General features: G+C 46.9%; 54 protein-coding genes, 1 tRNA gene and 1 other RNA gene (1 of these 56 running past the window's edge). 7 read left to right on the top strand and 49 right to left on the bottom strand.

All coding sequences use genetic code 11. From position 1 onward, the window contains the following. Window positions 1-45: the beginning of a YybI family spore inner coat protein gene (locus tag AC3WU2_RS17730; RefSeq protein WP_492456439.1), read on the bottom strand. It extends 1005 nt beyond the left edge of the window; only the first 45 of its 1050 coding nucleotides appear in the window; the start codon lies at window positions 43-45; its stop codon lies beyond the left edge, outside the window. A gap of 189 nt (window positions 46-234) precedes the next feature. Here AC3WU2_RS17730 and AC3WU2_RS17725 point away from each other — a divergent pair, with 189 nt between their 5' ends. Next, window positions 235-864, top strand: a complete 630-nt coding sequence (locus tag AC3WU2_RS17725; RefSeq protein ID WP_492456437.1) for an HD domain-containing protein — start codon at window positions 235-237, stop codon at window positions 862-864. A 466-nt stretch (window positions 865-1330) separates the two neighbouring features. On the opposite strand, the gene AC3WU2_RS17720 is transcribed toward AC3WU2_RS17725, so the two are convergent. Together AC3WU2_RS17720 and AC3WU2_RS17715 are read right to left on the bottom strand one after the other, a co-directional pair. Then, window positions 1331-2122 carry a sensor domain-containing protein gene (locus AC3WU2_RS17720; protein WP_492456435.1) on the bottom strand — a complete coding sequence of 264 codons (792 nt, stop codon included), beginning with the start codon at window positions 2120-2122 and terminating at the stop codon, window positions 1331-1333. 776 nt (window positions 2123-2898) lie between these two features. Further along, window positions 2899-3801 (bottom strand): helix-turn-helix domain-containing protein, encoded by a 903-nt coding sequence (locus AC3WU2_RS17715; RefSeq protein WP_492456433.1) that lies wholly within the window; start codon window positions 3799-3801, stop codon window positions 2899-2901. Window positions 3802-3998: 197 nt separating this feature from the next. On the opposite strand from AC3WU2_RS17715, the gene AC3WU2_RS17710 reads away from it, so the two are divergent. Further along, entirely contained in the window at window positions 3999-4643 is a 645-nt protein-coding gene (locus AC3WU2_RS17710; RefSeq protein WP_492456431.1) for an SGNH/GDSL hydrolase family protein, read from the top strand. A 334-nt stretch (window positions 4644-4977) separates the two neighbouring features. Here the strand turns inward: AC3WU2_RS17710 and AC3WU2_RS17705 are convergent, their stop codons facing one another. The 3 genes from AC3WU2_RS17705 to AC3WU2_RS17695 all read right to left on the bottom strand — a co-directional run bounded on the left by AC3WU2_RS17705 (window position 4978) and on the right by AC3WU2_RS17695 (window position 9333). Continuing rightward, window positions 4978-5112, bottom strand: coding sequence for a hypothetical protein (locus AC3WU2_RS17705; protein WP_492456429.1), 135 nt, complete (start codon window positions 5110-5112; stop codon window positions 4978-4980). Window positions 5113-5333: 221 nt separating this feature from the next. After that, the gene (locus tag AC3WU2_RS17700; protein ID WP_492456427.1) at window positions 5334-8114 is read right to left on the bottom strand and encodes an S-layer homology domain-containing protein; all 2781 of its coding nucleotides are present in this window, start codon (window positions 8112-8114) and stop codon (window positions 5334-5336) included. A 361-nt stretch (window positions 8115-8475) separates the two neighbouring features. Beyond that, a complete protein-coding gene (locus AC3WU2_RS17695; protein WP_492456425.1) occupies window positions 8476-9333 on the bottom strand; it encodes a LysR family transcriptional regulator in 858 nt (285 codons plus the stop codon). Between the two features lie 129 nt (window positions 9334-9462). On the opposite strand from AC3WU2_RS17695, the gene AC3WU2_RS17690 reads away from it, so the two are divergent. Together AC3WU2_RS17690 and AC3WU2_RS17685 are read left to right on the top strand one after the other, a co-directional pair. Beyond that, window positions 9463-10452 carry a zinc-binding dehydrogenase gene (locus AC3WU2_RS17690; RefSeq protein ID WP_492456423.1) on the top strand — a complete coding sequence of 330 codons (990 nt, stop codon included), beginning with the start codon at window positions 9463-9465 and terminating at the stop codon, window positions 10450-10452. Between the two features lie 445 nt (window positions 10453-10897). After that, window positions 10898-11293, top strand: coding sequence for a VOC family protein (locus AC3WU2_RS17685; RefSeq protein WP_492456421.1), 396 nt, complete (start codon window positions 10898-10900; stop codon window positions 11291-11293). Between the two features lie 250 nt (window positions 11294-11543). On the opposite strand, the gene ssrA is transcribed toward AC3WU2_RS17685, so the two are convergent. Together ssrA and smpB are read right to left on the bottom strand one after the other, a co-directional pair. Next, window positions 11544-11907: a transfer-messenger RNA gene (gene ssrA / locus AC3WU2_RS17680) on the bottom strand. Window positions 11908-12163: 256 nt separating this feature from the next. After that, window positions 12164-12643, bottom strand: coding sequence for an SsrA-binding protein SmpB (gene smpB, locus AC3WU2_RS17675; RefSeq protein WP_018759103.1), 480 nt, complete (start codon window positions 12641-12643; stop codon window positions 12164-12166). Between the two features lie 223 nt (window positions 12644-12866). Between smpB and AC3WU2_RS17670 the strand changes: the two genes are divergently transcribed. Further along, window positions 12867-13967, top strand: coding sequence for a class I SAM-dependent methyltransferase (locus tag AC3WU2_RS17670; protein WP_492456419.1), 1101 nt, complete (start codon window positions 12867-12869; stop codon window positions 13965-13967). A gap of 79 nt (window positions 13968-14046) precedes the next feature. Here AC3WU2_RS17670 and rnr read toward each other — a convergent pair whose 3' ends face one another. From rnr to AC3WU2_RS17630, 8 genes are all read right to left on the bottom strand, one after another. After that, complete coding sequence (rnr, locus tag AC3WU2_RS17665) at window positions 14047-16761, bottom strand: ribonuclease R (RefSeq protein ID WP_492456417.1); 2715 nt, start codon at window positions 16759-16761, stop codon at window positions 14047-14049. Between the two features lie 161 nt (window positions 16762-16922). Beyond that, a complete protein-coding gene (gene secG / locus AC3WU2_RS17660) occupies window positions 16923-17162 on the bottom strand; it encodes a preprotein translocase subunit SecG (protein WP_018759100.1) in 240 nt (79 codons plus the stop codon). Between the two features lie 218 nt (window positions 17163-17380). After that, window positions 17381-18667, bottom strand: coding sequence for a phosphopyruvate hydratase (gene eno, locus AC3WU2_RS17655; RefSeq protein ID WP_492456415.1), 1287 nt, complete (start codon window positions 18665-18667; stop codon window positions 17381-17383). Window positions 18668-18912: 245 nt separating this feature from the next. Next, the gene (gpmI, locus tag AC3WU2_RS17650) at window positions 18913-20451 is read right to left on the bottom strand and encodes a 2,3-bisphosphoglycerate-independent phosphoglycerate mutase (RefSeq protein ID WP_492456413.1); all 1539 of its coding nucleotides are present in this window, start codon (window positions 20449-20451) and stop codon (window positions 18913-18915) included. Then, on the bottom strand, window positions 20452-21207 hold the full coding sequence (gene tpiA / locus AC3WU2_RS17645) for a triose-phosphate isomerase (protein ID WP_492456411.1): 756 nt from the start codon (window positions 21205-21207) through the stop codon (window positions 20452-20454). Between the two features lie 44 nt (window positions 21208-21251). Continuing rightward, on the bottom strand, window positions 21252-22433 hold the full coding sequence (locus tag AC3WU2_RS17640; RefSeq protein ID WP_492456409.1) for a phosphoglycerate kinase: 1182 nt from the start codon (window positions 22431-22433) through the stop codon (window positions 21252-21254). Between the two features lie 85 nt (window positions 22434-22518). Further along, the gene (gap, locus tag AC3WU2_RS17635) at window positions 22519-23529 is read right to left on the bottom strand and encodes a type I glyceraldehyde-3-phosphate dehydrogenase (RefSeq protein ID WP_018759095.1); all 1011 of its coding nucleotides are present in this window, start codon (window positions 23527-23529) and stop codon (window positions 22519-22521) included. A 72-nt stretch (window positions 23530-23601) separates the two neighbouring features. Then, the gene (locus AC3WU2_RS17630) at window positions 23602-24648 is read right to left on the bottom strand and encodes a sugar-binding transcriptional regulator (RefSeq protein ID WP_018759094.1); all 1047 of its coding nucleotides are present in this window, start codon (window positions 24646-24648) and stop codon (window positions 23602-23604) included. A 270-nt stretch (window positions 24649-24918) separates the two neighbouring features. On the opposite strand from AC3WU2_RS17630, the gene AC3WU2_RS17625 reads away from it, so the two are divergent. Beyond that, a tRNA-Arg gene (locus AC3WU2_RS17625) sits at window positions 24919-24993 on the top strand. A 129-nt stretch (window positions 24994-25122) separates the two neighbouring features. Then, on the top strand, window positions 25123-25704 hold the full coding sequence (gene clpP / locus AC3WU2_RS17620; RefSeq protein WP_314586539.1) for an ATP-dependent Clp endopeptidase proteolytic subunit ClpP: 582 nt from the start codon (window positions 25123-25125) through the stop codon (window positions 25702-25704). Between the two features lie 76 nt (window positions 25705-25780). On the opposite strand, the gene AC3WU2_RS17615 is transcribed toward clpP, so the two are convergent. The 33 genes from AC3WU2_RS17615 to AC3WU2_RS17455 form a co-directional block, all read right to left on the bottom strand. Then, window positions 25781-26851 carry a PdaC/SigV domain-containing protein gene (locus tag AC3WU2_RS17615; RefSeq protein WP_492456405.1) on the bottom strand — a complete coding sequence of 357 codons (1071 nt, stop codon included), beginning with the start codon at window positions 26849-26851 and terminating at the stop codon, window positions 25781-25783. A 32-nt stretch (window positions 26852-26883) separates the two neighbouring features. Continuing rightward, window positions 26884-27936: an ABC transporter substrate-binding protein gene (locus tag AC3WU2_RS17610; protein ID WP_492456403.1), complete on the bottom strand. Its 1053-nt coding sequence runs from the start codon at window positions 27934-27936 to the stop codon at window positions 26884-26886. A 36-nt stretch (window positions 27937-27972) separates the two neighbouring features. Then, window positions 27973-28776 carry an ABC transporter permease gene (locus AC3WU2_RS17605; RefSeq protein ID WP_018759090.1) on the bottom strand — a complete coding sequence of 268 codons (804 nt, stop codon included), beginning with the start codon at window positions 28774-28776 and terminating at the stop codon, window positions 27973-27975. Next, window positions 28773-29624: an ABC transporter permease gene (locus AC3WU2_RS17600; protein WP_492456401.1), complete on the bottom strand. Its 852-nt coding sequence runs from the start codon at window positions 29622-29624 to the stop codon at window positions 28773-28775. Before AC3WU2_RS17600 ends, AC3WU2_RS17605 begins: the two co-directional genes overlap by 4 nt. After that, entirely contained in the window at window positions 29621-30598 is a 978-nt protein-coding gene (locus tag AC3WU2_RS17595; protein WP_492456399.1) for an ABC transporter ATP-binding protein, read from the bottom strand. The genes AC3WU2_RS17600 and AC3WU2_RS17595 overlap by 4 nt, the downstream gene beginning before the upstream one ends. 238 nt (window positions 30599-30836) lie before the next feature. Beyond that, window positions 30837-31607 (bottom strand): SIMPL domain-containing protein, encoded by a 771-nt coding sequence (locus AC3WU2_RS17590; RefSeq protein WP_492456397.1) that lies wholly within the window; start codon window positions 31605-31607, stop codon window positions 30837-30839. 172 nt (window positions 31608-31779) lie between these two features. After that, the gene (locus tag AC3WU2_RS17585; RefSeq protein WP_018759086.1) at window positions 31780-32049 is read right to left on the bottom strand and encodes an HPr family phosphocarrier protein; all 270 of its coding nucleotides are present in this window, start codon (window positions 32047-32049) and stop codon (window positions 31780-31782) included. 109 nt (window positions 32050-32158) lie between these two features. Beyond that, window positions 32159-33088, bottom strand: a complete 930-nt coding sequence (gene whiA / locus AC3WU2_RS17580; RefSeq protein ID WP_314586546.1) for a DNA-binding protein WhiA — start codon at window positions 33086-33088, stop codon at window positions 32159-32161. Window positions 33089-33093: 5 nt separating this feature from the next. Further along, on the bottom strand, window positions 33094-34080 hold the full coding sequence (locus AC3WU2_RS17575) for a gluconeogenesis factor YvcK family protein (RefSeq protein ID WP_379351133.1): 987 nt from the start codon (window positions 34078-34080) through the stop codon (window positions 33094-33096). A gap of 33 nt (window positions 34081-34113) precedes the next feature. Beyond that, entirely contained in the window at window positions 34114-35004 is an 891-nt protein-coding gene (rapZ, locus tag AC3WU2_RS17570; protein WP_492456591.1) for an RNase adapter RapZ, read from the bottom strand. A 34-nt stretch (window positions 35005-35038) separates the two neighbouring features. After that, window positions 35039-35989, bottom strand: a complete 951-nt coding sequence (locus AC3WU2_RS17565; RefSeq protein ID WP_492456393.1) for an ROK family glucokinase — start codon at window positions 35987-35989, stop codon at window positions 35039-35041. A 184-nt stretch (window positions 35990-36173) separates the two neighbouring features. Next, window positions 36174-36647 (bottom strand): cupredoxin domain-containing protein, encoded by a 474-nt coding sequence (locus AC3WU2_RS17560; protein WP_492456391.1) that lies wholly within the window; start codon window positions 36645-36647, stop codon window positions 36174-36176. 153 nt (window positions 36648-36800) lie between these two features. Continuing rightward, window positions 36801-37727 (bottom strand): thioredoxin-disulfide reductase, encoded by a 927-nt coding sequence (trxB, locus tag AC3WU2_RS17555; RefSeq protein ID WP_492456389.1) that lies wholly within the window; start codon window positions 37725-37727, stop codon window positions 36801-36803. A 50-nt stretch (window positions 37728-37777) separates the two neighbouring features. Further along, window positions 37778-39535: a tetratricopeptide repeat protein gene (locus AC3WU2_RS17550; protein WP_492456387.1), complete on the bottom strand. Its 1758-nt coding sequence runs from the start codon at window positions 39533-39535 to the stop codon at window positions 37778-37780. Between the two features lie 113 nt (window positions 39536-39648). Beyond that, window positions 39649-40599 (bottom strand): ribose-phosphate diphosphokinase, encoded by a 951-nt coding sequence (locus tag AC3WU2_RS17545; RefSeq protein ID WP_018759078.1) that lies wholly within the window; start codon window positions 40597-40599, stop codon window positions 39649-39651. Between the two features lie 112 nt (window positions 40600-40711). After that, window positions 40712-41536, bottom strand: a complete 825-nt coding sequence (hisJ, locus tag AC3WU2_RS17540; RefSeq protein ID WP_492456384.1) for a histidinol-phosphatase HisJ — start codon at window positions 41534-41536, stop codon at window positions 40712-40714. A gap of 17 nt (window positions 41537-41553) precedes the next feature. Further along, window positions 41554-42273, bottom strand: coding sequence for a bifunctional phosphoribosyl-AMP cyclohydrolase/phosphoribosyl-ATP diphosphatase HisIE (hisIE, locus tag AC3WU2_RS17535; RefSeq protein WP_492456382.1), 720 nt, complete (start codon window positions 42271-42273; stop codon window positions 41554-41556). Then, window positions 42270-43028 carry an imidazole glycerol phosphate synthase subunit HisF gene (gene hisF / locus AC3WU2_RS17530; RefSeq protein ID WP_492456380.1) on the bottom strand — a complete coding sequence of 253 codons (759 nt, stop codon included), beginning with the start codon at window positions 43026-43028 and terminating at the stop codon, window positions 42270-42272. Before hisF ends, hisIE begins: the two co-directional genes overlap by 4 nt. Before the next feature lie 13 nt (window positions 43029-43041). Then, complete coding sequence (gene hisA / locus AC3WU2_RS17525; protein WP_492456378.1) at window positions 43042-43791, bottom strand: 1-(5-phosphoribosyl)-5-[(5-phosphoribosylamino)methylideneamino]imidazole-4-carboxamide isomerase; 750 nt, start codon at window positions 43789-43791, stop codon at window positions 43042-43044. Window positions 43792-44148: 357 nt separating this feature from the next. After that, a complete protein-coding gene (gene hisH / locus AC3WU2_RS17520) occupies window positions 44149-44784 on the bottom strand; it encodes an imidazole glycerol phosphate synthase subunit HisH (protein WP_492456376.1) in 636 nt (211 codons plus the stop codon). Window positions 44785-44786: 2 nt separating this feature from the next. Beyond that, window positions 44787-45401: an imidazoleglycerol-phosphate dehydratase HisB gene (hisB, locus tag AC3WU2_RS17515; protein WP_492456374.1), complete on the bottom strand. Its 615-nt coding sequence runs from the start codon at window positions 45399-45401 to the stop codon at window positions 44787-44789. Continuing rightward, the gene (hisD, locus tag AC3WU2_RS17510; RefSeq protein WP_492456372.1) at window positions 45398-46690 is read right to left on the bottom strand and encodes a histidinol dehydrogenase; all 1293 of its coding nucleotides are present in this window, start codon (window positions 46688-46690) and stop codon (window positions 45398-45400) included. Before hisD ends, hisB begins: the two co-directional genes overlap by 4 nt. 64 nt (window positions 46691-46754) lie before the next feature. Continuing rightward, complete coding sequence (gene hisG / locus AC3WU2_RS17505) at window positions 46755-47390, bottom strand: ATP phosphoribosyltransferase (protein WP_492456370.1); 636 nt, start codon at window positions 47388-47390, stop codon at window positions 46755-46757. Next, window positions 47390-48505, bottom strand: a complete 1116-nt coding sequence (locus AC3WU2_RS17500; RefSeq protein ID WP_492456368.1) for an ATP phosphoribosyltransferase regulatory subunit — start codon at window positions 48503-48505, stop codon at window positions 47390-47392. Before AC3WU2_RS17500 ends, hisG begins: the two co-directional genes overlap by 1 nt. Before the next feature lie 307 nt (window positions 48506-48812). Continuing rightward, the gene (locus AC3WU2_RS17495) at window positions 48813-49736 is read right to left on the bottom strand and encodes a polysaccharide deacetylase family protein (RefSeq protein WP_492456366.1); all 924 of its coding nucleotides are present in this window, start codon (window positions 49734-49736) and stop codon (window positions 48813-48815) included. 152 nt (window positions 49737-49888) lie between these two features. Then, the gene (locus tag AC3WU2_RS17490) at window positions 49889-50371 is read right to left on the bottom strand and encodes an acyltransferase (RefSeq protein WP_379351167.1); all 483 of its coding nucleotides are present in this window, start codon (window positions 50369-50371) and stop codon (window positions 49889-49891) included. Beyond that, entirely contained in the window at window positions 50368-51021 is a 654-nt protein-coding gene (gene ppaX / locus AC3WU2_RS17485; protein WP_492456363.1) for a pyrophosphatase PpaX, read from the bottom strand. The genes AC3WU2_RS17490 and ppaX overlap by 4 nt, the downstream gene beginning before the upstream one ends. Then, entirely contained in the window at window positions 51018-52070 is a 1053-nt protein-coding gene (lgt, locus tag AC3WU2_RS17480) for a prolipoprotein diacylglyceryl transferase (protein WP_492456361.1), read from the bottom strand. Before lgt ends, ppaX begins: the two co-directional genes overlap by 4 nt. 35 nt (window positions 52071-52105) lie before the next feature. After that, a complete protein-coding gene (gene hprK, locus AC3WU2_RS17475; protein WP_018759064.1) occupies window positions 52106-53044 on the bottom strand; it encodes an HPr(Ser) kinase/phosphatase in 939 nt (312 codons plus the stop codon). Between the two features lie 153 nt (window positions 53045-53197). Continuing rightward, window positions 53198-54325 carry an ABC transporter ATP-binding protein gene (locus AC3WU2_RS17470; RefSeq protein ID WP_379351170.1) on the bottom strand — a complete coding sequence of 376 codons (1128 nt, stop codon included), beginning with the start codon at window positions 54323-54325 and terminating at the stop codon, window positions 53198-53200. An 89-nt stretch (window positions 54326-54414) separates the two neighbouring features. Next, window positions 54415-55536 carry a PucR family transcriptional regulator gene (locus AC3WU2_RS17465; RefSeq protein WP_492456358.1) on the bottom strand — a complete coding sequence of 374 codons (1122 nt, stop codon included), beginning with the start codon at window positions 55534-55536 and terminating at the stop codon, window positions 54415-54417. Between the two features lie 67 nt (window positions 55537-55603). After that, on the bottom strand, window positions 55604-56491 hold the full coding sequence (locus AC3WU2_RS17460; protein WP_492456356.1) for a C40 family peptidase: 888 nt from the start codon (window positions 56489-56491) through the stop codon (window positions 55604-55606). A gap of 36 nt (window positions 56492-56527) precedes the next feature. Continuing rightward, entirely contained in the window at window positions 56528-57538 is a 1011-nt protein-coding gene (locus AC3WU2_RS17455; protein ID WP_018759060.1) for a hypothetical protein, read from the bottom strand. Between the last annotated feature and the right edge of the window lie 133 nt (window positions 57539-57671).

Genomic DNA, 57671 nt, shown 5'->3' with positions numbered 1-57671 from the left:
GAGCGATGCAACCATAGTACTTGTAAGGATTTTTTTGAAGTTCATGTTGATTCCTGCTTTCTTTTTTAGGATGATAAGATGTTCTCTTCTTGATACAGTACTGACGTTACAGCGGGTTCAAAAAGTTTGACTTGTAAAAATTCCCTGCTCAACTTAATCATCCATTAACAAATGGAAGATATACTATTCATAAAGCAACATCCACTTCATTCATCAAAGAAAGGAACTCACCATATGGGGATTCATACGTATTTCCAATCACTAACGGATTTAGAGCGAATTATTCGATGCCCGGGTAAGTTCAAGTTTCAGGCGCATAGCGTATCCGAGCATTCTTGGAAGGTTGTTCAATATGCCAAAACCTTGGCAGATATTGAAGAAAGCAACGGCGCCACTGTCGATTGGAAGAAGCTATATGAAATCACGAGCAGTCATGATTACGGGGAAATTTTCATTGGCGATATCAAGACTCCCGTGAAGCACCATTCCCTGGAGCTTCGAGCGATGCTGCAGCAAGTCGAAGAAGGCATGGTCGCGCATTTCATTGAGGAGCATATTCCGGATGAATTCAAACCCATCTTCCGCAGACAACTGCGCGAAGGCAAAGACGATTCCTTGGAAGGGCTCATCCTAGAGGTCGCCGATAAAATGGATCAGGTCTATGAAGCTTTTGCAGAGCTTCAGCGAGGAAATACGGAGAAAGAATTTATCGTGATGTACCGTACTGCTCTAATCAAAATCAAAGAAATCAAGCTTCATTGCGTCGATTATTTCCTGCAGCATATTCTACCCGATTTGGTTCTTGAAGGAACACGATCTCCGATTGACATCGAAGGCATTACGAATGAGGCGTTATCCTCTTAGCTGACTACCAGCCCCTCTTTCGTCCCCATGTTTTATGGCCTACCGAAGAGAATTCAACGCAAATAAGCCAGCCTCATAAGGCTGGCTTATTCATATATCCACATCATGCAATCCAAATGATGCTGCTCCTACAACTTATTCAATACAGGCACTTGAATTGTCGGGACAGCCTCAAAGAAATTTGTTCTAATAATTTCTTCTTTCAGATACTGTGCTTGATTTATGCTGAAGTCAGCTCCAGATATAAACGTTTTATAAATATCTGCCAAGGAGTAGTCCGGAGACGTCAAAACTCCCTTTACTAGACTGAATAGATTAGCCTTGGAAACGACTTCGTCCGAATAATTGAATCCTTTATACTCATAAATGAGGGTGCTGAATTGATCCTCTCGTTCTCCGAAGTAGGGGCCCTCCCCGATCTTGTCCAGCTTTTGTAATGTTTTCGTATTGTTTTGACTGAGAGCTTCTAAAGCTCTCTATAGGCTGGCTGCATCATCTCTTGAGTAGGCTGATCCTCTTGGTACTCATAATATTGCGGCTGAACCGTCGGATGTATTTGTGCTTCCATGGGTACTGACGGCTGCTGATATGCCTCATCCACATACATAATTCTGCGCTGAACCTGCATGAGACCATTCACGACGCGAAGCGCGACCCAAAAAAGTACAAGGCCAACTCCTACGTACAACAGATATTGCTGATTATAGGTCCAATCTATATGAAAATAACTAAACAAGCTATTTTCTAAAATATCAAGCTGCATTTCATTCATCAAAATGATATGCACGACTGGAAGAGCAATCAATCCTAGTCCTAGCGAAATCACCGTTACCATAATAGCAAAGAATACAATGCCTGTAACAAATCTTAGTAATACGAGTAGCAGGTTTCGAATGAATAGCGCCCCGTCAAAACCTCTCATCATTCGCATCAACCAGTTCTGCCCAGCTTCAGACTGTCGATTGTAGGTATACGAAACAGGAGGAGTAGGTAAACCTAAAATTTGTCTAATCATGCTTTGTTCAAAATTCACAATCCCATTCAACAGCTTAGATACCCCAAAAAACAGCGGTATTCCGATAAATATTGGAGTTAAACCGATTGATAGTGCAAGTCCCGTTATCGCTACTGTAAAATAGATAATCCCTAATGGGAGGGATAACAATAAATAGAGGATCGTTGCATAGGTTTTTGGATTAAAAAGCACCCAACGCACCTTACCTGCCCGCGCCATTGCTGTCGCTTCTATTGCCTTCATATTCAAACACTCCCTTGGCTTCATAAGTCACGCTCTGAGTTATAAATCCATTATATCCGCCTTATTCGCCTGACATAACCGTCTTAGGGGGTATCTGAAGCTAGACCTTAGGCTAGGACTGGTCCTGATGATTTTGTGTACAGCCTAGACCCACTTGCGTAGAAAGCTATACAAATCCTCTTGGTGCAACAGATAAGATAGATTACAAGTGGTCCAACAATGAAGTAGAGTCTGACAGCAACGAGGGATGGACAACGTCTACAAACAATTGCTGCGCCTACATCGTCAGGAATTTGGTATTCGCATATACGTATTCAAGATGGGAACGAATATAAAAAAATCACACCGTCCATTCCATAATTCCAATATCTTTATTACTTAACACAAAGAATAGAGCTCCTTTTCTAACACACAAAAACACCTCGAGTGTCTTTCTGTATGCTCGATATGGCCACTCAACAATAAGTATATAGTCTCCAGTATACGTGAGAGTCAAGTTTTTTTAGAAAGATATTCTAATAAATTTGGATTTACAAGTTAGATGAAAAGCAAATATCCACAACCTCATGCGGTTGTGGATTTACATGGTGGAGGCGAGGGGAGTCGCACCCCTGTCCGAAGATAACGACACATAAGCTTCTACGGGTGTAGTCACGGTTTTGATGCCCCACCGACAAATGGGGTTTTCGACTATAAGGAGGAATATGCAAAAAAAAAAAAAAAGACAGCCACCCTCGAGGGAATGGCCGTATTAAACTCTCTAAACTTTTGAAACGCTATATTTTCTTCACAGGACGCAGCACGGCATAACCATACCCCTCCGGGAAATGTCTTTGGTAATCATACTTTGTTCCTTCATCCCAGACAAATCCCATCTCAGTTGGATCAAAATTCCATGCCTTTTGCTCAACAATGCTCATGACCTCTCCATTAGCTCTTAAGTAATCAAAGGGTGGATAGAAAAACGCCAAGTAATCGGACTCCGGAATGTCACGGCATTCCATCCCTTCCGGAATCTCTCCGTCATATTCGGCGGCCACTGGTATTCCATAGAGATATCCCTTCTGCCCATCCTGATAGAACCAGCCTGCAGTCTGTCCCAACTGTCCGGGAAGACAGAGATGGGACATGCTATCCAGCGTTCCGCTTATCTCATCGTAATTGTGTCCGTTGTTCCAGAAATCTCCGTAATTCTGGGAAGAAATATCCCATATCCCGATAAACTTGTGTGCAGGTATACGCTCAATTTTGATTTCTACTTCTTGCAAATTAACCTCAACCATCTTGCCCCTCTCCTTCACATTGAAATGATAAGGAGAGAACACTTCAACACGAATAGCCAACGGAATAGGCCGCGGTACTCTTCGATATACAGCCGGAGTAACATGAAAAGCTTTCACGAATGCCCGGGTAAAAGCCTCTTGTGAGGAAAATCCATACTTAATAGCAATATCAAGAATACGGGCATCCGTATCCCTCAGGTCAAGGGCTGCACAGCTAATTCGCCTCATCCATATATAATCTCTCAATGTCATTCCTGTTAGAGAATGAAACTTCTTAGTGCAGTAATAAGGTGAATACCCCAGTTGCTCGGACATTTTCAACAATGTAGGAGTCGAGGTGAGGTTATTATCGATCCAACTGATCATGAGCTGAACCATTTCGTTCCACTCGTACATGAAGCTTCCCTCCTTTCGACTCCATCATACCAAGCAGGATAAAGACATATTTGACTTGAGTTGCAGGTATTCCAAACGCTCATATTGATGGATTCGTTGTTAATGTCCACACAACTTGTACATGATTACACTATTATATCTATATGATGCACTACACAAACAAGCACAAATTTGAACATTAGGTTGGTGATATGCCTATGATCTATACAGCTCTTGGGGATTCCATTACATTTGGGAAAGATGCCTCCTCCAAAGTAAATGCTTATCCCCAATTGATAGTATCTGCATTAAACACACGCTCCCGTAAGGTTACTGGGCATGTTCTGGCTCGGTCTGGTTGGACCAGCAAAAATTTATTAGATGCAGTGTTATGGCGAGGCGCCTCAATGATTCATCAATCGGATGTGGTTTCTATATGGATCGGAGGAGTAGATTTAGCGAATGCCGCAATTTCTTCCCTTAGAAGTCAATCCCCCTTACCTGCCAAACAACTTGCAACCAACTATAGTCGAAATTTAGGCTCACTTCTCACTCTGATCAAAAAAAGAAGCCGTGCCCGAATCATTTGCTGTACGCAGTACAATCCATTTCCGAACAGCCCTCTAGCAGTCGAGTCGATCAGCCAATTTAATCGTATCATACAAGACTCAGCCCGTCGTTATGATGCCACGGTAGCCCCTGCTCATATGTGGTTTGAAGGAAACCAGTCCAATCTTATCTATGGATATCGCAACGGAAAAATTGAAGATGCATTAAGCGGATCTCTGCCCATTCACCCAAATGATCGGGGGCATCGCCTGATTGCAACGAGATTGAGCCCATATCTTATCCCCGGAAGGTAATCGCTATTCGCTTTTAGTGCCTCAAACGGTGCTTCCCATCGTCAGATTGAATTTTCGCTCCCTCCGCGCGGACTGAACCCAGGGTTCGACCCCTCGAGACTCCACCAATGCAAAAAGGACACCTCTGAGGTGTCCTTTTTCATATTGGTGGAGGCGAACCGTGGCTATGCAATACCACAATTCGCCGCCGAGGGTTCCATGTCCATACTTTTCAATCGTTTGATAACTATCTGAAAACGGAGCCATAAAGGTGATCATTTCCTCTGTAATAGCCCATCGGATGCATATTCCAGATGACTTTTTCTCAAAACGTTATTTATAATTAAATTTGGAATTAGCCCAGTGCTTTGACAAATGCTGTACCGAAATCTTTGGCACTGTCAGGACCATCGCCTGTAATAATATCATTATAGGCTACAACATGTTGTTCAACATACTCTACATTCGCGCGCCGATTGAGTATCGGCACGCACTGGCTACAGAAACAGCGTTTGTTCTGAACACGTATCAGGAAGCCGTAAAAACCGCTTAGTTGCTTATTTATGTACCCTCATCTTCAACAATACCGTTGTCCCATTTTACAAAAAAAAGAAAGTGCACCCCCTAGAATTCATCGATTAACCAAGTCGGCTTTACCAATTGAATTTTCTGGAAGGTGCACTTTTGTCCATTTGAAAATGGTATTTATTATTACATGTTAAAGGTAGTCATAAAACGATTAATAATTGCTGCGACTTCAGCACGTGATACAGCACCCGTCGGATCCAGCATGCCATTACCCTTACCAGAAAGTAACTGGTTGCTTACGGACCACTTCATGGCATCAACTGCCCAAGCTGAGATTTTCTTCGCATCTGTGAAAGCGACTAATGACTGGCTAGCGTTAACATTCAATTGGTTTGCTTTTGCATAATTGAAGAGCATCTGTACAAGTTGTTCACGAGTAATCGGTTGATCTGGAGCAAAGTGACTACTATCAACCCCATGGACAAAGTTATTCTGACTTGCCCAAGCTACCGCATCACTGTAATAGGCATTCGTAGTAACATCTTTGAAGTGACTTGACCCTACTTCTGGTTTACCAGCTAAGCGGTGCATAACCGTGACCAGCATACCACGAGTCATAGTTTGGTTCGGGCTAAACGTATTTGGTGCGGTACCCGTGAACAATCCATGCTCTACAACATAGTTAATGGATGAAACCGCCCAGTGATTCGAAACATCACTAAAAGTAACAACAGGTTTAGCAGGCTCAGTTGGCTTCTGAGGTTGCTCCGGAAGCTTCTCGAAAGTCACAACAATTTGATCAGAAGATTTCATACCTGTCAATTGAGTGAGTGCTCCCTTAGATATCCCATTGATCGTAACATCTTTAACCTGGTAACCTTTATCAGGTGTTATTGTAATATTGCCATTCGAATCAGCAGTAACTGTTCCTCCACCACCTGAGACAGACGCATTCGGCTTGCTAGAGTTGTTGCCTGGCGAAGTATTGCCTGATGACGAGCTATTGCCTGACGAGTTGTTAGAAGGGTTGGCTCTAACGATAAAGGTGTACGGTTTATCTACGCTGTGATTCCCGCGAGAGATCGTTGCAGTTAGTGTGATACTCATATCCCCCATGACAGAGGATGGACGTGTAACAACCGCGGTGTTGTTGTCGATGCGAATGACATTTGTATTACTGCTCTTCCATTCAATCTGTGTACCATGCAATCCTTCAGAAGGAAGGGGAATGTTAGTGGTAATCGCACTCGTATCACCAAGTGTTGAAGTTACACTAGTAATCGTATCGTTTACTGCCTGCTCATCACTGAGTGCGGTGACATCAACAAAGATCGGGTTGGAATAAAACCACAATCCTGTATAGTTACGGTCATTAATATTATTGAAGCGTTCCTCGTTCTGCTCCGGCGTGTCACTCCCCCTATCAAATGATTGATCTTGTAAAGGCTCTCCGCTAGCTGTAAAGCCTGCTACGTCTGTACCCAGATTCGTACCGCGCAAACGATAATAACGGTTTGTATCCGCAGGCACCTTATAAGAGACAGTATAATAGCCTTCGGCATCGGGTTGTCCCCAATCGTCTTGGGTAAAGCGTTTAATGACTTTCGTCGTGGCATTGGTTGTATTGCTGGCATATTGACTTTCATCGAGCTTACCAGTCACTTCCCCAGAGATTAGATCGACATGATCTACTTTGGTATCATTAGTGACTGAGGTATTATGCGGGCTGATTGGTGCGTAATTGTTGTGCTCTGGGCTCTTAAAGCGAATGCTGATTGTTGTAAGATCCCCTTCGGTTACCTGTAGGTTCTCGCCCATTTCAGCTTGAGCGCCATTTCCAGTGGCTTTGAAGTCAAGCGCATTGATGAGATCGCCATAAACCGCATAAGATTTACCTGAACGCATACCCTCAACAATATCTTTGAAGGTATTACCCTCGACCCAAGTATTGTTTCGCGAGTACTCGCTAGGCCAGTAACCGCTTGAATAACCCCGATTGCTGCTCACCTTAAAATGAAAGTCGGAATTTGTGAAGTTCCAGAAGTGGCGACCTTCACCAAGCATGGCATCCCACATTCCGCCGACCTTTGCGACCATGACATCAGCTCCGCCGTATACGTCAACTAATTCCGATCTATTCCCACCGGCTGCCATTTGGTTACCCGGCAACCCTTCCATGCCAAACACAATTTCAGGAGCAATATCATTCATCTTACGAATGTCTTCGATAGTGACAACACCCGTACTGCTGCCGTTATGTCTAGATGGATGGTTAAGCAATACATAACTCTCCGGGTAATTCGTTTTCAGCCATTCAATGGCTTCAAATGTTTTATTTTTATCGAGTTTCAACGTATTCTTATCAAGTCTCGGTCCCCAAAGAGCATCCTCATTTGAATGAAACATACCTGGAGTTGTATCGTAGCTGTACAACCATTCGAATTGATGAATAGCATCGATGGGTACTTCATTACTTTTGGAATCAATAATACCAACAGAACCATGATCCAAACCCATCATGTCCCATTCGAAGCCAGAATAAATGAATTTACCTGCGTATTTTCCAGTAGATTGGAGCGCTGCAAGCTTGTCCTGCTGTTCTTTAATCGCTTCCCAACGTGCAGTAGGCTTACTGTTACCATCTGGATCTCGCGGTGAATTGCGCAGATGATCAGATAGTACGATGAAATCAAAGGGATTGCCGTACGTCAGTGATGTGACTGTTTCTACAGGCTTATTGTCAAGATCCTCTCGAAACGCAGCGTCGAGTACATTTTCCAATTTCATAAAAGATTCGGATGCATCTGCCGATTGTATGGTGTGGGTATGGTACTCACCAGACATCCATCTTCCTGTTGAATTGGTGGAAGGTGTGTTCTCTGTTGCAGACACCGTCGCCATACTCTGTGCGAACATGAAAAAGGCGAATGAGGTACAAATTAAAGACTTCAGCTTGCTGTTCATGTAGTTATAATCCCCTTCGAATACATTATGATATCGATTTAAGTATATAGATGAACTGTAAATTTACATGTTAAAGAGTTGCAGTAATTTGTAAAAATATCGCTTGGGAGCACAACCTTCTATAACTTGTAGACTTTTCGTCTACAGGATAATCAAAAAATAGACTTCAATTTCTCTGATGTCTACAATCCGTCTACAATTCCGAGCAAATCAAAAGCCCGACCGCGTGAGGTCGGGCTTTTCATGGTGGAGGCGAACCACGGATGAGCAAATCCACAATTCGCCGCCGCGTGTTACTTAGATTACTTGATGATATGGTCTAGCACTAACATTCGACACTATCGATTTTGCGGGTTAACTATTATTGCTTAGCTTCAACGAATTGTATTAGCTTTGTCAACGCACTTGAGTAAATTGAGTCTTGTCTATGCACAAACCATACCTGCAAATCTCGGTACTCTTCAGGCAAGCGGTGGGAAGCAATCATGCCCTTCTCTTCCGCCTTGGCAATCGATGATCGTGGTAGCATAGACACACCGAGCCCCGTGGAAACCCCATCTAGAATAACGGCTAATGTGCCAAATTCCATAATTTGATATGTAGTCAGGCCAGTTCCTCTCAGAAAACTCTCCGCTTTTGCCCGATGCGTACATCCTACATCGAAAAACAACATCGGCTTCGAAAGCAACTCATGCATGTCGCTTTTTCCCGGCTCCGAGATCAGTACCAACTCCTCTTCAAAAGCCTCGATATGTTCTATATCTGGATGGTCAATGGGTCCATAGACAAAAGCCCCGTCAAGCTCGTAATCCAACACCTTTTGTAAGAGAGTATGTGTCACACCCGTCATGAGCGAGACATGAACATCCGGATATTGAGATTGATATTCGGCCAATAGAGGCGTCAGATGAATGACCGCAGTCGCTTCAATGGAACCTATCCGAAGAGGCCCTGATGGATGGTCCGAGTATTGTGTAGATTTCACTGCCTCGTCTATCAGAATCAGTATTTTATCCGCATATCCCAGTAAATTCTCGCCAGCCGGGGTTAGCGTCATCCCTCGATTGGATCGCCGAAAAAGAGGTGTTTTCAACTGCGCCTCAAGATACTGAATTCGGTTCGTCACATTAGACTGTACATAGTTCAACATTTGCGCAGCCTTGGTTATGCTCCCCTCTCGAGCTACAGCTTGAAATATTCTTAAATCTCCACTTTCCATTTCTATGTCACCTGCTTGGTATGATCATTTATGATACTCACATTCGGTTTTGTTCATTTTACTGTATGATTCCCACTCTGTACAATTCACAATAGATTCATCGAAATACGACTTACTGGAGGAGTTAGGATGAAAGCAATCATACATGCTGGGATGAACGGCTTGAAGGGCTTGACATATGAAGACGTTAGTGACAAACAACCGGGCTTCGGCGAAGTAAAAGTGAGGCTGAAAACTGCAGGGTTGAATCATCGAGACTTATTTCTCATGGCCGATCGAACAAATAAGGATGCTCCCCTGATTATGGGTTCTGACGGCGCGGGTAGAATTGAAGCGGTAGGTGAAGGCGTAACAAACCTTACAGTAGGTACCGATGTAATCATTAATCCGTGTATCGGATGGGAAATTACCCACGATGTCCCGACCCTTCCAGCCATCGTGGGCGGTCCTTCGGATGGTACATTCGCCGAGTCTATCATCATCCCTGCGCAAAATGCCGTCAGCAAACCAGGTTACTTGTCTTGGGAAGAAGCTGGCGTGTTGCCCTTGTCTGCCTTGACGGCCTATCGGGCTTTGTTCACGAGAGGTCGCTTACAGCAAGGCGAACATATCCTTATTCCGGGTATTGGTGGCGGTGTGGCGACCTATGCCATGCTTATGGCTTCAGCGGCGGGTGCACGAGTCAGTGTCACATCACGCAGTGAAACAAAGAGGCAAGCTGCTCTTGCACATGGAGCAGATCATGCCTTTGACAGTCATAGCGATTGGAAGGAAAGTATGAAAGGAGAAACAGTGGATCTCATTCTGGACAGTATCGGGCCAGCGACGTTCCAACACTACTTCGATGTCATTAAGCCGAATGGCCGTATCGTAACATTCGGCGCAAGCTCAGGAGATCGAATAGAATTAGCAGCTCGATCCATATTTTACCCCCAAATCAGTATCATCGGCACCTCCATGGGAAGCAGTGAAGAGTTCATTGCGATGCTTCAATTTATGGAACGCCACTCGATACGCCCTATCATTGATCGTGTCTATCCTTTACAAGACACCCTTCAAGCCTTTCAGCGAATGCAACAGGGAGAGCAATCTGGGAATATTGGAATAAGAATAGATTGAGACACATGCAATACGGATAGGCCTCTGATGGAAATGGACCCATAAAAGTCACGGCCTGCATCTCCACATTCGTCGGGGCCAGCTTGCTCTTCGTTCCTCGACAAACAGCATAAATCCACAACCGCTAGAGGTTGTGGATTTATTGGGTGGAGGCGAGGGGAATGTTCATATCTCCATCTTACTTGCTCACGATGTCTACCCTCCGTCGACGATATTAAAGGTGGGATATAAACGCCGTGCTCCCTTCGCTTCACTCCAGTCCGCGCGGACTGAACCCCTGTCCGAAGATAACGCAACATAAGCTTCTACGGGTGTAGTTACAGTTTTGATGTCACCTAGGCTGCTGCTAAACATGAAAAATTTACAATATTTTTTTATAAATCAAGTAGGAAAGGAGAACATAATAAAAGAAAGAGATAAGGAAGTCAAAACATAGGAGGAAATCATGGGCAGAATAGTTCATTTCGAGATTCATGTAGATGACATGGTGCGTGCCAAGAAGTTTTATGGAGAGGTATTTGGATGGACATTTGAGGATTGGAGCACTTATGCTGGAATGCCCTATTTTGGCGCTGTTACGGGCAATGAAAATGAACTTGGAATCAACGGGGCTTTGATGCAACGTCAAGGGGCCTCTCCAGAACCAGGTCAGGCTATGAATGGTTATGCATGTACAATTGGAGTGGGGGACTACGATTCTACTGAAGAAAAAATTGTTAGTCTTGGAGGCAAGGTCGCATTACCAAAGTACGCACTCCCTGGAATGGCTTGGCAAGGGTATTACATTGACACTGAAGGAAATGTATTTGGCATCCATCAGCCAGATAAAAACGCAAAATAATATTTTTCATTGCATAGACAAAAGCCCGACCGCGTGAGGTCGGGCTTTTCATGATGGAGGCGAAGGGAATGTTCATATCTCCATCTTACTTGCTCACGATGCTTATCCTCCGCCGACGATATTAGCGGTTGGATATAAACGCCGTGCTCTTTCCACTTCGCTCCAGTCCGCGCGGACTGAACCCAGGGTTCGACCCCTCGAGACTCCACACAATGCAAAAAGGACACCTCTGAGGTGTCCTTTTTCATGTTGGTGGAGGCGAGGGGAATCGAACCCCTGTCCGAAGATAACGCAACATAAGCTTCTACGGGTGTAGTTACAGTTTTGATGTCACCCGAGTATCGCCCCGTAACCGGCTATACTTTGGGTCAGCCTGATTGTCTTCTTCAGCACACCCCAGGCGGAGATGTGACAGCGTATCCCACTAAAGTTGGGCCCCGGTCTCGGCACATGGGCGATGCAGAGGCGAAGCTCGCTAACAGGTTATTAAGCTGCTAATGCGAAGTTGTTTTGTTGTTTGCCGTTTAATAGGCTTTAGCGTTGATGAAGCGGTCGCGTCCCCACTACCCGCTACTCATGCCCGAACTACCCCCGTCGAATCCAAGAACGCCCCCATGAATGTAGAAACGTCTGCGTCCTCGTAAGGACCACTGTTTCTATAAAGGGAATGCGCCGATCGAACCAACTAATATTCGATCTGGACCAGTGATAATTCTGAAGTCCACCGACTTCAATCGAGCATGGTAGATAGTTATCGTGAATATCCATGTCGGTCACTCACGATTACATTCTCATTATACGGCCTTGGACCCTCAAAAGTAAAGGAACACCAAAATGTTCATCATCTCACTAGGTTTATCCAAGGCAAGATTATCTAGCCACTTTCTGCTTCTCACGCAGAATACGCTGAATATCGCGTTGTGCATCCCGCTTCGCCGCAGATTCACGTTTGTCGTATTGTTTCTTCCCTCGACCTAAGCCAATCAGCAATTTGGCATAACCATTGCGAACGTAGATCTTCAGAGGAACAATCGTATACCCTTCGGTCTTCGTCTGTCCCAACAGCTTATGAATCTGAACACGGTGCAATAGCAGCTTACGTGTACGCGTAGGATCTGTCGGATTGAACCGATTCCCTTGTTCGAACGGACTAATATGCATATTGTGGATGAAGATTTCCCCGTTACGAATCGTCGCAAACGCATCACCGATGTTCGCTCTTCCTGTACGTAAGGATTTGATCTCCGTCCCGGTCAGCACCAGACCCGCTTCATACGTATCTTCAATAAAATAATCATGGGATGCCTTCTTATTCTGGGCGAGCAATTTGCCATCACTCTTTTTACCCATGATAATCACTCCTTTCGAGCGTCCATCCGCCCGATGCTATAGACCTCTATTGTAGCAACCCCGCAGCGTCAAATCAAGGAGAAAGGCACGCTCAGAGCCGCTAATGCAAGTGAACCTACTCTATTCAGAAAAATATTTACATCGAACCGTCTTGTCAGATGGTTGGTTAGAAGCTACGATTCATATGATACGGTAATAGCCATGAACGAAGGAGGAACAACGCATGCAAGAGAAGCATGAACCCCAGATCACTGTGCAATCTCCTGCTCCTAGCGACTCACTTCATGAAGCACAAATGCCGCACTACCCTTACAGCGAATCAGACTTCAATACGACGCACAAGCTCGCCAATTTCCGGATAGATCTTCGTAACCCCGACAATGTCCACCTCGATCGATTTATCAATGCCAAGGCCGTCTACGACTGGTCCCAACTCCGTTGGAAGGACATCGGCCGCCCTTTCCAAGTGAAGAACATGTCGGAAGCCCGTCGAGATTGGGAACAGCAGCATGAACAGACGATGCCGATTCGTACCTCCTGGCAGCTCTTCAACCAGTCTTTTCATACCCTATTCGAAAAAGATGTCCCGAAGGAGCTGCAAGCTACGAAGGCATCCTTATGGAAATCACTCAGCCGCTTCCATCCTAGCGAAGTCCGAACAGCCCTCAGTGATCTCGCCCAGCTTAGCGTCTGGAATATCGCACATCGTGTCACCGACGGCGTGTGGGACCCTCGCGGCAAAAGAGCGCTATTCCACGGACTCGATGTCACACGGCCACGTATTCTTTTTCTAGGAGCTGCGGAAGGATACGAAGCCATGCAGCTGTATTCCATGTATCCTGGCGGAGAAGTGGTTCTCGTCGACTATGACGAATTCTGCCGTACCGATCGATTCGGGCAATTCCCGGAATCCTATCCCTTCCTAGGATCTCACCCTTCCACGAGACATCCCAAGGTATGGTACAAGGACCAAATGAATCTCCATTATATCGTTGATGATATACGCAACCTCACCTTCGGTCCGGAATTCGATATCGTCATTAGTGTCGGACTGCTCGAGCATTTCTCAGATGAGCATAAGCCTGAAGTTATGAATTGGCATCACAAGTTCCTAAAACCTGGTGGATACGCCATTCTGACGACACCGAAGAAACATCTCAAGACGCGTCTCTTCTACACCGTCATGGAAGATATCATGAACCATACGTACCGCGAACTCATGGACATCCGTCAGATGGGTCTCTATGTGTACGAGAACGGCTTTGACATCCTGAGACACGGCACCATCAAAGTGCATAACGGCATCGTCGCCAAAGCGCGCTAGCCCCATCGCCTGCGATATTACGATCCGAAAAACCAAAAGGAGCCTGCGCGATCCGCAGACTCCTTGTTTATGTTGCCTCTTATTTCCGCTTCTTCCGAACGAACGAAGCCGTACCGTTCTTCGGCTTTCCGCGTCGCTTCGATGCGCCCTGGCCTTCACCTACAAAAATACCGCTCTCTGACGTATTCTTGCCCGGTTTACTCCGACCTTCACCAAGGCCAAATCCGGTACTGCTTGGTTCTAACCCGGGCTCCGATGGTGTCGGCGCACCATAACCGCCTTTACCTGAACCAAAGCCAAATTTTTTGCCTTGCTCCGATGATGGGTTCTTCGATTCACCACGGTCTCCACGTGTACGATCCCGCGACTCGAACTTGCCGAACTTTCCACCCTTTTTCCCCGGACTATCTGGTTTGAACGGGCTAGATTTCCCACCTCTGCTGGTTCCTGCCGCGCCGCTGCGAGATGCATCCGAACTCGGTTTCCCTGCTCCGGATCGCTCTGATTTGCCGCTGCCGGGTTTACCGCCACGATCGCCTTTACCGCGTGATCCAAAGCCGCCTTGACCGAACCCTTTGCTCTTGCCCTTGCCGCCGCGTCCACCGCGATCGCCAAAGCCTCCGCCAATCAGATTCAGTTGGCCTCCTCGGGACTTCGTATCCAGCATCTCAAAATCAATCGTATGATCGTCCATATTCACACGTGCAACGCGAATCTTCACTTCATCGCCAATCCGGTACACCTTCGATGTACGTTCACCGATCAGTGCCATATGCTGCTCATGGAAATGGTAGTAGTCATCCGTCATATCACTTAGACGAATCAAACCTTCCACCGTGTTATCAAGCTCCACGAAAATCCCGAAGCTCGTCACGCTGCTGACCATGCCTTCGAATTCTTCGCCGACCTTATCGAGCATGAATTCCGCTTTCTTGAGCTGCTCTGTATCACGTTCAGCATCCACAGCCACGCGTTCACGCTCCGAAGATTGCTGTGCAATTTCCTTCATCCGAGAAGCCAGGTATTCATGACGCTGTTCCGTAAGCGCTCCGCCATTCTCTGCTACCTCGCGGATAATACGATGGATCACCAAATCTGGATAACGGCGAATCGGTGAAGTGAAATGCGAGTAGAATTCAGCAGCCAAGCCAAAATGACCTAAGCTTTCCGAATCATATTTCGCCTGCTTCATCGATCGCAGCATCATCGTGCTGATGACGGTCTGCTCCTTCGTCCCTTGAATCTGTTCGAGTAATGTCTGAAGTGCCCGAGGATGCACGGAATTGCCTTTCCCCCGTACCGCATAACCGAAATTCGCTGCGAATTGCATGAATGTCATCAGCTTCTCAGAATCTGGGTCTTCATGGATTCGGTACAGGAATGGAACACGCAACCAGTGAAAATGCTCAGCCACCGTCTCATTCGCCGCGAGCATGAACTCTTCAATGATCATCTCGGCGATCGAGCGCTCTCTTTTGATAATATCAGTCGGTTTGCCATTCTCATCGACAATGACCTTTGACTCTTGGAAATCAAAATCAATCGCGCCGCGACGCATCCGGTGCTTCCGCAGCCGCTCAGCTAATTCACGCATCAGCTGGAAGTCCGGCACCAAGTCCTGATAGCGTTCCATGAGCTCCGGATGTTCTTCGGGTTCCGTTAGAATTTTACGTACATTCGTATACGTCATCCGTTCTTTCGTCTTGATCACACTCGTGAATATATCATGGTTCACAACTTTCATGTGCTCATCGAATTCCATCTCACAGGATAGCGTTAAGCGGTCCACCTGCGGATTCAAACTGCAGATCCCGTTCGACAGACGATGCGGCAGCATCGGAATAACCCGATCCACCAAATACACACTGCATCCACGCGCATAAGCTTCTTGATCCAGCTTCGATCGTTCTGGGACATAATAACCCACGTCAGCGATATGAACACCAAGCTTGTAATTCCCGTTAGGAAGACGTTCCACATTCACCGCATCGTCCAAATCCTTCGCATCTTCTCCGTCAATCGTCACAATGCGCTTATCCCGAAGATCCCGTCGACCTTGCTCAACAATCTCTTCCTCTGTAATCGAATCCGGTGCTGAAGCTGCCTCTTCCATGACTTCTTCAGGGAACGCTTCAGGCAACTGATGCTTGCGAATAATCGAGAGAATATCGACGCCTGGGTCATCTTTATGGCCCAGAACCTCCACAACTTCCCCTTCCGCTGCCGCACGGCCTTCCGGGTAATTAACAATCTTCGCAACAACCTTCTGACCCGTCACTGCACCTTGGAATGCATCTTTCGGTATGAAAATATCACGATTAATCCGCTTGTCATCCGGGATGACAAACCCATACGTCTCATGATTCTGGAATGTACCCACGACTTGCGTTACCGCACGACTGACGATACGCGCGACTTCACCTTCTAATTTCCCACCGGCCGCACCCTTCGTTGTTACACGTACAAGGACGATATCTCCATTCATCGCACTCTTCAAATCGTTCGCGTGAATGTACACATCCGGATGTTCTCTATCATCTGGAATAAGGAATGCGAATCCCTTCGCATGGGCCTGTAACCGGCCGCGCAGGAGATTCATTCGCTCCGGAATGCCGTACCGTTCAGAACGCGTGCGAATGATCTTCCCTTCCTGCTCCATCTGGATCAGCAGCTTCAGAAATGCCTTGAATTCCTGCGCATCCTCAATTCCAAAATGCTGCTCCATCTCCTGATACGTCATCGGCTTATATGCCGTCTCTTGCATAAAATCTAATACATCTTGTTCAGTTAACAAGAAATCACCTCAAATCAATCCCATCGATTCGTGTTGCTATGTATATATACTCAGTATACACGAAATGTCGCTTAGACATCCGTAATCCTAAAAAAGAACCTTATACCTGTATAAAATAAAAAAAGCAGGAGAAATCATCTCCCGCTTGTTCTCATCTTCAATTAAGATGCTTTAACCAAATAAGCAACGACCATTGCAAGAACGAAAAACCCTACTGCAAGTCCGACCGTCAAACGCTGCAAGAACAAATCCAAGCCGCGTGCTTTTTGTTTACCAAAAAGATGTTCCGCTCCACCGGAGATGGCACCCGATAGCCCCGCGCTCTTCCCTTTCTGTAGAAGAACGACAGCAATCAAGCCTAACGAAAAAATGACGAGTAAAATTGTGAACAAAGTTTCCATAGTTCCACCTCCTGTAAGAATAGCTTCACATCAAAATGATAAGTTATGTGTAAAACGTTAGGTTACATCATTAAAGAACAGTATTCTTATTGTATCATTAACACATTCGAATTACAAGGTCAATCCCAATCATTGCCTGTATGGAGCCATTACAAGCCAATTCTGCATACAAAAAGGGCTAACCAGTCACCTGGCTAACCCTTTTGATAGAAGATCAATTATTTTTTCAAGTTGTAGAATGCTTTCAAACCGCCGTATTGAGCCAAATCAGCCAATTCGTCTTCGATGCGAAGCAATTGGTTGTATTTTGCAACACGGTCTGTACGGGAAGGAGCACCTGTTTTAATTTGACCAGCGTTTGTCGCAACAGCGATGTCTGCGATTGTGCTATCTTCGGATTCACCGGAACGGTGGGAGATAACTGCTGTGTAACCAGCACGTTTAGCCATTTCGATTGCATCGAAAGTTTCAGTAAGTGTACCGATTTGGTTCACTTTTACCAAGATGGAGTTACCGATTCCTTTTTCGATACCCATGCCAAGACGCTCTGTGTTCGTAACGAACAAGTCGTCACCAACCAATTGAACTTTGTTGCCCAATTTCTCAGTAAGCAATTTCCAACCTTCCCAATCGTCTTCGGACATACCGTCTTCGATGGTGATGATTGGGTACTTCTCAACCCATGAAGCAAGAAGGTCAACATACTCAGCGGATGTGTAGGATTTACCTTCACCTGCAAGTGTGTATTTACCATCTTTGTAGAACTCCGTGGAAGCTACGTCCATACCAAGGAATACGTCTACGCCTGGTTTGTAACCAGCTTTTTCGATCGCTTCGATGATTGTCGTGATTGCTTCTTCGTTGGAAGACAAGTTCGGCGCGAAACCACCCTCGTCACCTACAGCTGTGTTAAGGCCTTTTGCTTGCAATACAGCTTTCAAGTTGTGGAAGATTTCTGCACCTGTGCGAAGAGCTTCTTTGAAGCTAGGAGCGCCTACAGGGAGAACCATGAACTCTTGCACGTCGATGTTGTTGTCTGCATGCTCACCACCATTGATGATGTTCATCATTGGTACTGGAAGAGTTTTTGCATTGAATCCACCAAGGTATACATAAAGAGGAATGTCCAAAGCTTCTGCTGCTGCGCGAGCTACAGCCATGGATACCGCTAGGATTGCGTTCGCACCCAATTTACCTTTGTTCGGCGTTCCATCCAATTGGATCATCGCTTTGTCGATACCTACTTGGTCAAGTGCGTCCATACCGATGATTTCTGGAGCGATTGTTTCGTTTACGTTCTCAACAGCTTTAAGAACACCTTTACCCATGTAACGGGATTTGTCTCCATCGCGAAGCTCAACCGCTTCGTGAGCACCTGTGGAAGCACCTGAAGGTACGATTGCGCGTCCTTTAGCGCCGGATTCAAGATAAACTTCTACTTCAACCGTTGGGTTACCGCGGGAGTCCAAGACTTCGCGTGCGTATACGTCAGAAATAATTGTCATGTTAAATTACACTCCTTTTAGATGTTGTTAATAATCAGCCTTTTGATCACGAAGATTAGCTCTGCCGCTAATTCGACATCGCATCTTGCATTCACCTTCGAAGTCCGTTGCTCATGTAGGTTTCTCCTACACTCCGCTACTCCTTCTTCAGCTTCATACAACCTAAGCGTTAGCTTACGATGTCAGTTTCTTTCGGAAACTTTCAGGTGCTGAAAAGTCGGATTATTAACTCTCAATTTAATTTTTTACTTATTTACAATCGTTGTGCCCGTCATTTCTTCCGGCTTGTTCAATTGCATCAGGTCAAGAATGGTCGGAGCCACGTCCGCCAAAATCCCGCCTTCTCTTAGGGTAACATCTTTGGTAGTCACGATACAAGGAACCGGGTTCGTCGTATGCGCGGTATGCGGACGGCCATTCGCGTCGATCTCAACTTCGGCATTACCATGGTCCGCGATAATGATGGCTACGCCGCCTTTGGCGATAACCGCATCAACCACTTTACCAAGGCACTCATCCGTTGCTTCAACCGCTTTGATTGTCGGCTCGAGCATACCCGAGTGACCCACCATATCAGGGTTCGCAAAGTTCAAGATAATGCAATCTTGACGTTCTGCTTCGATCTCTGCCACCGCTGCTGCTGCAACTTCCGCTGCACTCATCTCAGGCTGCAAATCATACGTTGCAACTTTCGGTGAAGGGATCAAGATACGTGTCTCGCCTTCCAATTCCTTGTCGCGTCCGCCACTGAAGAAGAACGTAACGTGCGGATATTTCTCGGTCTCAGCGATACGAAGTTGTTTCTTGTTGTTCTGTACGAGCACTTCGCCAAGTGTATTATCAAGGTTCTTCGGTGAGTATGCGACGAATCCGTCCACACTCTCGCTGAACATCGTTAGACATACATAGTGTAAGTTCTTCGGTGCTTTATCCCCACGGTCAAATCCGCGGAAGTCCGCGTTCGTGAACACTTGGGACAATTGAATCGCACGGTCTGGACGGAAGTTCAAGAAGATAACGGAATCTTCCGACTCCATCAAGCCTACAGGCTGTTCGTTCTCATCCACGATAACCGTTGGCATTACGAACTCGTCGAATACCGATTTTTCATAAGACTCAACGATCGCTTTGAGTGGGTCTTGGTATTTCGGGCCTTCGCCATATACCATCGCGCGGTAGGATTTCTCCGTACGCTCCCAACGCTTATCGCGGTCCATCGCATAGTAACGGCCTTGAACCGTTGCGATGGTACCTACGCCGAGCTCCTGAATTTTCGCGATCAATTGTTCCATATAGCCTTTTGCGCTATCTGGCGATACATCGCGTCCATCCAAGAAAGCATGGATGAATACATTATTGAACTCTTCTTTTTTGCACAGCTCTAGCATCGCGAACAAATGACTGATGTGACTGTGCACACCACCATCGGATAGCAATCCATAGAGATGCAATTTTTTATCGTTATTTTTCGCATGACGAACCGCTTTAATCAGCGTCTCGTTATCGAAAAACTCACCATCACGAATCGATTTGGAGATGCGAGTCAAATCTTGATACACGATCCGGCCTGCGCCGATGTTCAAGTGACCTACTTCCGAGTTCCCCATTTGACCTTCAGGAAGCCCTACCGCTTCACCACAAGCCGTAAGCGTTGTGTGAGGGTAAGTCGACCAGTAACGATCAAAATTCGGCTTATTCGCTTGTGCAACGGCGTTACCCACCAAGTTGTCACTAAGCCCAAAACCATCGAGGATAATCAGTGCTACCGGTTTAGGTGCTGTCATTTACTTCGCCCCCTCAACCAATGCAATGTAGGAAGCTGGTTGCAAGCTTGCGCCACCGACCAAAGCGCCATCGATATCGCTTTGTCCCATGTACTCTTGTACATTTTCCGGTTTCACGCTGCCGCCGTATTGAATGCGAACCGCATTCGCTACTTGCTCTCCATACAAACCTTTCACAAGTTCACGAATGTAGCTGATCACTTCATTCGCATCTGCTGCAGTTGAAGATTTACCCGTTCCAATCGCCCAGATCGGCTCATAAGCAATAACAGCTTTCGCTGCTTGCTCTGCGCTTAATCCTTGGAAAGCAGCTTCGGTCTGCACTTTGCAGACATCTTTCGTCTGGCCTGCTTCACGCTCTTCAAGCTTTTCGCCCACGCACACGATTGGTGTTAAGCCGTGTTTGAATGCTGCATGCATTTTTTTGTTCACGATTTCGTCTGTCTCTGCGAAGTATGCGCGACGCTCGGAGTGACCCAAGATCACGTATTCCACACCAAGATCCTTCAGCATAATGCCGCTGATTTCACCTGTGAATGCGCCGTTATCTTCGAAGTGCATGTTTTGTGCACCAACTTTGATGGAAGTGCCTTTTACAGCCTCAACAAGTGCTGGCAAGTTCGTGAATGGTGCGCAAATCACGCTCTCCACGCCTGCAACTTCTGCTTTCCCCTTCACATCTTGAACGAAAGCTGTTGATTCACTTACAGTTTTGAACATTTTCCAGTTCCCTGCAATGATTGGAGTTCTACTCATGGTTTTCACGTCCTTCTATTTTCCCCACCTAAGGAGTACTGATCTTATTTATCGTTAAGCGCTTCAACGCCTGGAAGCTTCTTGCCTTCCATGAACTCAAGAGATGCGCCGCCACCAGTTGAGATATGGTCCATTTTGTCTGCCAAATGGAATTTCTCTGCTGCTGCTGCTGAATCGCCGCCGCCAATCACTGTGTAACCTGCTGTTTCTGCACAAGCTTGTGCTACAGCGCGTGTACCGTGGGAGAATGGCTCGATTTCGAATACGCCCATAGGTCCGTTCCATACGATGAGCTTCGAATTCTTGATCACGTCTGCATAAAGCTCACGTGTTTTCGGTCCGATGTCAATACCTTCCCAATCCGCTGGAATACCGTCTACACCAACGATTTGCGTGTTCGCATCTGCGCTGAAATCGTCACTTACAACGATATCTACAGGGATCATGAAGTTTTTGCCAAGTTGTTTGGCTTTCTCGATAAACCCAAGCGCTGTTTCCAATTTCTCGTTATCGCAGAGCGATTTGCCGATTTCGTGACCTTGTGCTTTGAGGAATGTGTAAGCAAGTCCGCCACCGATCAATACGTTGTCAGCAATTTCGAGCATTTTGTTGATAACATCGATTTTATCTTTAACTTTCGATCCGCCGACAATCGCTGTGAATGGACGCTCAGGGTTCAGCAAAGCTTTGCCAAGTACGTTCAATTCTTTCTCCATCAGAAGTCCGGAAACGGCTGGTAAGTATGCAGCAATACCTGCTGTCGAAGCATGTGCACGGTGAGCAGCGCCGAATGCGTCATTCACGAACAAATCTGCAAGGGATGCAAATTCTTTCGCGAGTTCCGGATCATTCTTCTCTTCACCTGCGTAGAAACGAACGTTCTCAAGAAGCAATACATCGCCGTCTTTCATTTCAGCGATTTGTGCTTTAACCGCATCGCCAATCGCTTCGTCTGCTTTAACTACTGGTTTGCCTAGCAATTCGCTAAGACGAACCGCAGCTGGTGTTAGACGCATCGAATCCACGAACTGACCTTTTGGACGGCCCATGTGACTTGCTAGAATAACTTTTGCACCGTTCTCGATCAAATATTTGATCGTAGGCAGGGTTTCACGAATGCGTGTGTCGTCCGTAATCTTACCGTCTTCTAATGGCACGTTAAAATCGACACGGACAAATACGCGTTTACCAGTTACTTCTACATCACGTACACTCTTCTTGTTCATTCGTCGGTTCCTCCAAACACATATTAGTTAAAGAGCGGAAACAATTATGAACTGTTTCCGCTCTACAATCATGCTACAACCGCTATTACTTCGTAGCTAGTTTAGCGAAATATTCCAACGTACGGATCAATTGCGCTGTGTAGGACATTTCATTGTCGTACCAAGCTACTGTTTTAACCAATTGCTTGTCGCCAACTGTCAATACTTTTGTTTGTGTTGCGTCGAACAAGGAACCGAAAGTCATACCTTTGATATCGGAAGATACGATTTCATCTTCTGTGTAGCCATAAGTTGCTGGGTCAGAAGCAGCCTTCATTGCAGCGTTGATCTCGTCAGCTGTTACTTTTGCATCAAGAACAGTTACAAGCTCAGTCAAGGAACCTGTTGCTACAGGAACACGTTGTGCTGCACCGTCAAGTTTACCTTGAAGTTCAGGGATAACAAGACCGATTGCTTTTGCTGCGCCTGTTGTGTTAGGGATGATGTTCTCAGCTGCTGCACGAGCGCGACGGAAGTCACCTTTCGCATGCGGAGCATCAAGTGTATTTTGGTCGCCTGTGTAAGCGTGGATTGTTGTCATCAAGCCTTCAATGATACCGAATTTGTCTTGCAATACTTTTGCCATTGGAGCTAGGCAGTTTGTTGTGCAAGATGCGCCAGAGATAACTGTCTCTGTACCATCAAGAATTTCATGGTTTACGTTGTATACGATTGTTTTCATATCGCCAGTTGCTGGAGCGGAGATAACAACCTTTTTAGCGCCTGCTTTGATGTGTTTCTCAGCAGCTTCTTTTGTTGTGAAGAATCCAGTACATTCAAGAACGATGTCTACGCCAAGCTCGCCCCATGGCAATTCTTCAGGATTACGGTTCGCAAGAACTTTAACGTCTTTACCGTTTACTTTGAAGAATCCTTCATGTACTTCAACGTTTCCTTGGAATTGACCTTGAGTTGTATCATATTTCAACAAATGAGCTAACATTTTAGCGTCTGTCAAGTCATTGATTGCTACCACTTCGATACCTTCTACTGCTTGAATACGGCGGAAAGCAAGGCGTCCAATACGTCCAAAACCATTAATACCAACTTTAACCATTGATGATTCCTCCTAAAATTAATTTATATATACTCAAGACAAACCTGAGGGCTCGTCAAGACCACAACATTGTTAACTTACTTCTTGTTCTTCTGCATCCATCAATCGAATGATTTCAAGCGCTGCACCTTCGTCAATAATGAGCACATTCTCACGCCCGAATTTCAAGACGGAATGAATCGCTGCTCCTTTACTAGCACCGCCAGCAATGGCAATCACGAGTTCCATTTCTTGAATCTCTTCGAGTCGAAGTCCTAAGGACACCATCTTGTGAACCACATTGCCTTGTCGGTCAAAATAGTACCCGTAAGCTTCCGCTAGAGCACCCTCCTGCCTTAAGGCATCCACCATCTGTTGATCGACCCGTCTTCGTTTGGCCATCACAAAGGCGTCTCCAATCCCATGAACGACAATGCGAGCTTTCCGAATGAACTCCACAATCTCTAGAATATTCGGTTCTTGCATCAAGGACTGATATGCCTCTTCGCTGAGAAGATCCGGGACATGCAGTAATCGATATTGTGCGCCTACACGTTTTGCCATCTTCGATGCGATGGTGTTGGCTTGATAATCAAGACTCTCGCCTAAACCGCCACGAGCTGGCACGAACCAATTGGATTTCATCGGCGTCGTTGAAGTCATCTGTTCTGCCATCTGAGCCAGTGTGGAACCGCCAGTGAGAGCAACGACATCATCTTTACCCATCACTTTACGAAGCACTTTACATGCTGCAAGACCAAGATCTCGCTTCGTAAGCGGCGAACGATCCGAATCACCCGGTACAATCAGCACTTGCTGAAGACCGAAAGACTTGCGAATTCGCTCCTCCATATTTGTTAGACCGAACAGTTCTTTCACAATGGATTCTAAGTCCTCTAGCAGCTTCTCTCCGGCTGAACTTAGGCGCATCCCTGCGCTCTCAATTTCAATGAGTCCTTGTGTCTTTAATAAATCTGTCTCTGCACGCAGTACCCGCTCGGTCATCTCTAAGGAAGTCGCCAGCGTCCTGCGCCCGACTAACTCAGACAGCTTGATTTGATGAAGGATTTCATATCTCTTTTTTAGTATTTCCATGAGATCAGGCAGAAGTTGCTTTTCTATCTCTAATATTTTCCGCATTTCTTTCCACTCCTGCAACTTTAGTTGGCCCGAAAACGTCCCACGGAAACCTTTTTAGTCCCACCTCTAGTTTAACCCTTTCGAGAGCAGTTTGCAAGTGTACCGCATGTAGAATTCACATGTTTACAGAAACTTATACATCGTGGAATAGCCCTTTTTAACTCGGTAGCTCATCTTCGGGTGTATTTCGATAGAAGTTTCTCTTGATAATCAGATTAGGACTTGCATTTCTATGGTTTATAGCATATAATTCTCCTTGCTATCCTTTTTGCGCCCGTGGTCCAATGGATATGACGTAGGCCTCCGGAGCCTGAGATCTAGGTTCGATTCCTAGCGGGCGCGCCATACATACACACACAGAATCAGCTTCGGCTGATTTTTTTGTATCACCAGTTTGACTATCTTTGACTTTTGTTCTGATTTGGAGTATGATTTGGTGGAAAGCTAGTCGATGTGAGTAGAGGAGGATTTTCTGTGAGTTACATTCCTATGGTCGTGGAACAGACGAACCGCGGCGAACGTTCATATGACATTTATTCAAGGCTGTTGAAAGATCGTATTATTTTCTTAGGCTCACCCGTTAATGACGTGGTAGCGAATTCGATTATTGCGCAAATGCTATTCCTTGCAGCAGAAGATCCAGAGAAGGACATCTCGCTGTATATCAATAGCCCGGGCGGATCGATTACGGCAGGTATGGCGATTTACGATACAATGCAATTCATTAAACCAGATGTATCGACGATTTGCGTCGGTATGGCAGCTTCCATGGGCGCCTTCTTGCTTACAGCAGGGGTGAAGGGCAAACGCTTCGCACTGCCGAACAGTGAAGTCATGATCCATCAACCATTAGGTGGAGCAGAAGGCCAAGCCAGCGATATTGAAATTCGCGCGAAACGCATTATCAAGATGCGTGATCATCTGAACAAAATTCTTGCGGATCGCAGTGGCCAGCCGCTAGAGCGTATCGAGAAGGATACCGACCGCGACTACTTCATGAGCGCTTATGAAGCTGCGGAATACGGATTGGTCGACAAGGTTCTTGAGAAGCTGTAAGTTATACGCAAGACGACAAACCCCCATGCATCCAATGCATGGGGGTTTTATTGTATGAGCTACCACACGAGAGCTTCTAGAAAGGCAGCTTACCTTCAAAGCTCGGTGATACGGAACGGAATGGAATATAGAATTCAGGGAATCCCGCTGCGTAAGGCGTATATTCATACACCCCGAAATAAACCACAACACCCTCGTCTTTCACATAGAAAGTTGTATCTTCGTTAATGCTCTGGAATTTGGCATCGTACATCAACATAGGTGCAATCTCTTTTTTGATCTTTTCATTGATGACTTGCTTGTATTCCGGAACAAGCTTGAACAGATCATTCAGCGTATAGACGACGCCAGTATCAATATTGATGGTATAAGACCATTGCTCTGGCATGCCATGCGCGCCGCCTGTATATTCATTACTCGAGAATAAGAGGCTGATCACTTGGTTCGAATTATATTTGATGTCATAATTCGACGTGTATTCATATTTGAACCCAAGTTCTTCGTAGGCCCCCTTCGAGCTCTCTTTGGCCGTGTCGACATACTTCTTCGCTTCCGAAGCGAACAATGTGTTGATTTTCTCTTGAACCTCCGCATTTTTGAGCCCGCTTACCTGCGGATATTGTACATTAACAATCGCATCTTTGGTATTCTCATTGATTTTCTTCGATGACCAGATGATGTCGTTTTCTTGGATCGTCTTCAAATGAACGGACTTCGTCTTTGGATCCCACGTCGAATGGTAGCCGAAGTTATCCGTAAGAAGACTCAATGCCACATAGTTACTGCCATTCAAGAGGATGCGTCCGTAAGCATCCCACAATTCGTGACCATTCACAATCGAATTGACGGCATATTGGTTAACTTGAATAACAACATCTTTACCCTTTGCTTTTACACGCATGACTTTCTTATTCGCATCATAAGCCGTATCGAGTTTCAGATCTTTCGCAAGGATGTTAAGCGGAATATATGTACTACCGTCCTGTACAATCCCTTTGCTGAGTAGCGGTGCTCCATCCAGCGTAATCTGAATATTTGGCGTCGCCACGGATTGCCAAGGCGCTGTAGCCGCCGATGCATGTGAAGTTGGAATTAAAAATACGAGGCATAGAGCAACAAGCGTAATCGTTCGCAATACGTTTTTCATGGGTGAACGCCTCCTCTTTGATCGTTAACGCCTTATTCGCGTCCGCTCTTGATTTCAGTCCAGTAGCGGTCGTAGACTTGCAATGTTTTACCTACATCCATCAACCATTCGGTACGTGCAAACTCATCATTACTTAGGTTAATCATCTTATTCGCTTGATACTCAGGGCTATGGAACGGTTTTGCTTTTTCATTGGGATCACTGTATCCGATGGACTCATAGTTCTTCGCACTAACTTCTGGATCCAGCATGTAGTTAATGAATTTCTCTGCTAAATCTTTGTTCTTCGCACCTTTAGGAATCGCATAGTTATCGGAGAAAATTGTACTGCCTTCTTTCGGAATCACATAAGCAATATCCGGGTTCTGAGCAGCAATATACGCAGCATCGCCAGACCATACAGTTCCGATCCAACCTTCTTCCGCAATCAGCTTTTGTTTAATATTATCGGTATCAAACGCCAATACACTCGGAAGCAGTTGTTTAATATCATCTACAGACTTTTTAATCTCATTCTCGTTCGTCGAGCTATTCGAGAATCCGTTCTTCTTCAGGCCCATGCCAATCACTTCACGCATATCATCAAGCAACAGGACTTTATCTTTAAATTCTGGTTTCCATAGGTCGGACCAGCTTGTAATCTCGCCTTTCACATACTTCTTGTTGTATGCGATTCCCGTGACACCGGATGTATAGACGATGGAGTATTTATTATCTTTGTCGTAAGGAAGGTTCTTGAAATGGCTCGATATATTGTTCCAATTCGGAATATTATCTTTATTGAGCGGCTCGAGTAAATCCTGCTGGATCATCGTCGCAACCATATAATCCGATGGCTGAATCACATCATACTTCGATCCGCCAGCCTTTAATTTAGCGAGCAAATCTTCATTATTCGCAAACACTGCATAATTGACCGTTACGTCATATTTCTTCTCGAAATCTTTAATGACATCCGGATCGAAATTATCAGCCCAGCTATATAAGTTGAGTGTCTCCTTCTGAGAACATCCTGCTGTCACGACGAGTGTCGCGATCATTGCACCAGCGAGGACTGTGCTCGCGAACCATTTCATTTTTTTCAATCGTATTACCCCTTTCTGCTTTAAAGAATCATAATATTAAAAAGGAAGCGTCGAAGCCTTCTTGCCCCGATTCCCTTTATTCTGCAACCATTGCGCAATTAAAATCAATCCAACACTAACAATAATCATAATCGTACATAATGCGTTAATTTCCGGGGAAATTCCGCGTTTGACAAGCCCATAGATATAGATCGGTAATGTCGTCGAGTCCGGCCCTGCCACGAAGAAGCTAATCATGAAGTCATCGATCGACAACGTAAACGCCATAATCGCACCAGCCAATACCCCTGGCCAGATCGCAGGTAACGTAATGTAACGAAACGTCTGCCATGGTGAGGCACCCAAATCTTGCGCGGCCTCTTCTAATTGTTTGCCCATTCCTGAAATTCTCGATGCAACGATCACATACACATACGAGATGCTGAACGTGACGTGAGCAATAATAATCGTCCATTTGCCCAGCGGGAAATGGAATTGACTGAAGAGCAAGAGCAGCGATAAACCCATAATAATATCCGGTACAACGATGGGGAGATAGAGCATTCCGAGCACCGTCTTACTCTTACGAACTGCATTACGAAGGGCTAGAGCCGCTACCGTACCGAGTACCGTCGCAATCACCGTCGAAGTAAAAGCGATCGTCAAGCTGTTCATTAATGCATCCATCACGTTACGGTTCTGAAATAACGAGCCATACCATTTGAACGTAAAGCCTTCCCACGTACTGTTAATCCGCGAATTATTGAACGAGAAGATAAGGATCATGAGCACAGGCAAGTAGATAAACGCCATCACCAGGTAAGCGTGAATCGATAGCAATGGATTGGTCTTCTGCTTCATGCTCGTCCCTCCTTCGATCGTTCATGGCGTGAGCGGAGTGCCATATTGAATAAGTAGATCAACACCAGCGATGTGATCGCGAATATAACTGATAACGCCGCGCCGAACGGCCAATCCCTCGCCCCGAGGAACTGGGTCTGAATAATATTACTCAGCATCGTCGATTTGGAACCGCCGAGAATATCCGTCACCACATACATTCCTGCCGTGGATACGAATACGAGCACCGATCCGGTCATCATGCCGGATTTGGTCTGAGGTAACGTAATATGCCAGAATGCGCGCCAACGCGAAGCACCCAGATCGCTTGCCGCTTCGAGCAGCTTGCGATCCATTTGTTCAAGCGATACATAAATCGGCAGCACCATGTACGGAATGAACGTATAGACCATCCCCAGCAGCACAGCGCCTTTTGTATACAACATCTTCAAGGGTTCATCAATGATTCCGATATCCATCAAGAACGAATTGACAACACCCTGAGAACGCAGCAATAGGACCCAAGCATAGGTCCGGATTAGGAAATTTATCCAAAATGGCACAGTGATAAGCAAGAGCCATATTTTTTGCCTTGTTGGTCCTGCATTTGCAATGTAATACGCAAGCGGATAGCTAATCAAGACGCAGATCAGTGTTGTAAGAACGGATAACGCGATCGTATCCCAGTAAATCCCCATATAGAGGGAATCGAAAAACCGTGCATAATTATCCAAGCTGAATTGAATGACCAAATTTCCAAATTCATCGCGCCCGAGAAAAGAAATGACGACCACAATCGCCATCGGCAAAATCAGAAACAAACTTAGCCAGAGGACTACCGGGGAGATCAACCATTTCGTTTTTTTCATAACCCGATATTCACCTCATCCGTATCAAGCCAATCCACGCCGATATGCTGGCCAATTTGCCATTCATCCTCGTCTGTGAAATCGAGACAGATCGATACGGTCGTCTGTTCATCATTCAGATGAACTATCAGTTTGTGTACGTTACCTAAGTATACAATATCTTGAATAATACCTTTGCGCTTCGCCTTCTGTTCCCTGTCCCGAACTGCCTTGAGCTTCTCAGGACGTATCGCGAACATCCGCTCCGCTTCATGGAACACATTGTTCTCACCAATAAAGGTCGCTGCGAACAACGTCTGCGGTCGATTGTAAATTTCCTTCGGTGTGCCAATCTGCTCAATTTTCCCGTTATTCATAATGACGATCCGATCACTCATCATCATCGCTTCTTCTTGATCATGCGTTACATAGACGAATGTAATACCGAGGCTGCGCTGCAATTGCTTCAGCTCTGCTTGCAGGTTCTTACGCAGCTGTAGATCCAATGCGCCAAGCGGCTCGTCCAACAGAAGAACGCGAGGTTTGTTCGCAATCGCACGCGCAATCGCAACCCGCTGTTGTTGACCACCAGATAATTGATGCGGATAACGCTTCGCAAGAGGCGTCAGCTGTGTCAATCGGATTGCTTCACCAATTCGTTCCTTCTGTTCGGCAGCATCAATCTTCTTCATTTTGAGACCAAATTGGATATTCTGCTCCACCGTCATATGCGGGAACAGAGCATAGTGCTGAAATACGAGGTTCAAATCCCGCTTGTTGGCCGGCAGTTCTGTAACATCCTTACCATCGAGAAAAATTTCACCTACTGTAGGTTGCTCAAATCCGGCAATCATCCGTAAAATCGTCGTCTTTCCGCAACCGCTCGGCCCGAGCAATGTCAAAAATTCGCCCTCGCCAATGGTGAGGGATAGAGGGTGTACGACGGTCTGACCGGCAAAATGCTTTTCTATATTCATGAGTTGTATCATCGGCATCAACCCCTTACTCTTATATTTCAAAATAACCCCACAAAGTGATGTTATTGCTTCGAAGCGTCCCGGGTACTTTGCGGTGACCCCGAATACTCTAAACTTTCAAGAAAAAGAAAGCCATATCCATTGGTATGGCTTTCATCGACATTTCCTCGTTTACAAAGCATCTTCACTATACCGTGTTTTGTCCGATGATACAACTATTTTCTCGTTAATTCGCTAATAAATACATGAAACTTTCTTATTTTATTTCATAGACGACAGTCACGTTGGATTTAATGGAAACTTGACCCGTTTGGATCGAAGTATCTGCTGCTGCAGACTCCGTTTTTGATGCATAGACTTGGTTCGTGAACATTGGATAGACATCTGCACTTGATTCCGACACCGTGATCACCGAGACAATCTGCTGCTTCGCTGCGGAGGCAATGGCTTTCGCTTTCACTTCGGCATTCTTCATCGCTTTCTCTAACACTTGTGTCTCATACATTTCTGGATGTTCCGTATCGAAACGAACACCTTGCACCTGATTCACGCCTGCTTCCGAAGCAGCATCGATCAGATTGCCGACGGTATCCAAGTCGCGATACGTTACTTGCACCATATGCGTCGCGGAGTAACCTGTTAATTTCGGCCCTGACTTCTCATTATAGGTGTACTCTGGATTCACATAGAAACTAACCGTCTGCACATCCTCTGCTTTGACCTTGAAATTCGTAAGCGCTTGTTTCAATTTGGCGAACTTCGCTGCATTCGCTTTCTGCGCTTCCTTCGCTGTTGTCGCTTTGGTCTCGATTCCGAGCGTCACGTACGCAACATCCGGCGTTACTGTAATTTCTCCTTTACCCGTTACATTGATCGTGTGAACGAGACTTTGACTCTGAGCCGCTGGCGCTTCGGCCGCATAAGTCTTCGATGTTGGAGCAGCCCATGCTAATGCGACGAGCAGTGCGGTTGCTGCGAGTAATCCTAATCTTTTTGATCTATTGATTCTTTTTACATCCTGATTCATGTGAAAAGCCTCCCTTTTATTATTCTTCACTTGGTTCTACCTACATAGACGCTTCGATTTACCAAATGTTACACTGAAAAATAAATTATTCAGGCAAGCTTTATCTATTTTTTCGAGGCCCTATACAACAAAAAGCCCCTGATCCCAGGGGCCTTTGTATGTACATCATTCATTATTGATTTTCAAGTTCTTCCTTACTAACCAATTGAACCAATGCAGAAATAGCTTGCTCAGCGTCCGAACCTTCCGCACTTATATATATTTCAGTTCCCGAGCTGATCGCCAAGCTCATTATTCCCATGATACTTTTCGCATTAACTTTCTTCTCGTCTTTCTCCACGAAAATCTCTGACGAATATTTATTCGCTTCTTGAACGAACAACGCTGCCGGTCTAGCATGGAGACCCGTTTTTAACCGCACAACTACCGGGTGCTTTGTCATGGAAAAATTACCCCCTATTACTTATTCGATCTGGCGATTATCCTAATAAATTATTAGTCTTTTACAACATTATACCATTATAACATGAACAGCACTAGGAAAAAAAGTTTTACCCATTCCTAATTTTTTCCGCCAATTCGTCGATCTTACGCAGTCTGTGGTTGACCCCAGACTTACTTACCGACCCCTTGAGCAGTTCGCCGACTTCTTTCAAGTTAATATCCGGATGAGCCAGACGTACCTCTGCCACTTCCCGAAGTTTGTCCGGTAGACTCTCCAGACCCACTTCCTTTTGCAGCAATTTGATGTTATCAATCTGACGCACCGCGGCTCCGATGGTTTTGTTCAAATTCGCCGTCTCACAGTTCACGATCCGATTCACCGAGTTGCGCATATCGCGCATAATTCGCACGTCCTCGAATTTGAAGAGTGCTTGATGCGCGCCAATCATGCTGAGCAAATCGATAATCTTCTCGCCTTCTTTGATGTAGAAAATAAACCCTTTCTTCCGCTCGATACAACGAGCATTCAGCCCATATTCGTTCGCAAGGTCGACTAGCGCCTGACAATGCTCCTCGTACATCGAAGCAATCTCAAGGTGATACGATGAACCCTCGGGATTGTTCACTGAACCTCCAGCCATGAAGGCACCGCGTAAGTAAGCTCGCTTACAACAGTTATTTGCAATAATCTGCTGATCAATACCGTCCGTAAAATTGAAACCTTCTGAAACGATATGCAAATCTTTCAATATTTCCTGCACCTGCGTTGGAATTCGTACGATATAGACATTATTTTTCTTCAATCGCATTTTTTTCCGAACGAGCAGCTCCGTGTGCACGTCATAGTACTTCTTAATTAACGAATATATACGTCTCGCGATCGCTGCGTTCTCTGTCGAGATATCCAGAATAACCTTACGATTCGTCAACTGCACGGTACCATTCATTCGGAGTAGAGCTGATAATTCCGCTCGCTCGCAGCACGTATCCGCCTCAACCTGGGTTAATTCTTTTTTGGTCTGTGCCGCAAAAGACAAGCGACTCACCTCTTTCGTATCATCCAATTTTTGACGAGTTGATAGATATGATGACTAAGTTTATCCGCATCATGGCGCAGATACGTTCGGAATAGAACCAGACGGTCCGCGATGACTTTATAGCCTCGATTCGTCACAGCCTCTAAATCCAAATGTACAGCTTTTGCACCTTTTTCCGCATATTTATCTTGGACCTGCGGCGGAATCTCGCCGTCGTTCACGATCACATAATCGAAAATATGATGCCCGATGTGGTCATACACTGCATCCAAGTGGTCGCTCACGGTATAGTTATCCGTCTCACCCGGCTGCGTCATGACGTTGCAGACAAAGATTTTGACCGCACACGAATCGACAACCGCTTGAGCCAGTTCAGGTACCAGTAGATTCGGAATGATACTCGTATAGAGACTTCCGGGGCCGATCAGAATTGCATCCGCTTGACGCAGCGCCTCTACAGCTTCTGCGAGCGGCTCAACATTCGAAGGCTCCAAGAAGACGCGCTTGATTCGTTTGCCTGCCGTCGGGATGGTCGATTCACCTGTTACCACTGTGCCGTCTTCCATCTCCGCATGCAGTATAACCGCCTGGTTCGCAGCAGGAAGCACACGTCCCCGCACCGCCAGAACTCGGCTTAACTCACGAATCCCCGTAACGAAATCCCCAGAGATATCTGTCATGGCTGCTAATATCAAATTGCCCAAACTATGCCCGGCTAAACCTGCCCCCGAACTGAATCGGTATTGCAGCATCTCCGACAAGAGCGGTTCAACATCCGCAAGTGCACCGAGCACGTTGCGTATATCGCCCGGAGGCGGCATATGCAGCTCATTCCGTAGAATCCCTGAACTGCCGCCGTCATCCGCAACCGTCACGATGGCCGTAATATCTAAAGGCTTTTCCTTCAGCCCGCGCAGCATGACAGACAATCCGGTTCCTCCGCCCATGACGACAATCCGCGGACGCTGTACTGCTTCAAACTCTAGGCTCATCTCATCACCTCGTACATATTGTCTTGCCTTTAGTTAATGACGGTCCTTCTCTGCATCTCGGTGGGCTACACGAACCATTTCAGTCTCACTGGCCCCAATGATTCGGCCCAAATATTCTGCAATGGCAACCGAACGATGTTTCCCTCCGGTACACCCGATCCCGATCACAACTTGGCTTTTTCCTTCTTTGCGATATTGAGGAATGAGGAATTGCAGCATATCGACCAACTTCGTCAAGAACATCTGCGTCTCCGGCCATTTCATCACGTAATCATAGACTTCCAGATCCTGCCCGGTATGCGGACGCAAAGTGTCTACATAATGCGGGTTCGGAAGGAAGCGTACATCATAGATTAAATCCGCATCAATTGGTATTCCATATTTGAATCCAAATGACGTAATATGCACGGATAAGGTATTACCCTCTAGATTATTAAAACGAGATACGATCCGTTCCTTGAGCGTCGCCGGCTTCATATTGCTCGTATCGATGACTTGGGAAGCCCATCCCTTCAAGTCTTCGAGCAACTTCCGCTCCAATTGAATCCCTTCAAGCGGCATGCCTGTCGGCGCCAACGGATGCCGTCTCCGACTCTCCTTGTAACGCTGAACAAGTACGCCGTCCGTTGCGTCCAGGAAGACGATCTCGCAATTCAACGTATAGTGATCTTTCATATAATTTAATGACTCGGATAATGCCGTGAAGAATTCGCGGCCACGAAGGTCAATTACAAGTGCTACTTTGCCGATTTTGCCGTTCGATTGTTCGATGAGTTCTGCGAACTTCGGAATAAGAACCGGAGGTAGATTATCCACGCAGAAAAACCCAAGATCCTCCAAACTCTGAACAGCAATCGTCTTCCCGGCTCCAGACATGCCTGTAATAATTACCAGTTTTGCTTTTGCCATCGATGAAGTGTCCATCACGGCCCTTCCCCCTTGTATTTAGAACTTCCTCTTAAGAACGACTACACAATCCTGCTGCCCCGATCACTCCCGCATCATTGCCGAGTGTTGCTGGCACAATCTCAATACCCTTTTGTAATGAATCCGGTGTCAGCTTGTAGAATACTTCACGAATTTCATCGAATAGAATATCGCCTGCTTTGGACACGCCGCCGCCAATAATGAACCGCTCCGGATTCAGGACGGCTGCCACCGCTGCCATTGCTTTGCCCAGATAGAATGCTGCACGATTAACGATACGTGTCGCGACTTCATCTCCTGCCTTGGCTGCATCGAACACATCTTTAGCCATGATATGCTCTAGCGTGGATAGCGATGTGCGATCGCCGCGTTCAACAGCATCTTTCGCCATACGGATAATCCCTGTTGCCGAAGATACTGTCTCTAGACAACCCATTTTGCCGCATCCGCATTGGATTGCTTCCAAATCAGGAATAACAGCCATATGTCCCAGCTCGCCAGCTACGCCAGCAAATCCTTGATAGATGCTGCCGTTAATAATAATACCGCCGCCTACACCTGTTCCAAGCGTGTAGCATACACAATTGTCGATCCCTGTACCTGCGCCGCTCCATGCTTCACCAAGCGCCGCCACGTTCGCATCATTATCCACTCGAACCGGTTTGTCCAGTCGATCAGAGAGAATCTGACGAATCGGTACATCACGAAATGGTAGGTTAGGAGAATGTAGAATAATTCCCTCTTTCAAATTCATGAAGCCTGCGAGACCTGCGCCTACGCCGCCCACTTGATCCCACGAATAAGGGGACTGCTCGACAACAAGATGAACATATTTCACGATGTTATCAATGATTGTCTCTGCTCCCTTTTCCGTCTCTGTAGGGCCCTCGTACGTATGCAGCAGTTGTCCCTGTTCATTGCAGACTCCAACTTTGATTGCTGTTCCGCCCAGGTCCACACCAACATAGATTGTTTCAGACATGCTAAATCCACCTTTATCTAAGTTAATTGTGTTTCAGTACCCACTATAAGCTATGCTGTATTATCGGTCAAGATAATAGGGCACTCCCTCATGAGGTATAGACCTCTAGGGTATACAAATGAAAAAGCTGCTTCTCGTGAGTATTCTCAACGAAAACCAGCTTTTCGCGTCATTCATCTTAGCGTTATTCTACAGTAATTTTACCAACCATTTGCCCATGGCCGCCGCCGCACATAATCGAACAGTTAAAATCAAACGTACCCACTTTATCGGCTACGAATTCTTTTGTGCCGGATTCATCCATATTAATGTCAAATTCCTTGATCATCAGACCATGGACGCCTTCTTCCGAATTGAATGTAAGCTTGATCGTATCGCCTTTTTTCACTTTGATCTCTGCTGGCGAGAACTCAAAGTTCTTCGCAGTAATCGTTACTTCTTCTGTTACGCCCGTTGGTGCAACAGCCGGTTCACTTGATTTGCTGTCCCCTCCACAGGCCGATAGAACAAACATAAGACATAAGGCTAGACCTAGTACGAATAATGATTTTTTCATCATTATACCTCCGCTTAATGATAATAAGGATGGATCGATGGACTGTATAAACGGTTCAAAACCTGCTGCGACATAAATCACATCAACCTCTTCGAAACTCATTGTATCACCATGATCTGGAATATTCATCCGCCGTACGAGTAAGGATGACTGAAATTCGATGGGTTTCCAGCGAAGTTACCAGAATGTTCATAATTGAAGAAAAAATTAAAAAGCCGACGGGACTACCCGTCAGCTTCTGTAACCATCGATATATTAATGAATTTCGTTCGCTTCCAAGAACTTCTCTGCGTCTAGCGCAGCCATACAACCTGTTCCTGCTGCGGAGATCGCTTGGCGATACTTCGTATCCTGAACGTCGCCGCAAGCGAATACGCCTGGAATGTTCGTCTCCATGGAGCCCGACTTCACAATGATATACCCTTGCTCGTCCGTATCCACTTGACCGCCGAGGAATTTCGTATTCGGTGTATGACCGATTGCGACGAACAAACCGTCTGTCTCGATCACTTCTTCTTCACCGGTCTCATTGTTCGTCACTTTGAGACCTGTGACACCGTTGTCGCCAGCAAGCACTTCAATTGGGGAGCGATTAAGCGCCCATTTGATCTTGCCATTCTCACGTGCACGGTCTTGCATGATCTTCGAAGCGCGCAGTTCATCGCGGCGGTGAACGAGTGTCACATCGCCGAAGCGCGTCAAGAAGTTCGCTTCTTCCATCGCAGAGTCGCCGCCACCTACGACGATAATCTTCTTGTTACGGAAGAAGAAGCCGTCGCACGTCGCACATGCACTCACACCGCGTCCTAAGTTATCTCTTTCCCCAGGAATACCAAGGTATCTCGCGGAAGCACCTGTCGAGATAATCACTGTTGCAGCCTGCAATTCCCCAATGCCTTCGACTTGTAGTGTAAATGGACGCTTGGAGAAATCCACACTGTTCACCCAGCCCGTTTTGAACTCTGCGCCAAAGCGTTCTGCTTGCTTACGCATATTATCCATGAGCTCCGGACCCATAATCCCTTCCGGGAATCCAGGGAAGTTCTCTACATCCGTCGTTGTCGTCAATTGGCCGCCTGGCTCAGGTCCTTCGATGACCAGTGGGCTAAGGTTCGCACGTGCTAAGTAAATGGCAGCTGTTAATCCAGCAGGCCCTGTTCCGATTACGATTGATTTATACATCGATCATATCCTCCTTATGTATGAAGGAACGCGCATGATGGCGCATTCCTCTAGAATTCTTGGGTGTAGGATGGGAATATCGCATCCATCTTCTTCTTAATGCCGCACACTTCGTCCATCCACTTCACGTATTTGCTAACCGTGGTGATAGATGTACTGTATCGCTGTGCTACTTCATGATACGAGATCGCTCGGCGATGCATCTTGGCTGTAAGATATTCCAGCGCCGCTGCCCAGCCCTCAGCCTTATGAATCTTCGGCATGTCGGGATAGACACGAGTTAGGAACTCGACCCATAGTGTCTGCAGATCATATTGCTGCAGCATATCGTAACGCTTATTCATTGTACGAAGCGCAAGCGTAAGTACCGTCTGCCACTGTTCATCCCAAGCCGGGAGTCTTGCGGATAAATCGTTACCTTCAATGATCGTGCGCTTCCCATCCATAATTGCTTCCACTTTCGCATCATAGCCCATGGAACGCAGTACGAAGACCGCAACCTGCTTCAAATAATCTTCTTCATTCGGTTCGAGCAAGAACCTGAGCAGCGCCTCTTGCACTTCATAGTCCGCAATCATGCCTAACGCTTGAATAACCTGAAGCTTGGTCTGCTGATCTCCGTGTCGAAGGGCCCAGAAGAACGAGGAACGCACGAGCGGATCCCGCTTCAGATGATCCGGCAATCCGCCAGACGTCTTCTCCCAGAGTCGGAACTGTTCTTCGAAAGGTAGATGATAATGATAACTCCACATGGGCTTTTCCATGCCTTCGCCGCTCTCTTCCACCTGGCGATACTCCTTCAGCTGCGCCAGATAGAACTTCGGAATTTCAGATCCCGGGTCAAGCTTCTGCGCATGATTCCAGAGCCGATATGCCTCTTCCAGACGTCCGATATGGCAAGCTGCCACGGCAGTATAATGATAGAGACAAGGATCGAAATTGACCTCTTCGTCTTTCAGCAATCTTCGGAAATGCTGATATGCTGTCTCATGCTGCCCCATGATTCCCATGGTCGTCGCAAGCTTAAATACATGTTCTTGGTGAAAAGGTACCGTCTTCTTGAGTGCCACAATTAACTGAGCCAGATCCTTGACATTGCCTTCATGCTGGTAAAAAATCGCCAGATTACAGAGCGCATGCAAATTGCCTGGGTCACGTTCCAGCACATCATTTATGGTATCCATTGCTTTCTCAAACAATCCCATATAGTAATAGGCCAGGCCTAAATTGTTCCGCGCCGCTAAAAAGTCCGGCTGATCCTCTACAATTTGTTCGAGCACCTTAACAGCCTCGCCGAACCGACCTTCTTCGAGCATCGAACGGGCTTGATCATGCTCCATCATGCCCTCACGGGATTTAATGGTCGTCAGACGCGTTGGGCGGTTCAATTCATATTGCAGCAAATCCATCATTTCCTCGGCTTCGCCCAAGTATTGTCCGCTCGCATCTTCCTCAAGATATCGAATCAACGCTTCCTCAGCTTCTTCGAACTGATCCATATTCGCGTAATTGTTAGCCATATAGAAATAACACTCTGACAGACTCGGTTCTATGGTATCGAGCACCATCTGCAGAATCTCATTAGAGTCCTCATACTTGCCCATCTCCGACAGAATCCCGGCCATATTACAATGGTTGACAGGATTTTCCGGCTCATATTCCACCGCTTTGCGGAAATACTTCAATGCCTTGTCATAATGATAGCGATCCAAGGAACGAACGGCCCGCTCAAAGAAAAAAGTAGCATCCATTTGGATCGGTATGATTTTCTTTCGATGGCTTTCAGGTAGCATCTTTTTTTCTTTCATCAACAAGGCACCTCCTATGGTTCCTAACCATGCTTTATTCGCAACTAAGTATACCATAGATCGAAGAGATTACCTAAATCGTTTTCCAAAAATTACTTATATCTGGTAAAAAATCAAATCCCCGCATCTCTGAACAATGTGCTAATGGATCCGCCATTCGTAATAATTCGCATCGCTTCAGCGAGCATTGGCGCGACCGATATCACTTTGAATCTTGCCGGGTGGCTGTCCGGGATCATAATGGAGTCGGTGACGACCACTTCACGGATATTCGGATGGTCAAGTCGCTGTAAGGCAGGTCCCGAGAAAACAGGATGTGTCGCACAGACGTACACATCATGCGCACCGCGCTCCTTCAAGCCTTCCACGACGTTCACGATCGTCGTTCCGGTATCAATCAAATCTTCAATAATAATCGGTGTGCGGCCTTTCACATCTCCAATGACATGTGTAATGACGGATTCATTATGGCTAGGGCGTTTCTTAATCATGATGGCAAAAGGGGAGTCCAGTTGGTTGGCAAGCTTCTCAGCTGTCGATGCGCGTCCTGCATCCGGGGATACAATAATTGGGTTCTCGATATTCTCTTTGCGGAGATATTCACTGATCAGATCTAATGCCGTCAAATGGTCGACTGGAATATTGAAGAATCCTTGAATCGCCGGTGCATGCAGATCAATTGTAATGACACGATTCGCTCCTACGGTTGTTAGCACGTCTGCAACCATCTTCGCAGAGATCGGTTCACGCGGAGCTGCCTTGCGTTCTTGTCTTGCATAACCGTAATAAGGCATCACAATGTTGACTGTCCGTGCGGAAGCACGCTTCGCAGCATCGATCATCACGAGCAACTCTACGAAATGATCGTTAATCGGATGAGAGAGCGATTGAACGATAAACACATCGCAATTCCGAATCGTCTCTTCATAGTGAACATAGATTTCTCCACTCTTAAATCGAGATAGCTTGACATTTCCGAGCTCTACGCCTAGATCTGCACAGATCTTCGCTGCCAATTGCGGATTGGAAGATCCGGAAAACACACGTAACTTATTGCTTGACATGGTACCCTCCTGAAATATGAATAAAAACGTATCCATCGAGCTCGACACCATCACAAGAACATTGTCGAACGACGTAACTTATTGCTAGTTATATTATTATACATGGATTGATTTACGTTTGAAAAGGGATTAGGATGCGTCTTCGTTCCTTAAATGTCGCGAGCTCTGTATATCCTACATCCCGAAGCAATGCACGTGCCTCATCTAAATATTGGCCGAGTCGTTCCGGTTGATGGCAATCCGAACCGATCGTGAGCGGAATGCCTTTGTCATAGCAAATTTCGAGCATATGCCGGCTGGGGAACATCTCTGCACATGGCATGCGCAGCCCGGAAGCATTCAGCTCGATCGCTAGATTATGGGCTTGAACCGTATTCAGCGCGGACATCTCCATCGCTCTCACTTCAGCGGCTTGCTCCGCAGGAGGGGCGAAGCCGAACCGCTTAATGACATCGATGTGTCCAATATAATCATAGAATCCCGTTCGAACCGCCTTCTCAATCGCATCATAGTACTGCGCGTATACAGCAAGACGATCACGGCCTTCCCAGCCGTGTGTCTGACGGTGGTCTGAGATATCCCATTCCCCAAGGAAATGAACAGAACCGATGACATAATCCCAAGGATACGTCTGAATCATTCTCTCGATCTGTTCCTCATATCCTTCGATATAATCAGCTTCCATCCCGATCCGAACATCGATCTGGGACTTATATTTATCTCTAAGGTGAAAACATTCCTCCACATAACGCGGAAGCTCTTCCATGGGCATTGCCATTTCTGGATAGTACGTGGCAGGATCCACGTGAAGGAGCGGCATATGATCGGAAAGGCCGATCTGCTGCATCCCGATTTCTATTCCGCGAAGAATGTATTCTTCGAGTTCTCCAACAGCATGTCCGCAACGGACATGGTGGGTATGATAATCGATCCGCATAAGTTATCGGCCTCTCTTTATTTGGTTTTATTTTTGATGTCGGATGAATAATGGCGCTGCTCTAGCACGTGCAATACTTCATCGATCGGCATGTTCTGCGCCCGGAGGAGTACCATGAGATGGTAGATGAGATCGCCCGCTTCAGCACTGAGTTCCTCCCGGTCATTGTTCTTCGCGGCAATGAGCACTTCTGCAGACTCTTCACCGATTTTCTTCAAGATCTTATCCAGACCCTTATCGAATAAATACGTCGTATAGGCACCCTCTGGTCGTTCCGCATACCGTTCTGCAATCGTCTGATCGAGCTTCGACAAGACCGCGAATCGGTCTGCCCCTTTAGCTTCTATCACTTGGCTATCATCCTGCACCGTTGCCGTAGGGATTCCGTTGAAGAAGCAGCTGTACTTCCCAGTATGACAAGCCGGTCCTTGTTGTTCAACACGTACAAGCAATGTATCGCCGTCACAATCATAGTGCATCGACTTGATACGCTGCGTATGGCCGGAGGTTGCGCCTTTATGCCACAACTCCTGGCGGGATCGGCTCCAGAACCATGTCTCGCCGGATTCCGCTGACAATTTTAGAGATTCGCGGTTCATGTAGGCCAGCATCAGTACTTCTTTGCTGCTGTAATCCTGTACGACTGCAGGGATCAGACCGGATTCATCCCATTTGAGCTTGGCGGATAATTCGTCTAGATTAAGCAGGTCGTCAGCTTGCGCTTGTGAATGTGTCATCGAATCTCCACCCCTTTCCCCTTCAAATCGTCCTTTACTTCCTGAATCGTCATTTCTTTATAGTGAAAAATGGTTGCGGCAAGTCCTGCATCCGCCTTCCCTTCGGTAAAGACATCATAGAAATGTTCCTTACGCCCTGCGCCGCCCGAGGCAATGACCGGGATCCCGATCGACTCCGATACAGCTCGTGTTAAGCGGATATCGAACCCATCCTTCGTACCATCGGCATCCATACTCGTTAGCAGAATTTCGCCTGCACCAAGCCGCTCCGCTTCGCGCACCCAATCGAGTGCCTTCAGTCCGCTGGGTGTCCGTCCGCCGTGGGTATACACTTCCCACTCGCCCCAAGTCTCATTGAATTTCGCATCTACCGCGACAACAATACATTGGGAGCCGAATTTGCGAGCCCCATCCGAGATCAACTGCGGATTACGCACGGCAGCCGTGTTAATACCAATCTTGTCCGCCCCAGCACGCAGGATCCGTTTCATATCGTCAACTTCAGAAATCCCGCCGCCAACGGTGAATGGAATTGCAATTTCGCCAGCCGTCTGGCGAACGACTTCGATCATCGTCGCCCGACCTTCGACAGATGCTGAAATATCGAGGAATACGAGCTCATCGGCGCCTTCACGGTCATACAATGCTGCGAGTTCAACAGGATCGCCTGCGTCGCGCAGATTGACGAAGTTCACGCCTTTGACCACGCGTCCATCCTTCACATCCAAGCATGGAATAATTCGTTTGGCTAACATCGATCTCTCCTCCTTAGTTCGGCGCGTTTACTTTACGAATCTCTTCAATCGCTTGCGCCAAGTCGATATTGCCGATATAGAGCGCTTTGCCAACAATGGCGCCGCCGACCCCATCGTTCACATGCCCGGCAAGACGTGTCAAATCGCTCATTTGACTGACACCACCGGAAGCGATCACCGTCTGACCGGAGATGCGAGCCAAGTTCGCAATCGCTTCCGTATTCGGGCCGCCCATCATACCGTCGCGAGAAATGTCCGTGAAGATGAAGATCTTCGCACCTTTGGCTGACAGCTCTACCACGAGATCCTCAGCACGAACCTCCGACGTCTCAAGCCATCCGCGGGTCGCAACCAGACCGTCACGCGCATCGATGCCGATGGCGACCTTATCGCCGTACTTCGCGAGTACATCTTCCACGAACGCACGATCTTCAATAGCCGCCGTACCGAGAATAACCCGTGACACACCAAGCTCCATGTAGCGTTCTACATCTGCGAGGGTACGAATCCCACCGCCGATTTGTACGGGTACATTGACGCTGCGAGCAATATTGCCAACGAGCTCGTCATTGACAGGGTGACCTGCCTTAGCCCCGTCGAGATCGACAAGGTGAATCCAGCTGGCACCGCCTGCTTCCCATTCCTGCGCGACTTCAACCGGGTTTTCATTGTAGACCGTCTCTTGATTGTAATCGCCCTGTACCAGGCGTACACACTTGCCGCCGCGGATATCAATCGCGGGATATATGATAAACGATGACATAAATTCGTTCTCCTCCATATTGAGATGAATGCCAAACCCCAGTAAGATCCACTCAAACCTTTGCATCCAACGATGGTCATAGCACCAGCTATCGCCACGCATTACCCATCATGGATTTTTGCATTAACTTCTGTCCCGAATGCCGTAAGAAGCTCGCTATACTGGATATATCCATTAACTTTGAAGCGTAATGGCTCAAATCGAGCGATTCCTGCCGTCTATCCTGCATGGAATCCAACATAGACGACAGAAATAAGCTAATTCGAGCTATATAATGTATGGATTCCAACATAGTCACTCCGCTAACGTGTGCACCCTATTCCAACCACCCCAAAAAGGATTGAAGTGGAAAATGTCCTATACGTGTACCGTACCTGCCGCAAGCTTCAAGAAGTTGCTGAGCAGCTGCATACCGAATTCTCCGCTCTTCTCGGGGTGGAACTGCATGCCGTACACATTGTCTCGGCCAACAATCGCCGTCACAGGGCCGCCGCCGTACGAGGTTGTTGCAAGCAAGTCCGTCTCCCGCTCCGGCTGCACGTGATACGAGTGCACGAAGTACACATGGCCTTCTTCGAGGCCTGTGAACAGCGGGCTGTCCGGCTGCTGCACCTGCAGCCGGTTCCACCCCATATGCGGCACCTTGTATGTGCCGCCCTGGAACCGCACTACGCGGCCGGGCAGCAGCCCGAGGCCCTCGTGGTCGCCGTGCTCTTCGCTGCGCGTGAAGAGCAGCTGCATGCCCAGGCAAATGCCGAGCAATGGCTTGGCATTTGCCGCCGCTGCTTGCGCCACCACCGCGCCGAGGCCGGTGTCGCGCAGGCAAGCCATGGCGTCTCCGAACGCGCCGACGCCGGGCAGGATCACCGCGTCCGCCGCGAGGATGGCGGCCGCGTCGCTCGTAATGAGCGCCTCAGCACCGAGGCGCTCCACGGCCTTGGCAACGCTGTGCAGGTTGCCCATGCCATAGTCTACAATCGCGATCGTCGCCATGCTTACAGCACTCCTTTCGTCGAAGGAACCCCCTGCACTCGCGGATCAATGCTTGTCGCTTCATCAAGGGCACGTCCCAGCGCTTTGAAGATCGCCTCAATCATGTGATGGGTGTTCTGACCGTAGTGAACGATAACGTGCAGCGTCATGCGCGCTTCAAGCGCAAGCTTCCACAAGAACTCATGTACGAGCTCCGTCGAGAAGCTGCCGACTTGCTGCGATGGATACTGCGCACGATATTCGAAATGCGGACGGTTGCTCAGATCAATTACGACTTGCGCGAGCGCTTCGTCCATCGGAACGAAGACCGATGCGTAACGCTTGATCCCTTTCTTATCGCCGAGCGCTTCCTGAATGGTCTGTCCAAGACAGATGCCGATATCCTCAACCGTATGGTGATCATCGATATCCACGTCGCCGCGAGCAACGACGTTCAGATCGAATTGCCCATGCTTCGTGAATAGATCAAGCATATGGTTCAAGAACGGCACATCTGTCTCAATTTCGGAAATACCCGTACCGTCTACATTAAAGGCCAATTGAATGTCCGTCTCATTCGTCTTGCGCGCAACGCTAGATGCACGCCCTTCACGTTGTTCGTTCACTACATCTGTCATTGTGAATTCCCTTCCTTTTCTAGCCGAATTTGTATCGCTCTCGCATGCCCTTCTAAACCTTCATGTCGCGCCAGCTCCATAATGGTCGCACCATTCGCGAGCAGCGCTTCCTTGCTATAATGAATGAGACTCGATTTCTTGATAAAGTCATCGACGTCAACCGGAGAAGAGTATCTAGCCGTGCCATTCGTCGGAATGATGTGGTTCGGTCCCGCCAGATAATCGCCGACAGGTTCCGAGCTGTAAGGTCCGAGGAAGATAGCCCCGGCATTCTCGATCAGCCCCAGATATCGCATTGGTTCTTCAACCATCACTTCCAAATGCTCCGGTGCCATTCGGTTGATCACGTGGATCCCCTCTTCAATGGAGCTTACAACGATTATGGCTCCATATTGATCGATGGAAGCCTGTGCGATCGAGCGCCGCGGGAGCTCTGCCACTTGCCGCGCTACTTCACGCGACACCGCTTCCGCCATCGCCATTGAGGTCGTCACGAGAATGGCAGATGCCATCTCATCATGCTCCGCTTGGGATAGCAAATCAGCTGCGACATAAGCCGCATCTGCCGACTCATCTGCGAGCACGGCGATTTCACTAGGTCCTGCCATACTGTCAATATCGACAGCCCCATACACTTCACGTTTCGCGAGTGCGACGTAAATATTCCCCGGCCCGCAAATTTTATCGACCGGCGCAATCGTCTCCGTTCCATATGCCAGGGCAGCAATTGCCTGTGCACCGCCAACCCGATAGAGCTCCTTCACGCCCGCTTCAGCCGCTGCGACCAGAATATATGGATCAATCCCTTCCTTGCCGCCTGTAGCTGGCGGTGTTACCATCACAATCTCTGGTACACCCGCGACCTGCGCTGGGATGACGTTCATGAGTACGGAGGAAGGATAAGCCGCTTTCCCGCCCGGCACGTACACCCCGACTCGACGAAGCGGCCTGATAATCTGTCCGAGCATCGTACCATCTGGCTGCAGATCGAACCAAGATGTCCGTTTTTGTTTCTCGTGATAGACTCGAATATTATCAGCCGCTTTACGAATCGCCGTAACGAACGATACTTCCACTCGGCTATATGCAGCTTGAATCTCATCTTCTGTCACACGAAGCTGCGATGATTGCAATTGCACGCGGTCATGTTCCGCCGTATAACGCAGCAGTGCTGCGTCTCCTTCCCGTTTCACACGTTCCACAATCGACTTTACACTCTGATTCTGTTCCGGCGACCCATACTCTACTTCTCGCTGCAGCGAGAAGTCACTTGCAGGTACAATACGCATGAACATCAACCCTCCCCACATTTCTAACCTGATCCAGCTATTTATCCATTCATCTGATATGATTTCATTTCGATACGTTCGGAATCACTTTCTGCAATTGATCACAGAGTCCCTGAATCGCATCATTCTTCATCCGATAACTTACTCGGTTCGCAATCAATCGGCTTGTAATACTGAAGATTTGCTCCATCTCCACCAGTCCGTTATCCCGAAGCGTCTGCCCCGTCTCGACCATATCCACGATGCGATCGGCAAGCCCGATCAGCGGGGCAAGCTCAATGGATCCGTTCAGCTTAATCACATCCACCTGCTGCCCGAGTTCACGGAAATATTGCGAAGCAACATTCGGATACTTCGTCGCGACACGCGGGTGAATCACCGGTTTCCAATCAGGTAGTCCAATCACAGACATCCGGCAAGGTGCAATCCCGAGATCAAGCAGCTCGTAGACGTCTTTGTTCTCCTCCATGAGGACGTCTTTGCCAACGATACCGATATCCGCGACCCCGTATTCAACGTAGGTCGGCACATCGACTGGTTTGGCCATAATGAACTCCATATTCGCTTCCGGCAGCTCAATAATCAGCTTGCGCGTATCATCGAAATCCGTCGAGATTGGCAACCCCGCTTCACGGAATAGGGCAGAAGCCTGCTTATAGATACGCCCTTTGGGCATCGCTACTTTTAACGTATCCCGCATCAGACATCCTCCTCTACGTATCTCGTAACAACACAATTTCCCGCCTCCCGCAGTGCACGTGCTTCTTGGAATATTTGCGCACGATTCTGCGAGGTATAATTTAGCGTCATAACTGCTATCTGCTCTTGATCCTCATCGCCCACGACATCAAGAATCCGTGTCGTCTTTAATGCGAACCCGGTGGCCGGAGCAGGACGTCCGAACTGCTGCAACAGATTGTCGTAGCGCCCGCCGCTGCAGACAGGTGAACCTAACTCCAGTGCATAACCTTCAAATGTCATCCCCGTATAATAAGAGAAATCCCCAATCATCGTCAGATCCAAAAGGACATGTTGACTTACACCATAAGCTTCCAGCGCTTCCCAGACCTCCAGCAAATGTTCAATCGAAGCCCGTGTCTGCTCGTCTCCACTTAATTGCAGAGCCTGTTCGCATATCTCTTTGCCTCCACGGAGTCTTAGAATCCCTTCCAGCTTCTGTTGTTCCGCTGCATCAAGCCCCCACTCGCGAATACGTTCCCGATATCCGACATAGTCTCGGCTCAACAAGCAGAACTTCAATGTTTCTTGATCCTCGCTGCGGCCATGCAGCACTTCATCGAATAGGCCATTTAAGAAACCGACATGTCCCATAGCAAATTTAAACTGCGCGACCCCTGCAGCCTGTAGTGAGGCGATAGCGAGCGCCACGACTTCCGCATCCGCCTCAGCAGATGCATCACCGACGAGCTCCACACCCGTCTGGAAAAATTCCGCTTCTCGTCCCGCTTCCTCTTCGATCGTCCGGAACACATTGGAGTGATACGACAACCGAATCGGAAAAGCTTCATCCTTTAATAAGGATGAGACAACACGCGCGATCGGGGCCGTCATGTCCGAACGCAATACGAGTGCAGTACCCCGATTATTTAACAGCTTGAACAGTTTATGATCCGATGTCGCACTTGCAACACCGACTGTATCGTAATATTCAATCGTTGGCGTCAAAATTTGCCGATATCCCCAGCGTCCCATACAATCTAGTACATTTCGCTCAATCGTGCGCAGCTTGGATACCGCATGCGGCAAATAATCTTTGACACCTACTGGTTTTTCGAATACTTTAGGCTTTGACATTCCATCCACCTCGAATGATACTTTAGTAAAGTAATGTGCTACCATGGTAGTATGCTACCAAATTAAAGATTATTGATCATGTTAACATGATCCATACCCCACGTCAATCACCAACATCCTAATTCGACTTCCTATTTATTTTACCAGAATTAACCGAACTCGTCCCATTCATGTCACAATTTCAGCTATTTACGGAAGGATAGTGACAACGTGAATCTATCACTCTTTATGAGAAACACAACAAAGCCCAGCGACCTTCATGTTCAACCATGAAAGCCGTTGGGCTTTATATGCTGTAGAGCAAATGCTATACGGTTGGCAGCATGGAATAAGGTGTCATAGGGTGAATATCCTGCCGTCTTCCCTGATGCTTCATCAACTGAATCAGCTTATCCGGATTCATCTTCTGATTCCCTGCATTCAACCGATACCCGATACGATCCGCACGTGTATTGATACCCGCATTTACGGTGAACATGAGCGGGATATCCGTCTTCTTAGCAACTTGTATGACTTCAGGACGATATGCACCATAAGGGAAAGCCAATACACCATACGTATTTCCAAGCTTTTGACGCAGCACCCGCTCCGATAAAGTCAGATCCTTTGTAACGCGAAGCGTGAACTCCTCTTTTGTCTCAATACGCTTGTAGTCTTTCAAATAAAGACGTTTGGACAGCACAGGCTTCATATCACCCTTCGCATTATAAGGACCATATTGATGGGAATCAAACGTGTGATTGAAGAAGCTCATCCCGCCTGCTTTCATCTCCTTCATTTGCTCCCATGATAATTTTGGACGTCCTACGTGCTTCGGGTTATCAATCGATGAGACGATGACGAAGTTGGTCGCCGTCAACCGCCACTTTTTCAGAATCGGATAGACTTCTGTGTAGAAGCTCTCATATCCATCGTCAAATGTCAGCAATACAGCATTATTAGGTACGGGTTTATGATCTAACATAAATGCAACATAATCGTCCATCGAGATCACCCGAAAACCACGATTGACGATGGCTTCCAGTTGATCATTGAATAGCTTCGGCGAAATGATCGATTTGATCTTCGGGTTATCCGAAATCTCATGATACATAAGGACCAAGACCTTATCTTTATAATAAACTCCGTTTGGATCAGAATTAGGTTTCGCCACCGCTCTTTGTCCGCCACCACCAAGCCATTCGATCATCAACAACATGACTGCCCCTAGCAGCCCTATTTTCCACTTCATTTCCTTAATGCCTCCCCGACATTATACAAACTATTATCCGATACTTATATATCCCACTTCCTTAAGTTACCATGTTTTCTGCAATACGTCATTCTATTTTCACAAAAAAATACCTACAGCACGGGCCGTAGGTATTCTGCTTCTATGTTGGGTTATTTGGGGGAGATGATCTGCATCGGATTGCCACCGACAAATTGGCCTGCTGCTACATCTTTGTGTACGACGGAACCTGCCGCCACAACCGCATGATCGCCAATCGTCACCCCAGGTAAAATCGTGGAGTTCGCACCGATCATGACGTTGGAACCAATCTTCACATCCCCTAGGCGATATTCCTTGATTAAATATTCATGGGCCAGAATCGTCGTATTGTAGCCAATAATTGAGTTATCGCCAATAGTAATACGTTCAGGAAAGAACACATCCACCATGACCATCAGGCCAAACGCCGTGTCTTTGCCAATCTTCATGCCAAGCATATGGCGATAGATCCAATTCTTTAACGGTAAATGAGGACAATATCTAGCCATTTGAATGCAAATAAAGTTTTTGACGCCCTTCCATGGACTGACTGTGCGGTAAATTTGCCAGAGCGCATTCGATCCTTCTACGGGATATCGCTCAACATTTCTCACACGCCATCCTGCTCCAATCCGACTAATGCGTATAAATCCCTCATATCATGAATGACATGCTTTGGCTCGTACGGCGTTAGCGCAGCCTCACCTTTCAGTGACCAACCGACAGCAACGGAAATGGCACCAGCCGCATTCGCAGCTTGAATATCTGCCGGGCTGTCACCCACCATCAATGTCGTCGCAGGATTCGCGCCTAGCTGCTCCATGGCCATTAATACCGGTTCTGGGTGCGGCTTTGGATGCTCCACATCTAGAATCGTAACAACCGTCCCCAGATAAGGGAATAAGCCGAACATCTGCAAGGCGCGTTCTGTCGTCTCACGAACCTTGGTTGTAACCACTCCGAGCTTAATCCCGTGACGATGTAAATTCTCAATGACTTCAAGTACATAGGGAAACTCACGTACCAATTCATCATGCCGTTCACGATTATATGTCCGATAAGCATCTACGAATGGCGTAACATCCTCTTGACCCGTAAAAAGACGCATCTGACTCTCTAACGTCTGCCCCATGCTCGGGATGATCTGTTCGCGTGTGAACGTCGGCGGTGTATGTTCTTTGAGTACATGAAGGAATGTCTCAATAATTAATTCATTCGTATCAATAATCGTACCATCTAAATCAAATAAAACTGTTTCAATCACGATGTAGGCTCCTTCTTGTCTGACGACTCACCGGTTGAGCCGTCCTCATGTTGCGGAGTGCGGTTAACTGGTTCTGCGACGCTTGTTGCCTGGCTTGCTGCAGCGATCTCTTGTACCGCAGAGGTTTTCGTATTGATAATTGGATCTAAGTAACGTGTGTTAGCATAGCCTTTGACGCGGCGCACGATAATTATAATAATCGCTGCTACAACAATCAGAATCGCGAGCAATTGCGATATACGTACATTGCCGTAAGCTGGATCCAAATGACCTGGTTCGAACACGACTTCCATTGGCGCCCAGAAGAATCCGACGAAGGAAGCGAGCCAATCGGGGCCGAGGAATGCAAGGCTATCCGTCCGCAGACCTTCCACGAAGAAACGTCCTACTGAATACCAAATGAAATAAGACATGAATAATTCCCCTGCGCGCAAGAAGGATTGACGACGCAGCACGAAGAGTATAAGCATCCCGATGAGATTCCATACCGATTCATACAAGAATGTCGGATGATGATAGACCATGCCTGCAGCTTCTTGCACATACATCTGATTGACGATAAAATCCGGTAAATGAAGCGTATTGCGAAGGAAGGACTCTGACACTGGACCGCCGTATGCCTCTTGGTTTACGAAGTTTCCCCAACGGCCAATCATCTGCCCTGCTAATAAGGAAGGCGCACAAATATCCGCAATTCGCCAGAATGAATATCCCTTCTTGCGGACCAAGATGATTGCACAGATAATCGCACCGATGAGCGCGCCATAGATTGCGATCCCACCGTTCCATATTTTGAACACATCCAAGAGATTGCCCTTATATTCATCCCATTTAAACGCAACATAATAAATCCGCGCACCAATGATTGCTGAAGGTACACCGAACAATAACAAATCCATGAAGAAATCTTGCGGAATGCCGAATCGATTACCTTCGCGAATCGCAAGTAATAAACCCACTAATGCCGCAGTTCCGAGGATGATGCCATACCAATGAACAGCAATCGGTCCGATGGAAAATGCGATAGGGTTCAACAACAAATATTGCATAACTCACACTCCTACTTCTGTCCAATTCGTAAATCTTAATCCAAATCGTCCGTATCCTCGGAGATCGTCTCTGTCAGCTTATTCGTAAACTGCAAAGCAGCGTTATAACCCATCCGTTTCAGACGATAGTTCATCGCAGCCACCTCAATAATAACCGCTAAGTTTCGGCCCGGACGAACAGGGATCGTAACGAGTGGAATATCCGTATCAATAATCCGTGTTTTCTCTTCATCAAGCCCAAGACGATCATATTGCTTGTCCTGCTGCCAAGCCTCCAGCTTGATGACAACACTAATACGCTTGTTGTTCCGTACCGCACCGGCACCGAACAATGTCATCACATTGATGATCCCGATCCCACGGATTTCGAGCAAGTGACGAATCAATTCGGGTGCTGTTGCATGCAGCTGAAAATCGGAAGTTTGACGAATCTCCACCGCATCATCCGCGACAAGACGATGACCGCGCTTCACGAGTTCTAGTGCTGTCTCACTTTTACCAATTCCGCTGCTTCCTGTGATGAGCATCCCTACACCATATACATCGACGAGTACCCCGTGAATCGTTGTCGTAGGAGCGAGACGTCTCTCCAGGAATCCTGTAATCCGGCTTGAAAGAGTTGTCGTTGCAACTGGGCTGCGTAATAATGCAATATTCTTCTCATTCGCCAAATCAACAAACTCTTGCGGAACATCCAAATTTCTTGTGACGACGATACATGGTGTCTCTTCTGAACCAAATTGCTCAATCCGACTCTTCCGCTCTTCAGGCGATAGCATCTGGAAGAAAGCTAGTTCCGTCTTCCCTAGAATTTGCACGCGGTCGACGGGATGATATTCGAAGTAACCCGCCATTTCAAGACCTGGACGGTATAGATCATCGACCTTAATGACGTGTTTTAATCCTGCTTCCCCTGCAAGAACCTCTAAGTTGAATTGTTCGACCAATTCTGAAACTTTTACCTTCTTAGACATATCTTCCTCTCCTTATCACCGATGTCATTATCGTAGCTGATCTTGGCATTGAAATCAAATTCTATACGCCATATGAGGCAATAACTCCACAAACTTATGAGAAAAACCGCCCTGCAAGAGGACGGTTTTTGATTATAACACGCTATGACGTGCTTACGCTTCGTATTGGAATACGTTCAGCTCATTTTCTTTATCGAATACATGAATTTTGTTCATGTCGATTGCTAGCTTAATGTTTTGACCTTCTTTAGTATTCGAACGTCCGTCTACACGAGCGATTACGCTGTCTTTACCTACACCGTTCAAGTATAGCAACATTTCATGACCCAAGTTCTCGGATACTTCAACATGTGCGCTGAAGATGCTGTTAGGCGATGCTTCCAAGAATACTGGCTCTTCATGCATATCCTCAGGACGAACACCAAGAATAACTTTTTTGCCAATGTAGCCTTTATCTTTAAGTGCTTGAGCTTTACCAGCTGGCACCTCAACATCAAGTCCAGTTGCTCTGAAACGAACTGCTCCACCTTGCTCAGACAAGTCGCCTTCGATGAAGTTCATTGTAGGAGCGCCGATAAATCCAGCTACGAAGATGTTCGTAGGGTGGTTGTACAGAATGTCAGGGGAAGCTGCTTGTTGGATGATACCGTCTTTCATAACAACGATACGATCACCCATTGTCATAGCCTCGATTTGGTCATGCGTTACGTAGATAACAGTTGTCTCTAGACGCTTAGCCAATTTGGAGATTTCCGCACGCATTTGTCCACGAAGTTTCGCGTCCAAGTTGGAGAGCGGCTCATCCATCAAGAATACTTGCGGTTCACGAACGATCGCACGCCCCAAGGCAACACGCTGACGTTGACCACCAGAAAGTGCTTTTGGTTTACGATCTAGCAAGTGCTCGATATCAAGGATTTTCGCTGCTTCACGAACACGTTTGTCGATGTCGTCTTTTTTGAACTTACGAAGCTTCAAACCAAACGCCATGTTTTGATATACGTTCATATGTGGATACAATGCATAGGATTGGAATACCATCGCGATATCGCGATCTTTCGGCGCTACATCATTTACGACACGATCTCCAATATACAATTTACCTTCGGAGATTTCCTCCAAACCTGCGATCATACGAAGTGTTGTTGATTTACCGCAACCGGATGGACCAACCAATACTAAGAATTCTTTATCTTGAATGTCTAAGTTAACATCGATTACTGTCGCTTTGTCGGAACCTGCATATTTTTTGTAGATGTGCTCTAATTTAACGCCTGCCATTGAATATTCCCCCTACACAGAGATTTATTTTATACATTTATCTTATCTCATGTCCCATCATCTGACTATACACATACTTCACAAAAATCCTACTTCCTTTTCGTCACTTTATACAATAAGAGAATCAACTTCACAAGAACCGCATCGCCAAACGTTCTTACGTCAAGCCCTGTCTCTTGTTTAATCTTATCCAGTCGATATAAAAGCGTATTCCGATGAATGTATAATTTCTTAGCGGTATCACTTACATTGCAATCCAGTGAGAAGAAGGCCTCAAGCGTTGTCAGCGTCTCTGGATCTAGGAACACATCACTGCGAGAGAGCACCCGATCGATAAATTGTCTGCGTACCCCATCTGGGATACTGTTGATTAACCGCTCCATATGCAGCATCCACGGTAGATGAATGTTCGATGTGACATGGAAAGCTCGTCCGAGATACATGGTCTCCCGCAATAATCCTACCGTCGATAGGAGTGTATGAGCAGGCACCATCGGATAAGATATGGCTAGGTGACATTCTCCAAGCCATTCATTCGACAAAAGTTCGTACAGCCCTTCGCAGAATAAAGCCAACGCCTCTTCCGGCTTCTCAGAACCGTCCTCTTCCCGATCTTCGGCTGATGCCAAGAGCTCCTCCGCACATAAAATGAGCCATTCTTTCTCTTCAAGCGGAATCAAGTACACTTCACCGCCAAAATACGACTTAAGCAGCTTATAGAGCTCCGTATAAGTCGTCTGCGTCAACTGCGGATGCTCCGAGACAAGTAGGAAAGGTATCATCGAAGGCAGCAATCGGCTCTTTAATCCGATACTCTCCGGAAGCTCCTCATCTTGCACGCCTGTGTATTGCCCGCCAAGTTTGCCATGGATCCACTGACCCAGCTGGTTCGCCCGTTGTTCTTCACTGCTTCCCGATTTATGACTTCCTTCCTTATTCGATAACTGTGAAGATTGTAGAATCCACTCAATTAATGCACGTTCCGCCCCGGACAACTTAGCCGATTCGACAGTCAACAGTTCGACGTCCGAACCGACCTTCTGATGCCAGCGAAAATAAACCTTACCACTCAGCTCAATACTAAGCGCCTGTTCATTCATCACATCAGCTGACTCTTGCATTGATCGCCATTCGGTTTCTGAGCATGCTACTACAGAACATGTTACGCCCAACAGCTTCTCTAATCTGCTCTTTGTTGCCATATCCGTCATTAGCCCAACCGCCTCTATCCGAATCATTCACTGCTTGTTCGCTACTATTGTAACATAACCAATAGAATTATTTCACGACGCGACGAGCCATGACGAATCGCTGCCTCCAGATCGGATGATTTATTGCCGTATATTGAACGCCGCCTTTTCCATAGGTATGGATCATCAAGCCACTACCCGCATACATGGCCACGTGTGCAATTTGCCGACGGGACTGTTTGCCGGTGAAAAATAACAAGTCTCCAACGCGAAGCTCCTCCTGGGAGATACGCTCCCCCACCTTGGCTTGTTGTCTAGATACACGCGGCAGTGTAATGCCTTCCTTCGCATAAATGGTCTTGATAAAAGATGAACAGTCGAACGTACTCGTCTGCCCGTAACGAGCACCAAGCACATAGGGTACGCCAATATAGTTCCCCGCACGCAATACGAGAGAGAACCGCATGCGGTCCGTTTGGGATAAGACGCGTCGGACGCCAAGCAGAGGGTACCGACGATTCACTTCCTTCATCGAGCGGTAGACAATCGACTGTTCAGGGCCAGCATAGGCAATATGCTCTGGGTCTACGACCACTGCGACCCACATCTGCTGACGATTATTCAGATGCGAATCGCCATAATACAATAAATCACCAGGCAGCCACGCTGCTGCAATTCGCGCTACAGGTATTCCAACTTGATATTGCCCTTCAACTTCTTTGGGCATTTGAACGTCCAGCTTGTGAAAAATATCCGTCATCATCGCAGCAGTAGTAAGACTCGATGGTTGAGTTGGTGAAAGAGATAGGACTGCTTTGTTTTTTTGTGCCCATGCAATTTGTGAGAAAGGGAAGGCATCTGTATCCTTTCCGTGTACCTCTCCCTCTTCTGCATGAGCAAGTGAGGTCCCCAGTCCTAAAGGTACCGTTAATATAAGCAATACACCCAGCCATAACAGCCGGAATATGCGATGCATGTTACCTTGTTCCTCCTATCAATTTTGCCTGCTGCATTAAGGCATGGAGAGCATAACGACAATCGACAGCAGGCCAAATAATACTGTGACCAGGTATATGAATGATACAACCTGCGGCTGTGTTAACCCCCAGCGCATCAATGCATGATGTGTATGTAATTTATCCGCACGATGTAGTCCTTTACCTTCCTTAAGACGTCTGGAGAACACGATAATGGTGTCCAAGATCGGAAAGCCTAAGGCAAGCATCGGAATGAGAATGGTAACGAAGGCTGTACTTTTGAATGAACCGTTCACAGCAATGACGGCCAGTGTATACCCGAGGAACGTCGCTCCCGCATCACCCATAAAAATTTTAGCCGGGTAGAAATTATATAGTAGAAAACCTAAACATACGCCGCACAGTGCAATCGTGACGATCGCAGTCTCAGCATCGCCTTTGATAAGTGCAACGACGCATAACGTCAATGAGGAAATCGAGGCTACGCCCGCAGCTAACCCATCTACGCCATCGATGAAATTCATCATATTCGTCATGGAAAATACCCATACCACTGTCGATACATAGACGAACCAGCTTGGAAACATCAGCATCCCTTCATGGAAATCACGAATGCCGGTAATCTGGATATGGAACCATAGCGGAATGGTGGCCGTCAGCAAATAGATGATCAATCTCGGCCACACAGGGAATTCCCGCCCAAGTGCCTTAAATCCATCATCAACTAGACCAATGATAACTAATAATGTCCCGCCGATTGTAATTGATAAGGATAGCGCATCAAACCCTCGCATGAGGAGAATCGTCACCATAAATCCTATATAGATAGCGATTCCACCCATCAGTGGAATCGGATTATCATGAATTTTACGCGTCGTAGGTCGGTCAACAAATTTCATGCGGATCGCCATAAGACGTACGATTGGCACAACAGCAGCAACGATACCAAAACTAATGACAAGAGCAAGAATATATCGGATTGGTGATCCCCCCAGGATAAGACAGTGCTTTGTGCTGGTAGTCTCCCCCGATTCCTTCGAAAGCATGCAAAAAACGCTTCAAGTCAAATGACCTGAAGCGTTGAATGTACATGATTTAGATAAAAAACTGGTGAGCCATGAAGGACTCGAACCTTCGACACCCTGATTAAAAGTCAGGTGCTCTACCAACTGAGCTAAT

Source organism: Paenibacillus sp. EB106-05-06-XG162 (genome assembly GCF_058791655.1).
The sequence above is the reverse complement of the archived record's forward strand: the minus strand, read 5'-3'. Positions and strand labels throughout refer to the sequence as shown.

Excerpts from the sequence above, each read along its gene's own strand:
- gpmI (WP_492456413.1), bottom strand. The coding sequence starts at position 20,451 with ATGACAGCACCTAAACCGGTAGCACTGATTATCCTCGATGGTTTTGGG.
- AC3WU2_RS17590 (WP_492456397.1), bottom strand. The coding sequence starts at position 31,607 with ATGAATCAGGATGTAAAAAGAATCAATAGATCAAAAAGATTAGGATTA.
- AC3WU2_RS17465 (WP_492456358.1), bottom strand. The coding sequence starts at position 55,536 with ATGACGGATATGGCAACAAAGAGCAGATTAGAGAAGCTGTTGGGCGTA.
- hisIE (WP_492456382.1), bottom strand. The coding sequence starts at position 42,273 with ATGACACATTCACAAGCGCAAGCTGACGACCTGCTTAATCTAGACGAA.
- lgt (WP_492456361.1), bottom strand. The coding sequence starts at position 52,070 with ATGCAATATTTGTTGTTGAACCCTATCGCATTTTCCATCGGACCGATT.
- secG (WP_018759100.1), bottom strand. The coding sequence starts at position 17,162 with ATGGAAACTTTGTTCACAATTTTACTCGTCATTTTTTCGTTAGGCTTG.
- AC3WU2_RS17595 (WP_492456399.1), bottom strand. The coding sequence starts at position 30,598 with ATGCCGATGATACAACTCATGAATATAGAAAAGCATTTTGCCGGTCAG.
- AC3WU2_RS17700 (WP_492456427.1), bottom strand. The coding sequence starts at position 8,114 with ATGAACAGCAAGCTGAAGTCTTTAATTTGTACCTCATTCGCCTTTTTC.
- AC3WU2_RS17565 (WP_492456393.1), bottom strand. The coding sequence starts at position 35,989 with ATGTCTGAAACAATCTATGTTGGTGTGGACCTGGGCGGAACAGCAATC.
- AC3WU2_RS17640 (WP_492456409.1), bottom strand. The coding sequence starts at position 22,433 with ATGAACAAGAAGAGTGTACGTGATGTAGAAGTAACTGGTAAACGCGTA.
- AC3WU2_RS17550 (WP_492456387.1), bottom strand. The coding sequence starts at position 39,535 with ATGAAAGAAAAAAAGATGCTACCTGAAAGCCATCGAAAGAAAATCATA.
- AC3WU2_RS17560 (WP_492456391.1), bottom strand. The coding sequence starts at position 36,647 with ATGAGTTTCGAAGAGGTTGATGTGATTTATGTCGCAGCAGGTTTTGAA.
- AC3WU2_RS17695 (WP_492456425.1), bottom strand. The coding sequence starts at position 9,333 with ATGGAAAGTGGAGATTTAAGAATATTTCAAGCTGTAGCTCGAGAGGGG.
- AC3WU2_RS17605 (WP_018759090.1), bottom strand. The coding sequence starts at position 28,776 with ATGAAGCAGAAGACCAATCCATTGCTATCGATTCACGCTTACCTGGTG.
- hisD (WP_492456372.1), bottom strand. The coding sequence starts at position 46,690 with ATGCGTATTGTACCTGCAAGTGACTTCTCGCTGCAGCGAGAAGTAGAG.
- AC3WU2_RS17710 (WP_492456431.1), top strand. The coding sequence starts at position 3,999 with ATGATCTATACAGCTCTTGGGGATTCCATTACATTTGGGAAAGATGCC.
- hisH (WP_492456376.1), bottom strand. The coding sequence starts at position 44,784 with ATGGCGACGATCGCGATTGTAGACTATGGCATGGGCAACCTGCACAGC.
- AC3WU2_RS17495 (WP_492456366.1), bottom strand. The coding sequence starts at position 49,736 with ATGAAGTGGAAAATAGGGCTGCTAGGGGCAGTCATGTTGTTGATGATC.
- gap (WP_018759095.1), bottom strand. The coding sequence starts at position 23,529 with ATGGTTAAAGTTGGTATTAATGGTTTTGGACGTATTGGACGCCTTGCT.
- AC3WU2_RS17690 (WP_492456423.1), top strand. The coding sequence starts at position 9,463 with ATGAAAGCAATCATACATGCTGGGATGAACGGCTTGAAGGGCTTGACA.
- rapZ (WP_492456591.1), bottom strand. The coding sequence starts at position 35,004 with ATGGACACTTCATCGATGGCAAAAGCAAAACTGGTAATTATTACAGGC.
- AC3WU2_RS17575 (WP_379351133.1), bottom strand. The coding sequence starts at position 34,080 with ATGAGCCTAGAGTTTGAAGCAGTACAGCGTCCGCGGATTGTCGTCATG.
- AC3WU2_RS17600 (WP_492456401.1), bottom strand. The coding sequence starts at position 29,624 with ATGAAAAAAACGAAATGGTTGATCTCCCCGGTAGTCCTCTGGCTAAGT.
- smpB (WP_018759103.1), bottom strand. The coding sequence starts at position 12,643 with ATGGGTAAAAAGAGTGATGGCAAATTGCTCGCCCAGAATAAGAAGGCA.
- hprK (WP_018759064.1), bottom strand. The coding sequence starts at position 53,044 with ATGTCTAAGAAGGTAAAAGTTTCAGAATTGGTCGAACAATTCAACTTA.
- AC3WU2_RS17460 (WP_492456356.1), bottom strand. The coding sequence starts at position 56,491 with ATGCATCGCATATTCCGGCTGTTATGGCTGGGTGTATTGCTTATATTA.
- eno (WP_492456415.1), bottom strand. The coding sequence starts at position 18,667 with ATGACAATTATTTCTGACGTATACGCACGCGAAGTCTTGGACTCCCGC.
- AC3WU2_RS17545 (WP_018759078.1), bottom strand. The coding sequence starts at position 40,599 with ATGTCAAGCAATAAGTTACGTGTGTTTTCCGGATCTTCCAATCCGCAA.
- AC3WU2_RS17720 (WP_492456435.1), bottom strand. The coding sequence starts at position 2,122 with ATGAAGGCAATAGAAGCGACAGCAATGGCGCGGGCAGGTAAGGTGCGT.
- tpiA (WP_492456411.1), bottom strand. The coding sequence starts at position 21,207 with ATGAGTAGAACTCCAATCATTGCAGGGAACTGGAAAATGTTCAAAACT.
- hisF (WP_492456380.1), bottom strand. The coding sequence starts at position 43,028 with ATGTTAGCCAAACGAATTATTCCATGCTTGGATGTGAAGGATGGACGC.
- hisJ (WP_492456384.1), bottom strand. The coding sequence starts at position 41,536 with ATGCGGATCGATTATCATACCCACCATGTCCGTTGCGGACATGCTGTT.
- hisA (WP_492456378.1), bottom strand. The coding sequence starts at position 43,791 with ATGTCATCGTTTATCATATATCCCGCGATTGATATCCGCGGCGGCAAG.
- AC3WU2_RS17615 (WP_492456405.1), bottom strand. The coding sequence starts at position 26,851 with ATGAAAAACGTATTGCGAACGATTACGCTTGTTGCTCTATGCCTCGTA.
- AC3WU2_RS17455 (WP_018759060.1), bottom strand. The coding sequence starts at position 57,538 with ATGCTTTCGAAGGAATCGGGGGAGACTACCAGCACAAAGCACTGTCTT.
- AC3WU2_RS17470 (WP_379351170.1), bottom strand. The coding sequence starts at position 54,325 with ATGGCAGGCGTTAAATTAGAGCACATCTACAAAAAATATGCAGGTTCC.
- AC3WU2_RS17715 (WP_492456433.1), bottom strand. The coding sequence starts at position 3,801 with ATGTACGAGTGGAACGAAATGGTTCAGCTCATGATCAGTTGGATCGAT.
- hisG (WP_492456370.1), bottom strand. The coding sequence starts at position 47,390 with ATGCGGGATACGTTAAAAGTAGCGATGCCCAAAGGGCGTATCTATAAG.
- AC3WU2_RS17630 (WP_018759094.1), bottom strand. The coding sequence starts at position 24,648 with ATGCGGAAAATATTAGAGATAGAAAAGCAACTTCTGCCTGATCTCATG.
- AC3WU2_RS17725 (WP_492456437.1), top strand. The coding sequence starts at position 235 with ATGGGGATTCATACGTATTTCCAATCACTAACGGATTTAGAGCGAATT.
- hisB (WP_492456374.1), bottom strand. The coding sequence starts at position 45,401 with ATGACAGATGTAGTGAACGAACAACGTGAAGGGCGTGCATCTAGCGTT.
- AC3WU2_RS17500 (WP_492456368.1), bottom strand. The coding sequence starts at position 48,505 with ATGTCAAAGCCTAAAGTATTCGAAAAACCAGTAGGTGTCAAAGATTAT.
- trxB (WP_492456389.1), bottom strand. The coding sequence starts at position 37,727 with ATGTATAAATCAATCGTAATCGGAACAGGGCCTGCTGGATTAACAGCT.
- AC3WU2_RS17585 (WP_018759086.1), bottom strand. The coding sequence starts at position 32,049 with ATGACAAAGCACCCGGTAGTTGTGCGGTTAAAAACGGGTCTCCATGCT.
- AC3WU2_RS17670 (WP_492456419.1), top strand. The coding sequence starts at position 12,867 with ATGCAAGAGAAGCATGAACCCCAGATCACTGTGCAATCTCCTGCTCCT.
- AC3WU2_RS17685 (WP_492456421.1), top strand. The coding sequence starts at position 10,898 with ATGGGCAGAATAGTTCATTTCGAGATTCATGTAGATGACATGGTGCGT.